The 49,248-nt window shown below is 54.3% G+C and carries 47 protein-coding genes, 1 pseudogene and 1 riboswitch; of the genes and pseudogenes, 23 read left to right on the forward strand and 25 right to left on the reverse strand.

The genetic code is table 11. The annotated features are described in order from the left end of the window. Nucleotides 1-52: 52 nt before the first annotated feature. Nucleotides 53-589, reverse strand: coding sequence for a single-stranded DNA-binding protein SSB1 (gene ssb1, locus QVF11_RS21525; protein WP_110274575.1), 537 nt, complete (start codon nucleotides 587-589; stop codon nucleotides 53-55). A 250-nt stretch (nucleotides 590-839) separates the two neighbouring features. On the opposite strand from ssb1, the gene uvrA reads away from it, so the two are divergent. Continuing rightward, complete coding sequence (gene uvrA, locus QVF11_RS21530) at nucleotides 840-3,665, forward strand: excinuclease ABC subunit UvrA (protein ID WP_112215886.1); 2,826 nt, start codon at nucleotides 840-842, stop codon at nucleotides 3,663-3,665. A 349-nt stretch (nucleotides 3,666-4,014) separates the two neighbouring features. Beyond that, nucleotides 4,015-4,146, forward strand: coding sequence for a hypothetical protein (locus tag QVF11_RS21535; RefSeq protein WP_287859121.1), 132 nt, complete (start codon nucleotides 4,015-4,017; stop codon nucleotides 4,144-4,146). 14 nt (nucleotides 4,147-4,160) lie between these two features. On the opposite strand, the gene QVF11_RS21540 is transcribed toward QVF11_RS21535, so the two are convergent. From QVF11_RS21540 to dnaB, 6 genes are all read right to left on the reverse strand, one after another. Beyond that, nucleotides 4,161-4,514 carry an MmcQ/YjbR family DNA-binding protein gene (locus QVF11_RS21540; protein WP_287859122.1) on the reverse strand — a complete coding sequence of 118 codons (354 nt, stop codon included), beginning with the start codon at nucleotides 4,512-4,514 and terminating at the stop codon, nucleotides 4,161-4,163. A gap of 2 nt (nucleotides 4,515-4,516) precedes the next feature. Continuing rightward, nucleotides 4,517-4,933: a secondary thiamine-phosphate synthase enzyme YjbQ gene (locus QVF11_RS21545; RefSeq protein WP_110274579.1), complete on the reverse strand. Its 417-nt coding sequence runs from the start codon at nucleotides 4,931-4,933 to the stop codon at nucleotides 4,517-4,519. A gap of 142 nt (nucleotides 4,934-5,075) precedes the next feature. Further along, nucleotides 5,076-5,789 carry an acid phosphatase AphA gene (aphA, locus tag QVF11_RS21550; protein ID WP_142514429.1) on the reverse strand — a complete coding sequence of 238 codons (714 nt, stop codon included), beginning with the start codon at nucleotides 5,787-5,789 and terminating at the stop codon, nucleotides 5,076-5,078. A gap of 197 nt (nucleotides 5,790-5,986) precedes the next feature. Next, nucleotides 5,987-7,180: an aromatic amino acid transaminase gene (gene tyrB / locus QVF11_RS21555; protein WP_287859125.1), complete on the reverse strand. Its 1,194-nt coding sequence runs from the start codon at nucleotides 7,178-7,180 to the stop codon at nucleotides 5,987-5,989. 182 nt (nucleotides 7,181-7,362) lie between these two features. After that, nucleotides 7,363-8,442 carry an alanine racemase gene (alr, locus tag QVF11_RS21560; RefSeq protein WP_112215889.1) on the reverse strand — a complete coding sequence of 360 codons (1,080 nt, stop codon included), beginning with the start codon at nucleotides 8,440-8,442 and terminating at the stop codon, nucleotides 7,363-7,365. A 144-nt stretch (nucleotides 8,443-8,586) separates the two neighbouring features. Continuing rightward, nucleotides 8,587-10,002, reverse strand: coding sequence for a replicative DNA helicase (gene dnaB, locus QVF11_RS21565; protein ID WP_112215890.1), 1,416 nt, complete (start codon nucleotides 10,000-10,002; stop codon nucleotides 8,587-8,589). A 61-nt stretch (nucleotides 10,003-10,063) separates the two neighbouring features. Between dnaB and QVF11_RS21570 the strand changes: the two genes are divergently transcribed. Beyond that, nucleotides 10,064-11,047: a quinone oxidoreductase gene (locus QVF11_RS21570; protein WP_112215891.1), complete on the forward strand. Its 984-nt coding sequence runs from the start codon at nucleotides 10,064-10,066 to the stop codon at nucleotides 11,045-11,047. Nucleotides 11,048-11,216: 169 nt separating this feature from the next. On the opposite strand, the gene pspG is transcribed toward QVF11_RS21570, so the two are convergent. The 3 genes from pspG to QVF11_RS21585 form a co-directional block, all read right to left on the reverse strand. After that, nucleotides 11,217-11,459 carry an envelope stress response protein PspG gene (gene pspG, locus QVF11_RS21575; RefSeq protein WP_112215892.1) on the reverse strand — a complete coding sequence of 81 codons (243 nt, stop codon included), beginning with the start codon at nucleotides 11,457-11,459 and terminating at the stop codon, nucleotides 11,217-11,219. Nucleotides 11,460-11,600: 141 nt separating this feature from the next. Then, entirely contained in the window at nucleotides 11,601-12,599 is a 999-nt protein-coding gene (gene dusA / locus QVF11_RS21580; RefSeq protein WP_112215893.1) for a tRNA dihydrouridine(20/20a) synthase DusA, read from the reverse strand. Between the two features lie 104 nt (nucleotides 12,600-12,703). Next, a complete protein-coding gene (locus tag QVF11_RS21585) occupies nucleotides 12,704-13,192 on the reverse strand; it encodes a cupin domain-containing protein (protein ID WP_112215894.1) in 489 nt (162 codons plus the stop codon). 113 nt (nucleotides 13,193-13,305) lie between these two features. Between QVF11_RS21585 and zur the strand changes: the two genes are divergently transcribed. Continuing rightward, entirely contained in the window at nucleotides 13,306-13,821 is a 516-nt protein-coding gene (gene zur / locus QVF11_RS21590) for a zinc uptake transcriptional repressor Zur (protein ID WP_112215895.1), read from the forward strand. A gap of 345 nt (nucleotides 13,822-14,166) precedes the next feature. Here the strand turns inward: zur and QVF11_RS21595 are convergent, their stop codons facing one another. The 4 genes from QVF11_RS21595 to QVF11_RS21610 form a co-directional block, all read right to left on the reverse strand. Further along, a complete protein-coding gene (locus tag QVF11_RS21595) occupies nucleotides 14,167-14,376 on the reverse strand; it encodes a CsbD family protein (RefSeq protein ID WP_110274589.1) in 210 nt (69 codons plus the stop codon). 136 nt (nucleotides 14,377-14,512) lie between these two features. After that, the gene (gene dinF, locus QVF11_RS21600; protein ID WP_142514426.1) at nucleotides 14,513-15,829 is read right to left on the reverse strand and encodes an MATE family efflux transporter DinF; all 1,317 of its coding nucleotides are present in this window, start codon (nucleotides 15,827-15,829) and stop codon (nucleotides 14,513-14,515) included. A gap of 71 nt (nucleotides 15,830-15,900) precedes the next feature. Next, nucleotides 15,901-16,509: a transcriptional repressor LexA gene (gene lexA, locus QVF11_RS21605; RefSeq protein WP_112215896.1), complete on the reverse strand. Its 609-nt coding sequence runs from the start codon at nucleotides 16,507-16,509 to the stop codon at nucleotides 15,901-15,903. Between the two features lie 122 nt (nucleotides 16,510-16,631). Beyond that, entirely contained in the window at nucleotides 16,632-17,000 is a 369-nt protein-coding gene (locus tag QVF11_RS21610) for a diacylglycerol kinase (protein WP_112215897.1), read from the reverse strand. A gap of 129 nt (nucleotides 17,001-17,129) precedes the next feature. Here QVF11_RS21610 and plsB point away from each other — a divergent pair, with 129 nt between their 5' ends. Further along, nucleotides 17,130-19,553 (forward strand): glycerol-3-phosphate 1-O-acyltransferase PlsB, encoded by a 2,424-nt coding sequence (gene plsB, locus QVF11_RS21615; RefSeq protein ID WP_112215898.1) that lies wholly within the window; start codon nucleotides 17,130-17,132, stop codon nucleotides 19,551-19,553. Between the two features lie 102 nt (nucleotides 19,554-19,655). On the opposite strand, the gene ubiA is transcribed toward plsB, so the two are convergent. The 5 genes from ubiA to malK form a co-directional block, all read right to left on the reverse strand. Then, nucleotides 19,656-20,525, reverse strand: coding sequence for a 4-hydroxybenzoate octaprenyltransferase (ubiA, locus tag QVF11_RS21620; protein ID WP_287859133.1), 870 nt, complete (start codon nucleotides 20,523-20,525; stop codon nucleotides 19,656-19,658). A gap of 12 nt (nucleotides 20,526-20,537) precedes the next feature. Next, nucleotides 20,538-21,035: a chorismate lyase gene (gene ubiC, locus QVF11_RS21625; RefSeq protein ID WP_287859136.1), complete on the reverse strand. Its 498-nt coding sequence runs from the start codon at nucleotides 21,033-21,035 to the stop codon at nucleotides 20,538-20,540. 188 nt (nucleotides 21,036-21,223) lie between these two features. Further along, nucleotides 21,224-22,147 (reverse strand): maltose operon protein MalM, encoded by a 924-nt coding sequence (malM, locus tag QVF11_RS21630; RefSeq protein ID WP_287859139.1) that lies wholly within the window; start codon nucleotides 22,145-22,147, stop codon nucleotides 21,224-21,226. Nucleotides 22,148-22,259: 112 nt separating this feature from the next. After that, complete coding sequence (locus QVF11_RS21635; RefSeq protein ID WP_287859142.1) at nucleotides 22,260-23,549, reverse strand: maltoporin; 1,290 nt, start codon at nucleotides 23,547-23,549, stop codon at nucleotides 22,260-22,262. 97 nt (nucleotides 23,550-23,646) lie between these two features. After that, nucleotides 23,647-24,756, reverse strand: coding sequence for a maltose/maltodextrin ABC transporter ATP-binding protein MalK (malK, locus tag QVF11_RS21640; RefSeq protein ID WP_110277223.1), 1,110 nt, complete (start codon nucleotides 24,754-24,756; stop codon nucleotides 23,647-23,649). Between the two features lie 369 nt (nucleotides 24,757-25,125). Between malK and malE the strand changes: the two genes are divergently transcribed. The 3 genes from malE (at nucleotide 25,126) to malG (ending at nucleotide 29,094) form a co-directional block, all read left to right on the forward strand. Then, nucleotides 25,126-26,316, forward strand: a complete 1,191-nt coding sequence (gene malE / locus QVF11_RS21645; RefSeq protein ID WP_110277224.1) for a maltose/maltodextrin ABC transporter substrate-binding protein MalE — start codon at nucleotides 25,126-25,128, stop codon at nucleotides 26,314-26,316. Nucleotides 26,317-26,502: 186 nt separating this feature from the next. Then, nucleotides 26,503-28,047 carry a maltose ABC transporter permease MalF gene (gene malF / locus QVF11_RS21650; protein WP_287859147.1) on the forward strand — a complete coding sequence of 515 codons (1,545 nt, stop codon included), beginning with the start codon at nucleotides 26,503-26,505 and terminating at the stop codon, nucleotides 28,045-28,047. 156 nt (nucleotides 28,048-28,203) lie between these two features. Further along, nucleotides 28,204-29,094 carry a maltose ABC transporter permease MalG gene (malG, locus tag QVF11_RS21655; protein ID WP_110277254.1) on the forward strand — a complete coding sequence of 297 codons (891 nt, stop codon included), beginning with the start codon at nucleotides 28,204-28,206 and terminating at the stop codon, nucleotides 29,092-29,094. Between the two features lie 317 nt (nucleotides 29,095-29,411). Here the strand turns inward: malG and psiE are convergent, their stop codons facing one another. Continuing rightward, nucleotides 29,412-29,822, reverse strand: a complete 411-nt coding sequence (gene psiE, locus QVF11_RS21660) for a phosphate-starvation-inducible protein PsiE (protein ID WP_110277227.1) — start codon at nucleotides 29,820-29,822, stop codon at nucleotides 29,412-29,414. Nucleotides 29,823-29,966: 144 nt separating this feature from the next. Between psiE and QVF11_RS21665 the strand changes: the two genes are divergently transcribed. After that, nucleotides 29,967-30,476, forward strand: a complete 510-nt coding sequence (locus QVF11_RS21665) for a GNAT family N-acetyltransferase (protein WP_287859151.1) — start codon at nucleotides 29,967-29,969, stop codon at nucleotides 30,474-30,476. Between the two features lie 8 nt (nucleotides 30,477-30,484). Continuing rightward, nucleotides 30,485-30,943, forward strand: coding sequence for an acyltransferase (locus QVF11_RS21670; RefSeq protein ID WP_287859154.1), 459 nt, complete (start codon nucleotides 30,485-30,487; stop codon nucleotides 30,941-30,943). 118 nt (nucleotides 30,944-31,061) lie between these two features. Here the strand turns inward: QVF11_RS21670 and pgi are convergent, their stop codons facing one another. Further along, nucleotides 31,062-32,711, reverse strand: a complete 1,650-nt coding sequence (pgi, locus tag QVF11_RS21675; RefSeq protein ID WP_112215904.1) for a glucose-6-phosphate isomerase — start codon at nucleotides 32,709-32,711, stop codon at nucleotides 31,062-31,064. A gap of 353 nt (nucleotides 32,712-33,064) precedes the next feature. Then, a riboswitch (Lysine riboswitch) is annotated at nucleotides 33,065-33,298 on the forward strand. Between the two features lie 180 nt (nucleotides 33,299-33,478). On the opposite strand from pgi, the gene lysC reads away from it, so the two are divergent. Continuing rightward, nucleotides 33,479-34,828, forward strand: coding sequence for a lysine-sensitive aspartokinase 3 (lysC, locus tag QVF11_RS21680; protein WP_287859156.1), 1,350 nt, complete (start codon nucleotides 33,479-33,481; stop codon nucleotides 34,826-34,828). Nucleotides 34,829-34,869: 41 nt separating this feature from the next. On the opposite strand, the gene QVF11_RS21685 is transcribed toward lysC, so the two are convergent. After that, nucleotides 34,870-35,658: a nucleotidyltransferase domain-containing protein gene (locus QVF11_RS21685; protein WP_287859158.1), complete on the reverse strand. Its 789-nt coding sequence runs from the start codon at nucleotides 35,656-35,658 to the stop codon at nucleotides 34,870-34,872. 5 nt (nucleotides 35,659-35,663) lie between these two features. Further along, entirely contained in the window at nucleotides 35,664-36,791 is a 1,128-nt protein-coding gene (locus QVF11_RS21690; RefSeq protein ID WP_287859161.1) for a slipin family protein, read from the reverse strand. A 448-nt stretch (nucleotides 36,792-37,239) separates the two neighbouring features. On the opposite strand from QVF11_RS21690, the gene rtcR reads away from it, so the two are divergent. The 3 genes from rtcR to QVF11_RS21705 all read left to right on the forward strand — a co-directional run bounded on the left by rtcR (nucleotide 37,240) and on the right by QVF11_RS21705 (nucleotide 40,339). Further along, the gene (gene rtcR, locus QVF11_RS21695) at nucleotides 37,240-38,820 is read left to right on the forward strand and encodes an RNA repair transcriptional activator RtcR (protein WP_142514420.1); all 1,581 of its coding nucleotides are present in this window, start codon (nucleotides 37,240-37,242) and stop codon (nucleotides 38,818-38,820) included. A 111-nt stretch (nucleotides 38,821-38,931) separates the two neighbouring features. Beyond that, nucleotides 38,932-39,876 (forward strand): ketopantoate/pantoate/pantothenate transporter PanS, encoded by a 945-nt coding sequence (panS, locus tag QVF11_RS21700; protein ID WP_287859166.1) that lies wholly within the window; start codon nucleotides 38,932-38,934, stop codon nucleotides 39,874-39,876. A 190-nt stretch (nucleotides 39,877-40,066) separates the two neighbouring features. Further along, nucleotides 40,067-40,339, forward strand: a complete 273-nt coding sequence (locus tag QVF11_RS21705; protein WP_110277236.1) for a YjbD family protein — start codon at nucleotides 40,067-40,069, stop codon at nucleotides 40,337-40,339. Here the strand turns inward: QVF11_RS21705 and rluF are convergent. Next, a complete protein-coding gene (rluF, locus tag QVF11_RS21710; RefSeq protein WP_110277237.1) occupies nucleotides 40,336-41,205 on the reverse strand; it encodes a 23S rRNA pseudouridine(2604) synthase RluF in 870 nt (289 codons plus the stop codon). The two genes, QVF11_RS21705 and rluF, sit on opposite strands and share 4 nt — an antisense overlap. A gap of 424 nt (nucleotides 41,206-41,629) precedes the next feature. On the opposite strand from rluF, the gene QVF11_RS21715 reads away from it, so the two are divergent. From QVF11_RS21715 to QVF11_RS21750, 8 genes are all read left to right on the forward strand, one after another. Then, a complete protein-coding gene (locus tag QVF11_RS21715; RefSeq protein WP_112215929.1) occupies nucleotides 41,630-42,577 on the forward strand; it encodes a sugar-binding transcriptional regulator in 948 nt (315 codons plus the stop codon). Between the two features lie 71 nt (nucleotides 42,578-42,648). After that, nucleotides 42,649-43,452, forward strand: coding sequence for an SDR family oxidoreductase (locus QVF11_RS21720; protein WP_287859171.1), 804 nt, complete (start codon nucleotides 42,649-42,651; stop codon nucleotides 43,450-43,452). A gap of 9 nt (nucleotides 43,453-43,461) precedes the next feature. After that, a complete protein-coding gene (locus QVF11_RS21725) occupies nucleotides 43,462-43,869 on the forward strand; it encodes a mannose/fructose/sorbose PTS transporter subunit IIA (RefSeq protein WP_139540797.1) in 408 nt (135 codons plus the stop codon). Then, nucleotides 43,869-44,363: a mannose/fructose/sorbose PTS transporter subunit IIB gene (locus QVF11_RS21730; RefSeq protein WP_112215913.1), complete on the forward strand. Its 495-nt coding sequence runs from the start codon at nucleotides 43,869-43,871 to the stop codon at nucleotides 44,361-44,363. The genes QVF11_RS21725 and QVF11_RS21730 overlap by 1 nt, the downstream gene beginning before the upstream one ends. Before the next feature lie 187 nt (nucleotides 44,364-44,550). Further along, nucleotides 44,551-45,348: a PTS mannose/fructose/sorbose transporter subunit IIC gene (locus QVF11_RS21735; RefSeq protein ID WP_287859174.1), complete on the forward strand. Its 798-nt coding sequence runs from the start codon at nucleotides 44,551-44,553 to the stop codon at nucleotides 45,346-45,348. 11 nt (nucleotides 45,349-45,359) lie between these two features. Continuing rightward, a complete protein-coding gene (locus QVF11_RS21740; RefSeq protein WP_105889496.1) occupies nucleotides 45,360-46,184 on the forward strand; it encodes a PTS system mannose/fructose/sorbose family transporter subunit IID in 825 nt (274 codons plus the stop codon). Nucleotides 46,185-46,362: 178 nt separating this feature from the next. Then, nucleotides 46,363-47,595, forward strand: a complete 1,233-nt coding sequence (gene sorE / locus QVF11_RS21745; protein WP_287859178.1) for an L-sorbose 1-phosphate reductase — start codon at nucleotides 46,363-46,365, stop codon at nucleotides 47,593-47,595. Beyond that, complete coding sequence (locus QVF11_RS21750) at nucleotides 47,588-48,397, forward strand: shikimate 5-dehydrogenase (RefSeq protein WP_287859180.1); 810 nt, start codon at nucleotides 47,588-47,590, stop codon at nucleotides 48,395-48,397. The genes sorE and QVF11_RS21750 overlap by 8 nt, the downstream gene beginning before the upstream one ends. 193 nt (nucleotides 48,398-48,590) lie before the next feature. Here QVF11_RS21750 and QVF11_RS21755 read toward each other — a convergent pair whose 3' ends face one another. Next, nucleotides 48,591-48,731 carry a type II toxin-antitoxin system CcdA family antitoxin gene (locus tag QVF11_RS21755; RefSeq protein WP_287859182.1) on the reverse strand — a complete coding sequence of 47 codons (141 nt, stop codon included), beginning with the start codon at nucleotides 48,729-48,731 and terminating at the stop codon, nucleotides 48,591-48,593. A gap of 95 nt (nucleotides 48,732-48,826) precedes the next feature. Between QVF11_RS21755 and QVF11_RS21760 the strand changes: the two are divergent. Then, a pseudogene (locus tag QVF11_RS21760) lies at nucleotides 48,827-49,231 on the forward strand (TetR/AcrR family transcriptional regulator); the annotation flags it as partial. Nucleotides 49,232-49,248 lie beyond the last annotated feature (17 nt).

Here is a 49,248-nt window from a genome sequence, read left to right on the forward strand (position 1 = left end):
CGATTAACGGGGCTTACAGTTTAAAACTTTACAAAAAGGTCTATGGTATTTTTTAGAACGGGATATCGTCGTCAAAGTCCATCGGCGGTTCATTGGAAGGTGCTGCCGGAGCCTGCTGCTGCGGACGAGACTGCGCGCCGCCGCTGAACTGGTTGCCCCCCTGCGGCTGCTGAGGTTGACCCCAACCGCCCTGCTGCTGACCGCCTGCGTTGCCACCTGCCGGAGCGCCTGCGCCCTGCTGACGGCCGCCGAGCATTTGCATCGTGCCGCCAACGTTAACCACGATCTCGGTGGTGTATTTTTCCTGACCGGATTGATCGGTCCATTTACGGGTACGCAGCTGGCCTTCGATATAGACCTGGGAACCCTTACGCAGGTATTCTCCAGCCACTTCTGCCAACTTACCGAACAGCACCACGCGGTGCCATTCAGTCTGCTCTTTCATCTCACCGGTCGCTTTGTCACGCCAGGATTCGGAAGTAGCCAGCGTAATGTTGGCAACTGCGCCACCACTAGGCATATAGCGTACTTCCGGGTCCTGGCCCAGGTTACCGACGAGAATCACCTTGTTTACGCCTCTGCTGGCCATGTTTGTCTCTCCTGAATGCGTTTATTAATAAATAGTGTAAACGCGCGAGTGTACCATTTCCAGGTGGTATTTTGATAGCTGCGAAGAAGCTTCCAGATATCACGCGCGACCTGACATTTTTACACAGCCCATCGGAAAATGCATTCCAATACTGTATATTCAAACAGGTTAAATTGTGTCATAATTAGCCGTTTCTGCCGTTTGTCCTTCAAGCAAATCAGGCAATCCGCGTATCTACCGGGAAAGGTGAATGGATAAGATCGAAGTTCGGGGCGCCCGCACCCACAATCTCAAAAATATCAACCTCGTCATCCCACGCGACAAACTCATTGTCGTCACCGGGCTTTCGGGTTCAGGCAAATCCTCACTGGCTTTCGACACCTTGTATGCCGAAGGACAGCGTCGTTACGTTGAGTCGCTCTCCGCCTATGCACGGCAGTTCCTGTCGCTGATGGAGAAACCTGATGTTGACCACATCGAAGGGCTGTCGCCAGCGATTTCCATTGAACAGAAATCAACGTCCCATAACCCCCGCTCAACGGTAGGTACGATTACTGAAATTCACGACTACCTGCGTCTGCTGTACGCTCGCGTCGGTGAACCTCGTTGCCCGGATCACGACGTCCCGCTGGCGGCGCAAACCGTCAGCCAGATGGTCGATAACGTGCTCTCGCAGCCGGAAGGTCAGCGTCTGATGCTGCTGGCGCCGATCATTAAAGAGCGCAAAGGTGAGCATAACAAAACGCTGGAGAACCTCGCCGGGCAAGGATACATCCGCGCAAGGATCGACGGCGAAGTCTGCGATCTCTCCGATCCGCCGAAGCTTGAACTGCAAAAGAAACACACCATCGAAGTGGTAATCGACCGCTTCAAGGTGCGCGAAGATCTCAGCACGCGTCTGGCCGAGTCCTTTGAAACCGCGCTGGAGCTTTCCGGCGGGAGCGCCATCGTCGCCAATATGGACGATCCCAAAGCGGAAGAGCTGCTATTTTCCGCTAACTTCGCCTGCCCGATTTGCGGCTACAGCATGCGCGAGCTCGAACCGCGCCTGTTCTCCTTCAACAATCCGGCAGGCGCTTGTCCAACCTGCGACGGCCTGGGCGTACAGCAATATTTCGACCCTGAGCGCGTCATTCAGAACCCGGAGCTATCGCTGGCGGGTGGCGCGATTCGTGGTTGGGATCGGCGCAATTTTTACTATTTCCAGATGCTGAAATCGCTGGCGGAACATTATGAATTCGATGTTGAAGCACCGTGGGGCACGCTGAACGCCAATGTGCAGAAAGTCGTTCTATACGGCTCAGGCAAAGAGAATATTGAATTCAAATACATGAACGATCGCGGCGACACTTCCGTTCGCCGTCATCCGTTCGAAGGCGTTTTACATAATATGGAGCGCCGCTATAAAGAGACCGAATCCAGCGCCGTGCGCGAAGAGCTGGCGAAATTCATCAGCAACCGCTCTTGCACCAGCTGCGGCGGCACGCGTCTGCGTCGCGAAGCACGACACGTATTCGTGGAAAATACGCCGCTGCCGACCATCTCGGATATGAGCATCGGCCACGCGATGGACTTCTTCAACAATCTGAAGCTATCCGGTCAGCGCGCGCAAATCGCCGAGAAAGTGCTGAAAGAGATTGGCGATCGTCTGAAATTCCTCGTTAACGTCGGCCTGAATTACCTGACGCTTTCCCGTTCGGCGGAAACTCTCTCCGGCGGTGAGGCTCAGCGTATCCGCCTCGCCAGCCAGATCGGCGCAGGTTTGGTCGGCGTGATGTACGTGCTGGATGAGCCCTCTATCGGCCTACACCAGCGCGATAATGAGCGTCTGCTCGGCACCCTGATCCACCTGCGTAATCTCGGCAACACCGTTATCGTTGTCGAGCACGATGAAGACGCCATTCGCGCCGCTGACCACGTTATCGATATCGGCCCAGGTGCTGGCGTACATGGCGGTCAGGTCGTGGCCGAAGGTAAGCTGGAAGATATTATGGCGGTGCCGGAATCGCTGACCGGCCAGTTTATGAGCGGTAAACGCAAAATTGAGGTGCCGACACAGCGCGTGCCCGCCAATCCGGAAAAAGTGCTGAAGCTGACCGGCGCGCGTGGCAACAACCTGAAAGACGTGACGCTGACGCTGCCGGTGGGCCTGTTTACCTGCATTACCGGTGTATCCGGCTCGGGTAAATCAACGCTGATTAACGATACGCTGTTCCCGATCGCACAGCGCCAGCTTAACGGTGCAACCATCGCGGAACCCGCACCGTACCGCGACGTTCAGGGGCTGGAGCACTTCGATAAAGTCATCGACATCGACCAGAGCCCCATTGGCCGGACACCGCGTTCCAACCCGGCAACCTACACTGGCGTCTTTACGCCGGTCCGTGAACTGTTTGCTGGCGTCCCTGAATCACGTTCACGTGGCTATACGCCGGGCCGCTTCAGCTTTAACGTACGCGGCGGGCGCTGTGAAGCCTGCCAGGGCGATGGCGTGATCAAAGTCGAAATGCACTTCTTGCCGGATATCTACGTGCCGTGCGACCAGTGCAAAGGCAAGCGCTATAACCGCGAAACGCTGGAGATTAAGTACAAAGGCAAAACGATTCATGAAGTGCTGGATATGACTATTGAAGAAGCGCGTGAGTTCTTTGATGCGGTTCCGGCGCTGGCGCGTAAGCTCCAGACCCTGATGGATGTCGGTTTGACCTATATTCGCCTTGGTCAGTCGGCGACCACGCTCTCCGGCGGTGAGGCCCAGCGCGTCAAGCTGGCCCGTGAGCTGTCCAAACGCGGTACCGGGCAGACGCTGTATATCCTTGATGAACCGACTACCGGTCTGCACTTTGCCGATATCCAGCAGCTGCTGGAAGTTCTGCATCAGCTGCGTGACCAGGGCAATACCATTGTGGTGATCGAACACAATCTGGACGTTATCAAAACGGCTGACTGGATTGTCGACCTCGGTCCAGAAGGCGGTAGCGGCGGCGGTGAAATCCTCGTTTCCGGAACGCCTGAAACCGTCGCCGAGTGTGAAGCTTCATATACTGCACACTTCCTCAAACCAATGCTGAAGTAAGTTCATCTGCCTCTTCTCGTCACGGGAAGAGGCATCATTTCATCACCGATGCCGCGGTAACGCCTGTTGATCGGCCGCTGCTCAGGCAAGAGGATAGCCAGATTCGTCAGCTATTCAGCCTGGCGTTAAACAATAGCGATACGCTGCGGCAGGATAATCTGCTCGTACTGAAGCAAAACTACCAGCGGCTATACGCGCAAGTATCCAGCCAGGATACCGCACTGACGCCGGAGTCAATACGGCGGAGTGGTTACAGCGAATAAAAGACATCATTAACGATGATGATAGCGGCATCCGCGACGCCGGAACGCTAACGCTTCAGGCCTTACAGGAGAAGGCGCGGGGCTGGTTGACCCAGGACTATCTGACTCTGCTGCAAGGGCAGCGTGATATTGCCGCCATTCGTGCTAACAACGAACGTATCGCGATGCAGGCGCATTGCTGCTTCGACTCTTTGATATCACGCTGCTGGCGCTATTAGGCGGCCTGTAGTTTTTATGACAACAACTTGCGCTTACCTTCAGGGAGCATATCAAGCGCCTGCTGGTAAGAAGCATCGACCAGGTAGTAAATCTGTGAATCCGGCAGGGAGCCGTCAAGGAACACCGTACTCCAGTGGGCTTTATTCAAATGTCTACTGGGACGAACATCGTGATGCTGCTCCCGCAACAGCTGAGCAAGCTCCGGGCTGGCCTTTAACGATACCGCAGGCCGATTGTCTTCCACCTCTTTTACCATCGCAAACAACACGTCTGCCACTTTGATCTGCGTGGCTTTCCAGTCGCTATGCACGCTTTGCTCCGCACCCGATTTCGCCATGCAGTAGCGCAATAACTCCGAAATTGTCATCTTTATTCCCCTGTGAGCGTCGCGATGATATGGCGCGATCCGCCGTGAATACGGTGCTCCCCTAGCCAGATACCCTGCCAGATCCCCAGTCTAACGCGCCCGTCCTGAACAGGTAGCATCAGCGATACGCCAAGCATCGACGACTTAATGTGCGAGGGCATATCATCGGGACCTTCATAATCGTGTTCATACGGCGCGTTGTCCGGCACAGCATTGAGAAAATGCTGTTCCATGTCGTAGCGAACGGTCGGATCGCAGTTTTCGTTTAGCGTCAGGGAAGCCGATGTATGTTGGAGCAGCAGATGCAGCAGGCCGGTCTTAACGCGCGACAGCTCGCGAATTTGACCCAGAACTTCATCAGTGACCAGGTGAAAGCCCCGAGATTTCGGCCCTAAGGTCAGAGTTTGCTGATGCCACATGAACGACTCCTTTTACCAGTGAATCCTCCTAAGTGTGCAGCAATAAGCAAAAAGGTAAAACCTTTGACGCTTTATTTTGCACAAAAAAACGGCAGTTTGCGGGCTGCCGTTTTTACGATAAATGATTAACTCGCCTGGCGGCTTAATATTCCGAATTCACAATCACCTCTTCGCCCTGAGCTCCCGCCATCGGCAGTGGCTTATAGGACGAGTTTGAAGCCCGCAGGATGCGGATACCACGAGCACCGACGTCACGAGCAGCGGCAATATCATTATCTGAATCACCGTAGAAGACTTTGATGTCTTTCTCCTGCAACCATTGCGTCTTTGTATTCTGTCCCGGCTTGTCACCGGCAAAAATAACCGGATTCATATTTGTGGCCGGGATCAGGAAATCATCCTGCAAGGTTTTTGATACCGTTTCTGTTTTGGTCTGGCTGCGGCCGGTGACAAAATAGATGCTATCGCCACGTTTAACATGCATCGCGATCAGCTGGCGAGCGACCTCTTTCGGCATGCTGAATTCATCCCAGCCGTTGTTCATTTTTTCCCAGAACTCCGGGTTTTTTAGATAATCATCGCTGCCGGGAGAATAGGTTTTCTGCCCGCGCCAGAAGCCAGGGCTGGAAAACAGAACCGTATCATCAATATCAAAGCCGACGGCCATCGGCTGGCGTCCCAACAGGCTATTTTCAATCTGAGCCACGGAAACCCAATGGATAGGTGCCTGTTCGGCGAGTTTCGCCATATTAGTGCCCGTCCACAGTGGCTGCGGAGTGGAGGCACGGGCAACGACGGAGCTATTTAGCGTGAACAGTAAGCAGACGGCCCCAAAGGCCAGGGTGATCTTGCGCATATTTTTCCCTAAATAATCGAATCGTTATTATTTTCAATAATGTGTGTGCTTATTAATGCATCAAGACCTTAACCCCCACTGGCGCGGATAGGAAGGTTTTTCTACTCAGATGTCATATAAAAAGAGAATGATCACACTTCAGGAAGGGAATTACCCTCGCCAAAATATTGGCAAGGGCAAAAGCGGTCAGTAAAAACTTATATTACGGCAGCAAATGCCTGCGCCACGCGCTGGACGTTGCGTGAATTCAGCCCGGCCACGCACATGCGGCCGCTGGCGATCAGGTAGACGCCAAATTCATCGCGTAGGCGATCAACCTGAGCCGCGCTGAATCCGGTATAGCTAAACATTCCACGCTGCTTAAGCAGGTAATCAAAGTTACCTCCGGGCACCGTATCTTTGAGCACGTTAACCAGTTCCTGACGCATAGCCAGAATACGGGTACGCATCCCTTCAACTTCCGCCAGCCATGAGGCTTTCAGCTCCGTATCGTTTAATACTGCCGCCACAACCTGCGCACCAAAATTCGGTGGGCTGGAGTAGTTGCGACGCACGGTCGCTTTTAATTGTCCCAGTACGCGACCCGCGGTTTCCGCATCTTCGCAAACCACCGACAAACCGCCAACGCGCTCACCATACAGGGAGAAGATTTTTGAGAAAGAGTTGCTGACGAGCATCGGTATTCCGGCGCTGGCGATCGCGCGGATAGCGTAGGCATCCTCTTCGATTCCGGCACCGAAGCCCTGATAGGCGATATCCAGGAAGGGGATCAGATTGCGTGTTTTCAGCACCTTAACCACCTCATCCCACTGGGCATTGCTCAGATCAGCCCCCGTTGGGTTATGGCAGCACGGATGCAGCAGCACGATATCGCGCTCCGGCAGGGTGTTGAGTTTCTCCAGGAAAGCCTCGAAACGCACGCCGTTGGTCTCATCATCAAACCAAGGGTAAGTACTTACTTCGAAGCCAGCCCCTTCAAATATTGCGATGTGGTTTTCCCACGTCGGGTCACTCACCCATACACGCGAGTCAGCGAAGTAGTATTTCAGGAAATCAGCACCCACTCTCAGCGCACCGGAACCACCCAGAGTTTGAATGGAAGCGACGCGATTCTGCACTAGTACCGGATGGTCAGCCCCGAACAGCAGCGGTGCAATCGCATGACGGTAGGTATTCAGCCCTTCCATCGGTAAATACACAGAAGCACCGTGCGGCTGAGCATTAAGGCGCGCTTCCGCCTCCGCAACCGCCTGTAGCTGCGGGATAATTCCATCTTCGTTGTAATAAAGACCGATGCTGAGGTTTACTTTGTCACTCCGCGGATCTTCTTTGAAACGCTCCATCAGGGAGAGAATGGGGTCGCCAGCGTAGGCGTCAACTTTCTGAAACACGTGATGTTTCTCCAGGTTTACATAAGGCAGGTTATTACACAATAAACCGGATGCGCAGGAAGATCGAGAGGATGTTGGTGGATAAAACAGAGCAATAACAAATAGGTGACCGTCCCGGAGGCGGCGCTTGACGCGCCTTGTCCAGGCTACCTGACCTCAGCATAGCCCGACCGAGGTATGGATTAATCTACGTACTTCATTGACACCCTTGAAGTCAGGCGCGTGATAAGTTCGTAAGCACTTACTTTTGTGATCTCAGCAATACGTTCGACGGGCAAGCCTTCACCCCAGAGCACGACCGGGTCGCCCGATTTATCCTGCGATTCGGGCCCGAGATCGACGCAAATCATATCCATCGCCACGCGTCCAACAATCGGCACCTCGCGGCCATTGACCAGCACCGGCGTTCCGGACGGCGCAGCGCGCGGATAACCATCGCCGTAGCCCATCGCCACCACACCTAAACGCGTATCGCGCTCGCTTATCCAGGTACCGCCGTAGCCAACCGGTTCACCGGTTTTATGCTCGCGGACCGCTATCAGGCTCGAAGTCAGCGACATCACTGGCTGGCAACCAAAATCCGCACCTGTCGACTGGTTTTCCAGCGGCGATACGCCGTAGAGAATAATTCCCGGACGCGCCCAGTCGAAGTGCGACTGCGGCCACAGCAAAATCCCGCCCGAAGCAGCGATGGAACGCAGCCCCGGTTTACCCTCTGTGAAAGAAGTAAAGATATCCAGCTGACGTTCAGTCGCACCGCACTCAGGCTCATCCGCACGAGCAAAGTGGCTGACCACGTTGACCGGCTGGCGGACGTTTTTGCACTGGCTAAGGCGCTGATAAAAAGCCTCGGCCTGTTCCGGCAGAACGCCGAGTCGATGCATCCCGGTATCCAGCTTCATCCACACGGTCACGGGTTCGGGTAAATCAGCCTCTTCCAGCGCCGCCAGCTGTTCCGGGCTATGTACCGCGGTCTGCAGACGCTGGGCAGAAATCACCGGCAGGTCGGCGGCCTCAAAGAACCCCTCCAGCAGCAGAATCGGCTGGGCGATGCCGCCCGCGCGCAGGCGCAAGGCCTCTTCGAGACGGGCGACGCCAAAGGCATCGGCGTCAGGGAGCGTTCGCGCGGTCTCAAGAAGACCGTGTCCGTAGGCGTTCGCTTTCACCACCGCAACCAGCTTGCTGGCAGGAGCCAGTTCGCGTAGACGTTGCAGGTTGTGTCGCAGAGCGCGGCGGTTAATGACTACAGTTGCCGCTTGCATTTAAATTCCTTAATAAAAGAATCTCCTAAATCATTCGTGTTGCAGGAAGGCGACAAGCCTGAGAATCCCCGGGAGCTTAGTAAACTAAGTGACCGGGGTGACAGGCGTAGTCAACGCATCTGCGGCATGAAGGATGACGGAGATTTACTCGTCGTCGTATTGTGGACCGGCATAGTTGTCAAAGCGCGACCACTGACCGTTAAACGTCAAACGTACCGTCCCGATGGGGCCGTTACGCTGTTTACCAATAATAATTTCTGCGATGCCTTTTAAATCACTGTTCTCGTGATACACCTCGTCACGATAGATAAACATGATTAAGTCAGCATCCTGCTCGATGGAGCCGGACTCACGCAGGTCCGAGTTGACTGGGCGCTTATCCGCACGCTGTTCCAGAGAGCGGTTAAGCTGCGACAGTGCGACCACCGGGACATGAAGTTCTTTGGCCAGCGCCTTCAAAGAGCGGGAAATTTCGGCAATTTCCAGAGTTCGGTTATCGGAGAGCGACGGCACGCGCATCAATTGCAGGTAGTCGATCATGATAAGACCGATACCATCATGCTCACGGGCAATACGGCGCGCGCGGGAGCGCACTTCCGTTGGCGTCAGGCCGGAGGAGTCATCAATATAGATGTTGCGTTTTTCCAGCAGGATCCCCATGGTGCCGGAAATCCGCGCCCAGTCTTCGTCGTCAAGCTGACCGGTACGAATGCGGGTCTGGTCAACGCGAGACAGCGAAGCCAGAGAACGCATCATAATCTGTTCCGAGGGCATCTCAAGACTGAAGATTAAGACCGGTTTATCCTGCAACATCGCTGCGTTTTCAACGAGGTTCATTGCAAAGGTCGTCTTACCCATCGACGGACGCGCGGCGACGATTATCAGGTCCGACGGCTGAAGACCGGCGGTCTTTTTGTTGAGATCGTCATAGCCGGTATTGACCCCGGTAACGCCGTCATGCGGCTGCTGAAATAGCTGCTCAATACGCGCGACGGTGGCATCCAGCACGTCAGCAATATTTTTGGGGCCTTCATCTTTATTGGCGCGGCTTTCGGCAATCTTGAAGACTCTGGACTCAGCCAGATCGAGCAGATCTTCACTGGTGCGGCCCTGTGGATCGAAACCCGCTTCGGCAATCTCATTGGCCACCGAGATCATTTCGCGTACTACCGCCCGTTCGCGAACAATATCGGCGTATGCGCTGATGTTCGCCGCACTTGGCGTATTTTTTGATAATTCCGCCAGATAGGCGAATCCGCCGACGCTGTCCAGTTGCCCCTGACGCTCCAGCGATTCCGCGAGCGTGATCAGGTCAATCGGGCTACCCGATTCTTGCAGGCGCGCCATTTCAGTAAAAATATGGCGATGCGGACGAGTATAAAAATCTTCCGAAACCACGCGCTCGGCAACATCGTCCCAGCGTTCGTTATCCAGCATTAAACCACCCAACACCGACTGCTCCGCTTCAATCGAGTGCGGCGGGACTTTCAACCCGGCGACCTGATAATCTCGTTCGCGGGGTTCAGTCTGTGGTTTGTTGAAGGGTTTATTTCCTGCCATAGTGAATGGAGTTACCGAGATAGTGAATGGGTCGAAAGATTACCACATTTATGGAGGAAGCATGGCAACACGAATTGAATTTCACAAGCACGGAGGGCCTGAAGTTCTGCAAGCGGTGGAGTTCACGCCGAAAGATCCCGCAGAGCACGAAATTCAGGTAGAGAATAAGGCCATCGGTATCAACTACATTGATACTTACATCCGCAGCGGCCTCTACCCGCCGCCATCATTGCCGAGCGGACTGGGCACTGAAGCCGCGGGCATAGTGAGTAAAGTCGGCAGCGGCGTGAAGCATATTAAAGCGGGAGATCGGGTGGTTTATGCGCAATCCATGCTGGGGGCCTACAGTTCGGTGCATAACGTACCTGCCGATAAAGCCGCCATTTTACCTGACGCTATCTCTTTCGAGCAGGCGGCAGCCTCATTCCTGAAAGGGTTGACGGTCTATTATCTGCTGCGCAAAACCCACGAAATTAAGGCGGGTGAACCGTTCCTGTTTCACGCGGCAGCCGGTGGCGTAGGATTGATTGCCTGCCAGTGGGCAAAAGCGCTGGGCGCTAAACTGATCGGCACCGTCGGCAGCGCGCAAAAAGCGGAGCGCGCTAAAAAGGCCGGTGCCTGGGAGATCATTAACTATCGCGACGAGAATATCGTCGAGCGCTTAAAAGAGATAACCGGCGGTAAGAAAGTTAACGTGGTCTATGACTCGGTAGGCAAGGATACCTGGGAGGCGTCACTCGACTGCCTGCAGCGCCGGGGACTGATGGTTAGCTTCGGCAACTCGTCCGGTCCGGTGACCGGCGTAAACCTTGGAATACTCAACCAGAAGGGTTCGCTATATGTGACTCGCCCTTCGCTACAAGGCTATATCACCACTCGCGAAGAGCTGACGGAAGCCAGCAATGAGCTGTTCTCGCTGATCGCCAGCGGCGTGATAAAAGTGGATGTGGCAGAGAGCCAAAAGTATGCGCTAACCGATGCCAGGCGCGCACATGAGGTGCTGGAAAGTCGGGCAACGCAGGGTTCGAGTTTGCTATTGCCCTGATAACAAAAGTTTAGGGCTTCCATATAGGAAGCCCTTACTTTTTTTGTTCGGCTGTATGTAGGGTACAGCTCGATGAATTCGTTAACGCGCTAATAGTGACAGATTTAATAAGCAAAGCCTACGCTGCTTTATGCAAAAATCTTCAGGTTGTGACATACCGCTCAATACCTTAGTAACGCCAACGGTTATTACGGTGATAACGACTTTCAGTTGGCGATTTTATCGCCCGAATCACCCAGACGACAACAACGGCCAGCAGCAACCATGGCAACAGTTTAATCATTAATGCAAACAGGCCGCCGACAAACATCAGCGCGGTTGCGACGACTATTGCGGCGATAATTCCCAGCAGCGATACGCCGGTGACCAACAGCATGACAAAAAAGCCAATAACAAATAAGAGTTCCAGCATCGTCTTCTCCCCAAAGAATTTCTGTATGTCTTCCCGGATATTACAAAAATCGTGCCAAATTTAACTTATTGAATTTAAAGCAAAACGCCCTGCGTAATTAACGCAAGGCGTGGTGAATTTGACCAGGTTTTAGTGAAAAAATTAACGCTTGTCGGCAACCAGCTGCAACGCCTGCTCCAGCACATTAATATCGGCACCGGCTTTATGCGCATTCTCACTCAGATAGCGACGCCATTGACGTGCGCCCGGGATCCCCTGAAATAGCCCCAGCATATGACGCGTCACATGGCCCAGGTAAGTGCCGCTACTCAGTTCACGTTCGATATAAGGATACATCGCGCGAACCACAGCAACCGGATCGGGATCGATGCCTTCAATGCCGAAAATTTCCCGGTCAACCGAAGCCAGAATACCTGGATTCTGGTAAGCCTCACGCCCCACCATCACCCCATCCATATGCCCAAGGTGCAGCTTTGCCTCTTCCAGCGACTTGATGCCACCGTTGATGGACATGGTCAGATGCGGGAAATCGCGCTTGAGCTGGTAAACGCGCGGGTAGTCCAGCGGTGGGATCTCACGGTTCTCTTTCGGGCTCAGGCCGGAAAGCCAGGCTTTACGTGCATGGATGATAAACATCTCGCACTCGCCTTTTACGGAGACCGTTTCGATGAAATCACACAGAAACTCGTAGCTATCCTGGTCGTCAATGCCAATACGGGTTTTAACCGTCACCGGGATGGACACCACGTCGCGCATCGCCTTGACGCAATCCGCCACCAGTTGCGCGTTGCCCATCAGGCAGGCACCAAACATGCCGTTTTGCACGCGATCGGAAGGGCAGCCGACGTTGAGGTTTATTTCATCGTATCCGCGCGCTTGAGCCAGCTTCGCGCAGTGCGCCAGCGCTGCCGGATCGCTGCCGCCCAGTTGCAAAGCAACCGGATGTTCTTCTTCGCTATAGGCCAGATAGTCGCCTTTACCGTGGATAATCGCGCCGGTGGTCACCATTTCGGTGTACAGCAGCGTATGGCGCGACAGTTGACGCAGGAAGTAACGGCAGTGTCTGTCGGTCCAGTCGAGCATCGGCGCGATGGAAAAACGGTGAGCAGCAAAAGCAGTGGGCGTTGATTCTGACATCATGGCGAATAAATAAGCATCCGGGTAAAAAGGGGCGCTACTATAGCATAAAGATAAACCACTGGCGCATCGCGCCAGCGTTCACATTCTCTATCCGGTAAGAAGCGCTATTTTCTCCGCGGCTTACCGTCGTGCGGGCCAAAAAACTGCGGTGGATGATCGACCCAGCGATCCTGGCGCGTGGCGGCATAGCCGGGGTTAAGTGGATAGTAAATGCGATTATATTTTTTGTTCGCCTCCCCCACCACTAACAGGCGAACTTCCTGTTCGGTGTTGTTAAGGAAAGTGTGGCAAACGCCGGTTCCGGCAGGAAAACCGACGCTATCCCCCGGCTCCAGCTTCCAGAGATAGCCGTTGATCCACACTTCAGGATAACCATCCAACACGTAGATAAATTCTTCTTCATCGCTTTCCGCATGCGGATAAGAGGTACGACGCCCGGGCAGCAAGCGCTCGTGATGAATCCCTAAGCGGTTCAGGCGCAGGCCGCGCGCCAACGGTGCGCCAATAGAGAAAAGCTCCGTACTGTCGGGATAGGTGGAATCGTCCGCACCTTCCAGTTCGCGCCAATGTCGAATGCAATCAGGTCGTTTCATCGTTTTCTCCCGAAAATGAGATGCATCATGTATAGCATGCCTGGTGGGTCTCGGTGTTTTACTGGGATCGTGATAAAGTAACAGCTTCGAATTCACGCAACCAGAGGACGCTCATGGATAAGACCACTTCGCAACAAATGTTAGCGCATGCTGAAAAGCTCTGCGCGCAGCGTGGCGTGCGCCTGACCCCGCAGCGCCTTGAAGTGTTGCGTCTAATGAGCCTGCAAAAAGGGGCTATTAGCGCCTATGACCTGCTCGATCTGCTGCGCGAAAAAGAACCTCAGGCTAAGCCGCCGACGGTTTATCGGGCGCTGGAGTTTCTGCTGGAGCAAGGGTTCGTGCATAAGGTGGAGTCCACCAATAGCTACGTGCTGTGCCATCTTTTCGATCAGCCAACCCACAGCTCGGCGATGTTTATCTGCGACCGTTGCGGCAGCGTCAAAGAAGAGTGCGCGGAAGGTGTAGAAGATATTATGCATACGCTGGCGGCAAGAATGGGTTTTGCCCTGCGTCACAATGTGATTGAAGCTCACGGCCTGTGCGCCGCCTGTGTGGAGGTGGAAGCGTGCAGTACGCCAGGGCACTGCCATCATGACCACACCATCCTGATCAAAAAGAAAGCCCGCTGAGGCGTTAGCCGCAGCGGGAATCAAGGGTGTATACCCGTCATACTTCAAGTTGCATGTGCGTTGGCTTTGTTACTCGGCTCATCCATGAGCCTCGCCCTTCAGGCCGCCGGGATACGGCGTTCAAATCTGTTCCAGACAGATTTGTCGCTCGCCCCAGTCACTTACTGGAGTCAGCTCCTGGGGATTCTCTGCGTTGCCGCGTGATTCGGCCTTCAGCCTCACCCCCTCGGGGCCAGCGCAAGCGCTGTTCAAAACGGTTAACCGTTTTGTCCTGCAACTCAAATTATTTAGGGTATAAATCGTTAGGACAGGCAATAATAAGGGGATTAAAACACGACGTTTTCGCTACCAGCGATAATCGTTTTTAGTTTCCCAATCCTTCACTTCTTTCTCGGCCTGATCTTTGGCGTATCCATAGCGTTCCTGAATTCTGCCAACCAGCTGGTCGCGCTTACCCTCGATGACGGTCATATCATCGTCGGTAAGTTTGCCCCATTGTTCTTTCGCTTTACCTTTCAGCTGTTTCCAGTTACCGCCGATTTCATCTTTATTCATCATGTCATCCTCATCGTTCGGTGATCGTTCGGTGAATGAACAGCCCGCAGTGTGCCGGACATGACTTAACTATAGATGAGTATTCTGAGTAAGATTTATTATTCGGAATCTTTAACCATCATATTAACAATATACGCTATGAAAACCAGGTGTCGCGCTGCCAGTGACGCCGCCAGACGATTGCCAGTGAAGCCCCGCGCAGGGCAAGAAACACCGCCAGCGCCAACCATAGACCATGATTACCAAGAACCGGTACCGTCAGCAGCGTCAGGGCGAATCCCGCCGCCGCTACCGCCATGCTGTTACGCATCTCTGCCCCGCGCGTTGCGCCGATAAACATGCCATCCAACAGGTAGCACCAGACGCCAATGACCGGCAGTATTGTCTGCCAGATGAGATAGCGGTCGGCGAGTTGCTGCAGAGAAGGGAGCGACGTTAGCAAGGCGATAATCTGCTCGCCAGCAAGGCTGTAAATCAGCGCAAACGCCAGCGCTACCATGCCTGACTGACGGCAGGCCGCACGCCATACCTCAAGCAGTTGGCTGCCGTCGCGGGCACCGTAAGCCTGCCCGGAGTGCGCCTCCACGGCGTAGGCAAAACCATCCAGCGCGTAGGCGGTAAAGGTGAGCATGGTCATCAGCACCGCATTGACCGCTACAACGTCAGCGCCAAGGCGGGCGCCATATACCGTCATCGCCCCAAAACACAGTTGTAGCAGCAGCGAGCGCAGCATAATGTCGCGGTTCAGCGCCAGAAGACGGCGCACATCGCCGCGCCACGCGGTTTTCAGCATCGATAGCGAAACGCCCCGCAGTACCAGCACGCGTTTCGCCATAACGAGTCCAATGAAAAAGGTGGCGTATTCTGCTGTTACGGTCGCCAGGGCCGCGCCCTGCACGTTCATATGCAGGCCCATTACCAGCCATAAATCGAGCACGATGTTGAGTACATTACCGACGACCAGCAGGATCACTGGTGCACGGGCATACTGCACGCCCAACAGCCAGCCCAGCAGCACCAGATTCGCCAGGGATGCCGGAGCGCTCAGCCAACGAATCTCGAGGAAACGGCGGGCCTGTTCAAGCACCGCATCACTGCCGCCGACGATGTGCAGCGCCAGATTAATTAACGGCATTCTGAATAGGACGATGGCTATCCCGGCAGCCAGTGCCAGCCCCAGCGGCTGCACCAGCGCACGCGCCAGCCGTTGGGGATCTTTCGCGCCGAATGCCTGGGCCGTCAGACCAGTAGTACTCATGCGCAAAAACAGGAGCAGCATGAAGAGAAAGCTGGTCGCCATTGCGCCAACCGCAACGCCGCCCAGATAAACCGGGCTATCAAGATGACCGATAACAGCGGTATCCACCAGCCCCAGCAAAGGAACGGTGATATTAGAGAAAATCATGGGCAGCGCTAAGCGCCACAGGGCTTTATCGGCGGCGTTAAAAAGCATGGGGAAGAGCCCAAATGAAGAAGTAAGACAGCGCAGCATCATGTATCAGATGATGCTGCGAGATGAAGAGGTTACTGCCAGTTGCCGTTGCGGATAACGCCGACAGCCAGGCCTTCAATAGTGAAACTTTGCTGGCGTAAATCCACCACGATTGGGGTAAATTCGCTGTTTTCAGGCAGCAGTTCGACGACGTTACCCTGTTTTTTCAGACGCTTCACGGTAACTTCATCGTCAATGCGGGCCACAACAACCTGGCCATTGCGCACATCCTGAGTTTTATGTACCGCAAGCAGGTCGCCATCCAGTATACCGATGTCTTTCATGGACATTCCGCTTACGCGCAGCAGAAAATCGGCATTCGGCTTAAACATTGCCGGATCGACCTGGTAGTGGCCTTCGATGTGCTGCTGTGCGAGCAGTGGTTCACCTGCTGCGACGCGGCCGACAAGCGGCAGGCCGCTTTCTTCTTCCGTCAGCAGACGAATACCGCGGGAGGCACCGGAAACGATCTCGATTGCGCCTTTACGCGCCAGCGCTTTCAGGTGTTCTTCCGCCGCGTTTGGGGAACGAAACCCCAAGCGCTGAGCAATCTCCGCACGCGTCGGCGGCATGCCCGTCTGGCTGATATGATCCCGAATGAGATCAAACACCTCTCGCTGCCTGGTCGTTAACGCTTTCATTCCGCCCCCTGGGTGTATATACAGTTATGCTGTGAGTATATACAGCTAACGGTGATTTTGGAACCACATTTCACACAAAAATCAGGAGTTTCTTTCTGTTTTGCGAGCCGCTATGGCATGGCTTAGCGGTAGTTTGACCACAACAGCGTTCCCCATGTGATCAACGCGATAATAATTGCCAACAGGACCGCCGCAGAGCCCATATCTTTCGCGCGGCCAGACAACTCATGATGTTCAGGGCCAATACGGTCAACGACCGCTTCAATCGCGCTGTTGATAATTTCAACTATCATCACTATCAGGACCGAGCCAATCAGCAAAACGCGCGTGATGGCATCGACATCCAGCCAGCAGGCTATCACCACGGCAATAATGGCAGCTATGCCTTCCTGACGAAATGCGGCCTCATTGATCCACGCCGCACGGAATCCTTTCCAGGAATACCCCGCGGCTTTAACGATTCGGGTTAACCCAGTGGTATTATTGGCCATCAAACAAACCTTTTTATGTAAATGACGTCAATGAGTGTACGCGTTTGCCGCGTTACAACGGAAATTTTGCGCACTTTCTGTTATTCTTGCGGCGCATTTGCATGATTAACCAGAGGCTTCACATCGTCTATGTCTGGCTGGCAACGAATTTACTATAAATTACTGAATTTACCATTAAGGGCACTGGTAAAAAGCAAGTCAATTCCGGCACAACCTGCTCAGGAATTGGGCCTGGATACCTCACGTCCCATCATGTACGTCCTGCCCTACAATTCGAAGGCGGACCTGCTGACGCTTCGCGCTCAATGTCTGGAACATGAATTACCGGACCCGCTTGAGCCGCTGGAGATCGATGGTACCCTGCTTCCACGCTACGTGTTTATTCATGGCGGCCCGCGTGTTTTCACCTACTACACGCCGAAAGAAGAATCCATCAAGCTGTTCCATGATTATCTGGATCTGCACCGCAATCATCCCGACCTTGACGTGCAGATGGTGCCGGTTTCGGTGATGTTTGGTCGTGCTCCAGGGCGTGAAAAAGGCGAAGTGAACCCGCCGCTGCGTATGCTAAACGGCATTCAAAAATTCTTCGCCGTTCTGTGGTTGGGTCGCGACAGCTTTGTGCGTTTCTCGCCTTCGGTCTCTCTGCGCAAAATGGCAGACGAGCACGGTACCGATAAAATTATCGCCCAAAAGCTGGCCCGCGTGGCGCGTATGCACTTCGCCCGCCAGCGCCTGGCGGCCGTCGGTCCGCGTCTGCCCGCACGACAGGATCTGTTCAACAAGCTGCTGGCGTCAAAAGCCATTGCCCGCGCTGTAGAAGACGAAGCGCGTAGCAAGAAAATTTCCCACGAGAAGGCCCAGCAAAACGCCATCGCCTTGATGGAAGAGATCGCCGCAAACTTCTCTTATGAAATGATTCGCCTGACCGACCGCGTACTGGGCTTCACCTGGAACCGACTGTATCAGGGCATTAACGTCCATAACGCCGAGCGCGTACGCCAGCTGGCACATGAAGGCCACGAGATAGTCTACGTCCCGTGCCACCGCAGCCATATGGACTATCTGCTGCTCTCTTACGTCATCTATCACCAGGGACTGGTGCCGCCGCATATCGCCGCCGGTATCAACCTGAACTTCTGGCCTGCCGGGCCAATTTTCCGTCGTGGCGGCGCGTTCTTTATTCGCCGCACCTTCAAAGGGAATAAGCTCTATTCAACGGTGTTCCGCGAATATCTGGGCGAGCTGTTCAGCCGCGGCTACTCGGTGGAGTACTTCGTTGAGGGCGGTCGTTCACGTACCGGACGCCTACTGGACCCAAAAACAGGCACCCTGTCGATGACGATCCAGGCGATGCTGCGCGGCGGTACCCGCCCTATCACCCTGGTGCCGATTTATATCGGCTACGAGCACGTGATGGAAGTCGGTACCTACGCCAAAGAGCTGCGCGGGGCGACGAAAGAGAAAGAGAGCCTGCCACAGATGTTGAAAGGCCTCAGCAAACTGCGCAACCTCGGCCAGGGCTACGTCAACTTCGGCGAACCGCTGCCGTTGATGACCTATCTCAACCAGCATGTCCCTGACTGGCGCGAGGCTATCGATCCTATCGAAGCGGTCCGCCCGTCATGGTTGACGCCGACGGTGAACAACATCGCCTCCGATCTGATGGTGCGTATCAACAACGCCGGCGCGGCAAACGCCATGAACCTGTGCTGTACCGCGCTGCTGGCCTCTCGTCAGCGTTCTCTGACTCGCGAGCAGCTCACCGAACAGCTGGAGTGCTATCTCGCCCTGCTGCGCAACGTGCCTTATTCGCCGGATGCCACAACACCTGAGGCCTCAGCCAGCGAGCTTATCGACCACGCGCTACAGATGAACAAGTTCGAAGTCGAGAAAGACACCATTGGCGATATCATCATTCTGCCGCGCGAGCAGGCAGTGTTGATGACCTATTATCGCAACAACATCGCCCACATGCTGGTGATGCCGTCGCTGTTAGCCGCCATTGTGACCCAGCATCGTCGCATTACCCGCGCCGAAATATTGCGTCATGTCGAGATGTTCTATCCATTCCTGAAGGCTGAGCTGTTCCTGCGTTGGGAGAAAGCCGAGCTGAGGGGGGTCGTCGATGCGCTGATTGCTGAGATGCAGCGTCAGGGACTGATCGCCCTGAACGAAGACGAAGTGAGCGTCAATCCGTCGCACGCCCGCTCTCTGCAACTGCTGGCCGCTGGCGCACGTGAAACGCTGCAACGTTATGCCATCACCTTCTGGCTGCTGAGTGCCAACCCGTCCATGAACCGCAGTTCGCTGGAGAAAGAGAGCCGCACCGTGGCTCAGCGTCTGTCCGTGCTGCACGGTATTAACGCGCCGGAGTTCTTCGATAAGGCGGTGTTCAGTACTCTGGTGTTGACCCTGCGTGACGCAGGCTATATCAGCGATACCGGGGATGCCGAGCCGGAAGAGACATTAAAGATCTACCGCATGCTGGCAGACCTGATTACTTCTGATGTGCGTCTAACGATTGAAAGCGTTACTCAGGATGAAGCGTAAAGTTTGAAGAGCGATCCCGGCTTGCGCTACGCTTAGCCGGGCTACCAGACTGTTTGTCGCCCGGCTAAGGCGTTTACGCCGCAAGCCGGGTAAACCACAAAACTACTGCATATACCCCATCGCCAGGCCAAGAAACAGCACCAGCCCCACATAGTTATTGTTTAAAAACGCCTTAAAGCAGTCATCGCGTTCACGTCTAAATATCAGCTTCTGCTGCCAGACAAACAGCGCTGCGGCGATAAGCAATGACCAGTAATACTCCCAACCCAGACCGTTCAGCCAGCCTATTGCCGCCATCAAGGCCAGCACCGCGACCTGTAAGATGCCGATGATGAGACGATCGTTATCGCCAAACAGAATCGCCGTCGATTTAATACCGATTTTCACGTCGTCATCGCGATCGACCATCGCATACTGGGTATCGTAGGCCACCGCCCACAGGATATTGGCGAGAAACATCAGCCAGCAACTCAGCGGCAGAGATTCGCTCACCGCCGAAAATGCCATTGGAATCGACCAGCCAAACGCCGCTCCCAGCACCACCTGAGGCAGGTGAGTGTAGCGTTTCATAAATGGATAAACCCACGCCAGCGCCAGCGCGGCGACCGACAGCAAAATAGTCATGGTGTTTAAGGTCAACACCAGAAGAAACGAGAACAGCACCAGCACAATAAACAGCGTTCTCGCCTCTTTTTCGGTGACGTCGCCGCTTGGCAGCGGGCGGCGGGCGGTGCGCTTAACGTGGCCGTCAAACTTACGATCTGCATAGTCATTCACTACGCAACCGGCAGCGCGCATCAGCCAGACGCCCGCGACAAAAACGGCGAGGATCCACAGCGGTGGTATCCCCGGCGTTGCTACCCACAGCGCCCACAGCGTCGGCCACAACAGCAGCAGCGCGCCAATCGGTTTGTCAGTCCGCATCAGGCGGTGAAACGCCAACAGCTTGTTCTGCGTCAGACTCCACTCCATTTTCTCTTCCTCTTAATACAACGGCGATGCAGGCAGAAACAGTTCTGTCAGCAGCAGCGGTTTGCCACTCAGCCGGAGGCGGGAACGACGCCCCCAAAGCTCTGCATGACGACCAATTTCAATAAAGTCACGGGTTAGCGTAGATGACGTAAACAGATAGCGGCCCAGAGGCGTCTGCCCAAGCTGTTGCAGCGCCAATTCCGGACCATTGAGCGTCGACTCCGGCACGATAGTGCGACCAGCCAGCCAGGGTTCATCATCGGCGCAAAGGATAATTTCCCGCAGCCAGTAGCGCGGTTCATCCGCGAGCAGGGTCTCTTCACCCGCCAGCGCTTCGCGTCCAACAAAACCTTCGTTTACCATGATAACGCTGACTTTTTTCCCCTGTTGCTCAAAACGTTTGGTCATTGAGTCTTCAAGCAATAACCAATCGCGCAGATGCGCATCCATCGGGGGCTGAGTGGCAAAATAACGCAGCGCACGCAGTTGCGTCAGCGCAGGATGTGACATGCCTGATTCTCCGGAACATAACGAGAAACTATTGTATCGCAGAATGGGTCGATGGGGGCGGGCAAACGTCAATATACGATCATCCGCGCAACAGCCATGCAACAGCGGCCATCGCGCGATAAAAAAAGGTGCGCCCAGGCGGACGCACCTAAAGGCTGTGCCTAAACATCAGCATTGTGGGGAGACGATCACCCCTTGCCTTTTACACTGCTGATAAAGGTGGAACGAGCAGATTTCGAGCCAAGACGTTCAGCTTCGTTCATCAATTTCAGAGCTTTGTCGATATCGCCTTTAGCGACCGCCTGCTTAATGCCGTTGTTGAAGTAGGTTTCGGTGTCATCAAGCATCGGCTCGCTTTTCGCCGCCGGGGCTGGGGCGGCTACCGGTGCAGCAACAGGTGCCGCCGTATTACCGACGGTTACAGGGCCTGGACCGGACGAACCAAACAGTGGGCCGACCAACACGCTAGAGCCGCTATTGGTTTTCACTTTTAGCTTCAGCACGCCATCGGTGGTGTGCCTGGCAATCGGGTCTGGAATATCCGGGATCGCATTGCCTGCGCCTTTAGCGTAAGCCTTCGCCGGATCCATCAACGTTGTGGTTTGCTGTAAATCTTTTTCCGTTGTAAAGACCAGCACGTAAAGCTTCTGCTGTCCTAATGCCGGAGTCAGGCGCATCACGCCCTCAAGCCGATCTGCGGTCATCACGCCAGGCTGCTGATAGGTAAAGTAGCTACTGGGGAAGAACGCGGATGGCGTCATATTCTGGTCAAGAATCAGTACGTTCGGGGCAAAAATTTGTTTTTGCTTATTTACTTCGCTAGTGAGCGTCAGAGTCAGCTCGCCAATATTCGCCGGAACGCTCCAGGCGGCAACCGGGCCAGAGATACCAGCAACATCTAAACGTTGCCCGCCGGTGAGTAAATCAACGGACTGCGTCTTAGATTGATCAACTGGAGTCCAGATTAATTGCTGCAGGGCAGCGCCAGGTATGGAGGGGGCTGCGCTGGTGTTTTGTGGTACGAAGTTGACATCGGCAAGGCTAATCCCCGGCACGCATGCCAACATCCCTGCAGATAAACACAGGGCGACGAGAGTTTTCTTCATTTTCATTGTTCTCACCTCGGATAGCATAGATTTAGCGGTAGCCAGGCAATAGCGCGCTAATTCTGAATAATCAGGAGGGGCATAAGCCCCTCCGTGTTACGACATAATGACTACTGAATTACCACCAAACTTCCATCTGCGCGCCGAAGGTAACTTCGCTATCGCTACCGCGGCTGTTAGTCAGGAGACCATTACCGCTGCTGTCTTTAGTCTGCAGACCGGAGGTGTTGCTGTTACCCCAGTTTTCATCCCATTTCGCGTAGGTGGCGAAAATACGGATTGCCGGACGGGACCAGACGCTGTTACCTGCCTGCCATTGCTGGGCCAGAGTAATTTTGTACTGGTTGTTGTTTTCGCTGGTACGCTGGGATTTCACGTTGTCGTAACCGACTTCCAACTGGGTGCTCATGATCGGCGTCCATTTGTACATCGGACGAACACCGACAGTGTACCAGGTAGAACCGTTGTTGCTGTCCAGATCCACATCCTGGTACATCGCAACGTACATCAGGCCCCAGTCATCGTTGAAGTCCATCGCGCCGTGATCCAGAACGCGGATCATGCTGCCGTTGTTATCAATGCTGGTACCCTGAGAGTGGCCGCTGTTCCAGGAAGTCATCGAGTCGGTCGCATACTGAACAACAAACTTGTTGAAGCCGCCCCAGATAGACTGAGTATGTTCACCAGTGAACATCCAGCCATCTTTCGATGCGCCATCAGCCAGACGGTAGTCATCCTGCGGGTTAGCACGGCCATAGTCCACGCCTAACTCCAGTACGCCGCCTGGGTTAATTTCCATACCGGCCAGACGCACGTCGAAGACGTCATTCGCGGTTTTAGAAGCATATTTCTTGGTGTCATCGCTGGAGAAAGTGTAAGAACCGCCGCTTTCAGAGTTACGGGTTGCTGCCAGAGAGAGTTTACCGAAGCCAACATCCACGTTTTCCAGGCCTGCGCCAGGACCGGAGATATCCCAGTAGTAGAAGTCGATCATGTGAACGTCATGACGCTGGTAGAAGCGCTTACCGGCCCACAGGGTAGAACCCGGTAACCAGTCAATCAGGTTTTTACCCTGGATGTTAGCTTCACGGAATGCAGGAGAGGTACTTTCCCAGTCATCCTGTTGGTCTACGGAATACGCGACGTTAGTATCGAAATAAAAACTCTTGTCACCCTCTTTCCATAATTCCTGGCCCAGCTTCAGTTCCGCATAGGTTTCACATTCGTTACCGAGACGGTATTTACTTTGAGCACCTGTTGCTTTGAAACATTCCTGTGAACCACCGCTACCGGTCCAGCCGATACCAGAACGAGCATAGCCATGGAAATCAACGGCCAGCGCCTGAGCAGACATAACGCCTGCTGCAACGGCGATCGCCAGTGGAAGTTTGCGCAGAGTAATCATCATTCTATCTCCTGAGATCATTGCTTTTCTTAGAACGTTTCGCCTGTTGTTGCGCCTGTTTTGCGGCGCTCCAGGGTGCACGTTTTTTTAATGGGAAGCCTTACACGCCCGGCTCTTTATGCAGCCGACGACAAGCGGTGCCATCCTCACGGAATAAATGGCAACGCTCCGGCGGCAAGCCGATGGCGAATGTGGCTCCCTCTTCGACCAGCACCACGTCGTTCTGGCGGTAAACCAGGTTTTGACGGATGGCGGGGATCTGGATATGAATTTGTGTTTCGTTACCAAGCTGTTCCACCACCTGAATCACACCTTCGAGGGTGACGTCGGCGATATCGCTGGGCAGCAGATGTTCCGGGCGAATCCCTAAGGACATATTCGCGCCGACCTGAACGCGGGCGCTGTCCACCGGCAGCCAGATTTGCTGGCGGTTCGGCAGTTCCACCTGCACCTGTTCAATAGCGGTGGCGGTAACTTTGACCGGCAGGAAGTTCATCTTCGGCGAGCCAATAAAGCCCGCGACGAAGCGATCCGCCGGGTAGTGATAAAGCTCAAGCGGTTTCCCGACCTGTGCGACGCGACCGGCATCCAGCACCACAATCTTGTCGGCAAGGGTCATGGCTTCAACCTGGTCGTGGGTCACGTAAATCATCGTGCGGCCAAGGCGCTTATGCAGACGGGAAATCTCGATACGCATCTGTACGCGCAGCGCGGCATCAAGGTTAGAGAGAGGTTCATCAAGCAGGAAAACGCGCGGTTCGGCTACCAGGGTACGGCCAATCGCCACACGCTGACGCTGACCGCCGGAAAGCGCTTTTGGTTTACGCTCCAGCAGATGAGCCAGTTGCAGGACTTCTGCCACCTGGGTGACGCGTTGATTAATCAGGTCTTTTTTAGCACCGGCCAGCTTCAGGCCGAAAGACATGTTTTCCGCGACGGAAAGGTGGGGGTAAAGCGCATAAGACTGAAACACCATCCCGATACCGCGTTCGGCGGGCGGGACATCGTTCATTCGGGTATCGCCAATCATAAGATCGCCGCTGGTCACCGTTTCCAGCCCGGCAATCATACGCAGCAGGGTGGATTTGCCGCAGCCCGATGGCCCAACAAACACGACGAACTCCCCATCCTGGATCTCGAGATTGATATCTTTCGATACCACCACGTCACCCCAGGCTTTCGTTACATTTCGCAGTTGTACGCTCGCCATGCCCTTCTCCCTTCGTTACAACCTGTCACTTAACGACACATTCAAGATGGGCTGACTATGCGGCATTCATAGATACGGTAAATCCTCCACCCCCGGCTTTTTTATGGGGGAGGAGACGGGAGGATGAGAGATGACGTCTCGCCTCCAGGGGGGACGGGCTGATAGCGATTTCGTGATGCAGGCTACAAAAATGGCCTCATTTTTATGTGCTCCAGAGCTCATAACCGGCATTTCTGCAATGGAGATCACACAAACGAGGGATGGGGCGTAGACATAGGGAGGATGGAAAGAGGTTGTTAACAAAGGAAACTCATCACTGTTAAGCCATCCAAGTGTATCCACGAGCACATCACCAAATAGGACGGGTATATGAAAATCAAAACTGGCGCTCGCATCCTCGCGCTGTCTGCATTGACCACGATGATGTTTTCCGCCTCTGCCCTCGCGAAAATAGAAGAAGGTAAGCTGGTTATCTGGATTAACGGCGACAAAGGCTACAACGGCCTCGCTGAAGTCGGTAAAAAGTTCGAAAAAGACACTGGCATTAAAGTTTCCATCGAACACCCTGACAAGCTGGAAGAGAAATTCCCGCAGGTTGCTGCAACCGGCGACGGCCCGGACATCATCTTCTGGGCCCATGACCGTTTCGGTGGCTATGCCCAATCTGGTCTGCTGGCAGAAATCACCCCGGACAAAGCCTTCCAGGACAAACTCTATCCGTTCACCTGGGACGCCGTACGCTATAACGGCAAGCTGATTGCCTACCCGGTCGCAGTAGAAGCGCTGTCGCTGATTTACAACAAAGACCTGGTACCAAACCCGCCGAAAACCTGGGAAGAGATCCCTGCGCTGGATAAAGAACTGAAAGCGAAAGGTAAGAGCGCGCTGATGTTCAACCTGCAAGAACCGTACTTCACCTGGCCGCTGATTGCTGCTGACGGCGGTTACGCGTTCAAATTTGAAAACGGCAAATATGACGTGAAAAACGTCGGCGTTGATAGCGCTGGCGCGAAAGCGGGCCTGACCTTCCTGGTTGACCTTATCAAGAACAAACACATGAACGCCGATACCGATTACTCCATCGCGGAAGCGGCATTCAACAAAGGCGATACCGCGATGACCATCAACGGTCCGTGGGCATGGTCTAACATTGATAAGAGCAAGGTTAACTACGGCGTTACCCTGCTGCCAACCTTTAAAGGCAACGCGTCCAAACCGTTCGTTGGTGTTCTGAGCGCCGGTATTAACGCCGCCAGCCCGAACAAAGAACTGGCGAAAGAGTTCCTCGAAAACTACCTGATGACCGACCAGGGTCTGGATGAAGTGAACAAAGACAAACCGCTGGGTGCCGTCGCGCTGAAATCCTTCCAGGAGAAACTGGAAAAAGATCCGCGTATCGCCGCCACCATGGCGAACGCCCAGAAAGGCGAAATCATGCCGAACATCCCGCAGATGTCCGCTTTCTGGTATGCCGTACGTACCGCAGTTATCAACGCAGCTAGCGGCCGTCAGACCGTCGATGCCGCGCTGAAAGATGCACAGGCTCGTATCACCAAGTAATACGGTTTCCCTTATTTCTTAGGAAGTAAGGTTTATTGAATACGTTGTTACACGAAATCATTCGCGCTACATCGAGGCGACAAGGATGCAAATCCCCAGGAGCTTACATCAGTAAGTGACTGGGGTGCGCATCCGCAGCCAACAAAGAGGTAGCGCGAAGGATAAAGTGTAAAGAGGATGATCCCCATGGATGTCGTGAAAAAGAAACACTGGTGGCAAAGCCCGCAGCTCACATGGTCTGTGATCGGCTTGCTGTGCCTGCTGGTGGGTTACCTTGTTGTTTTGATGTACGCCCAGGGGGAGTACCTGTTTGCCATCATGACGCTGATTTTAAGCTCGGTTGGCCTGTATATTTTTTCCAATCGCAAGGCCTATGCCTGGCGCTATGTTTATCCGGGTGTTGCCGGGATGGGACTGTTCGTTCTGTTCCCGTTGATCTGCACCATCGCTATCGCTTTTACCAACTACAGCAGCACCAACCAGCTGACCTTCGAACGCGCTCAGCAAGTGCTGATGGACCGCTCTTTCCAGGCGGGTAAATCCTACAACTTCGCACTCTACCCGGCTGGAGATGAGTGGAAGCTGGCGCTGACCGATGGTGAGAGCGGCAAAAACTATCTTTCCGACGCCTTTAAATTCGGCGGCGAGCAGAAGCTGGCCCTAAAAGAGGCTGACGCTCTGCCGGAAGGCGAGCGCGCCAACCTGCGCATCATCACGCAAAACCGTACCGCCCTGAACCAGTTGACCGCCATACTGCCGGACGAAAGCAAAGTCATTATGAGCTCTCTGCGTCAGTTCTCCGGAACCCAGCCGCTGTACGCATTGGCTAATGACGGCACGCTGACCAACAACCAGAGCGGCGTGAAATATCGCCCGAACGCTGACGTTGGCTTCTACCAGGCCATTAACGCCGACGGCAGTTGGGGCAGCGAGAAGCTGAGCCCGGGCTACACCGTGACCATCGGCTGGGATAACTTCACCCGCGTGTTCCAGGATGAGGGTATCCAGAAACCGTTCTTCGCAATCTTCGTCTGGACGGTGGTTTTCTCTATCCTGACCGTTATTCTGACCGTTGCGGTCGGCATGGTGCTCGCCTGTCTCGTACAGTGGGAAGCCCTGAAAGGTAAAGCAATTTACCGCGTACTGCTGATTCTGCCTTACGCCGTACCGTCGTTTATCTCGATTCTGATTTTCAAAGGGTTGTTCAACCAGAGCTTTGGTGAGATCAACATGATGCTGAGCGCCCTGTTTGGCATCAAACCCGCCTGGTTCAGCGACCCGACCACCGCCCGCTCCATGATTGTCATTGTGAACACCTGGCTGGGCTATCCGTACATGATGATCCTGTGCATGGGCCTGCTGAAAGCAATTCCTGATGATTTATATGAAGCCTCGGCAATGGACGGCGCAACCCCGTTCCAGAACTTCTTTAAGATTACGTTTCCGCTGCTGATTAAGCCGCTGACGCCGCTGATGATCGCCAGCTTCGCCTTTAACTTTAATAACTTCGTACTGATTCAGCTGTTGACCAACGGCGGGCCGGACCGACTCGGCACCACCACGCCAGCGGGCTATACCGACCTGTTGGTGAGCTACACCTACCGTATCGCCTTCGAAGGCGGCGGCGGCCAGGACTTCGGCCTCGCGGCGGCTATCGCCACGCTGATCTTCCTGTTAGTAGGCGCGCTGGCGATTATTAACCTGAAAGCCACACGTATGAAGTTTGATTAATTGGAATAACCAGGCGTCATTGGCGCGGGCAGTTTGGGCTCGGCCAGCGCGGAAGAACCGGAGCGTACACGTAGTACGTGAGGATTCTGAGCACTGCCCGAGTTCAAAATGGCAAGCAAAATAGCCTGGAGCGGTATCAAGGGGAGTAAAAATATTATGGCTATGGTTCAACCCAAATCTCAGAAGCTGCGCCTGGTGACGACGCATCTCCTGCTACTGATTTTTATCGCGGCGATTATGTTCCCGCTGCTGATGGTCATCGCTATCTCTCTGCGCGAAGGTAACTTCGCCACCGGTAGCCTGATCCCTGAAAGTATCTCCTGGGAGCACTGGCGGCTGGCGTTAGGCTTTAGCGTTGAACACGCTGACGGTCGCGTTACGCCACCGCCCTTCCCGGTCCTGCTGTGGCTGTGGAACTCCATCAAAGTGGCGGGCATTACCGCGATTGGTATCGTCGCGCTCTCGACCACCTGTGCTTATGCTTTTGCTCGTATGCGCTTCCCGGGTAAAGCGACGCTGCTGAAAGGGATGCTGATTTTCCAGATGTTCCCGGCGGTTCTGTCGCTGGTTGCTCTGTATGCCTTGTTTGATCGCCTCGGCCAGTACGTGCCGTTTGTCGGCCTGAATACCCACGGCGGCGTAATCTTCGCCTATATGGGCGGTATCGCGCTGCACGTCTGGACGATTAAAGGGTATTTCGAGACCATTGACGGCTCGCTGGAAGAAGCAGCGGCGCTGGATGGCGCGACCCCATGGCAAGCTTTCCGCCTGGTGCTACTCCCGCTGTCGGTACCGATTCTGGCGGTAGTGTTTATTCTGTCGTTCATCGCCGCGATTACCGAAGTGCCAGTGGCCTCACTGCTGCTGCGCGATGTGAACAGCTACACCCTGGCGGTCGGAATGCAGCAGTATCTCAACCCGCAGAACTATCTGTGGGGCGACTTTGCCGCTGCGGCGGTGCTCTCCGCTATCCCGATTACCGTGGTGTTCCTGCTGGCCCAGCGCTGGTTGGTTAACGGCCTGACGGCAGGCGGAGTGAAAGGTTAAGTTTCATCGTTAGATACTCTAAATAATTCGAGTTGTCGAAAGGCGACAAGCCCGAGAATCCCCAGGAGCATAGATAACTATGTGACTGGGGTGAGCGGGAGTAGTCAACGCATCAACAACTTGAAGTATGACGAGTATACCCGCCCCAAATTTCAGAGGAGGGACGGTGGTTCAGTTGCTGTACGCGTCCCCAACCGGGTACGGCAGCCACCACCCTCAGCTGAAAAAGTAAGGCAAATGCCACTGCTATCCTCAACTGGACCCTACATAAATTATATTTGTGACTGTTGGTCAGCGGCCCTGGAGGCCGCTTTTTTTTATTCGCGTTTCAGGCGGTTGGAGTTACACAGCCAGAGCGTAATCACCAGAATCAGGATCGCGGCAGAGTAAATCAGCACCGCCATCGGCGAGTCATGATCGATAATAATCAGGCGCACGATAGCGGTAATGCCGATATAGACAAAATAGCGTAGCGGGAAGTGAAATCCCGATTCGAAGTACTTCACAATCAGCGCAATAAACTCAAAATAGAGGAAGTAAACCACCAGCCCTTCCACCAGCTTGTACTTGCTGACTGGCTCCGGGGTAAACAGCACGTGCGCCAAATGCAGCGTCTCTTTGCCCAGAAAAACAATCAGAATAATCCCCAGGCACAACAGGCCAAGATTCAAAACGGTTTGCATTGCGGTTGCGATAAAACTCACCAACGGACGATAAACCGGCGGCATAGATACACCTCATAATCATCATTATTTGTAACCTGTATAACGCAGAAGTGTGATCCAGATCGACATTATTCGTTAACTTTTTGCCACCGCCGGCGTAAATGTAACAATCACTTGCCACACTGACAGGTTAAAAAGGAAACAACCATGTTCAAAATTCGTCTTGCAGGGCCAGAAGATGCAGCCTTGCTCAACGAAATGGGTAATGCCAGCTACCGCCACCACTTTGCTCACCTCTGGCATAACGCCGACGAGATGGAACTCTACCTGCGACAAGAGTATTCCATGACGTCTCTGGAACGCAGCCTGGCCGATACGCAATGCTGCTGGTTAATTGCTGAAGCCGCGCACCCGATTGGCTTTGCTAAATATGCCTGCTGCCAGAATATCAATCCCGATGGCCCGTCCGGCACGTTGCTGCATAAGCTCTACCTGCTGCCTGACGCAACGGGGCATCACTACGGCGAGCAGTTTTTTAACGCTGTTGAGACGCGAGCAAAAGAGGCCGGTGAAAGCTGGCTATGGCTGGAAGTACTCGACGCCAATACCCGCGCCCGTCGTTTCTATGAGCGTCAGGGGATGCGGCACGTTAAAGACGTTGAATTTCATTCCGCCACCCAACAAAGCACATTACATATTCTGGCCAAACAGATCTGAGAGGCAGCATGCATACGCTTCGAGAAACTGCTATTCGCAACGTCACCAGCGGCGAGAACGTAGTGATTTACCAGCCCGCCAACCTCTACGACTGCACGCTTGGCGATAACGTCTTCGTCGGGCCGTTCGTTGAAATTCAGGGCCATACCCGTATCGGCAACAACAGCAAAATTCAATCCCATACCTTTATTTGCGAGTACGTCACCATCGGCGAGCGTTGTTTTATCGGCCACGGGGTGATGTTCGCCAACGATATGTTCCGCGACGGCAAGCCGAATGCTGACCGCGAAAGCTGGGGGAAAATTGTCATTGGCAGCGATGTATCGATTGGCAGCGGCGCGACTATCCTGGCAGTCAGCATCTGCGATGGCGCGGTGATCGGCGCAGGCAGCGTGGTGACGAAATCGATTACCGAGAAAGGTGTGTGGGCGGGAAACCCGGCGAAACTGTTGCGACGGTTAGAATAAAAAAATGCCGACCACGTGGGTCGGCATTGTGCTCGCATTTTTGCCGGGCGGCGGCTAACGCCTTGCACGGCCTACAAAACAATCTACCATCCGCAGGCCCGCTCAGACGTCAGTCTAATTATGCACGCCAGGATTTATAGCGGTTAATCAGACCATTGGTAGAGCTGTCGTGGCTGCTCACTTCGCTGCCATCTTTCAGTTCCGGCAGGATGCGGTTAGCCAGCTGTTTGCCCAGCTCAACGCCCCACTGGTCGAAGGTGAAGATGTTCATAATCACACCCTGAGTGAAGATCTTGTGTTCATACAGGGCAATCAGCGCGCCCAGGCTAAACGGAGTGATTTCACGCAGCAGGATGGAGTTGGTCGGACGGTTGCCTTCGAACACTTTAAACGGCACCACGTGGTCCAGGGTTGCTGGATCTTTACCCTGATCGCGATATTCCTGCTCAACCACTTCGCGGGATTTACCAAACGCCAGCGCTTCAGTCTGCGCGAAGAAGTTAGACAGCAGCTTCGGATGGTGATCGGACAGCGGGTTGTGGGTAACCGCCGGGGCGATAAAGTCGCAAGGCACCATTTTGGTCCCCTGGTGAATCAGCTGGTAGAACGCATGCTGACCGTTAGTACCCGGCTCGCCCCAGATGATTGGGCCAGTCTGGTAATCCACGGCGTTGCCGTTACGGTCAACGTATTTACCGTTGGATTCCATGTTGCCCTGCTGGAAGTAAGCGGCAAAGCGGTGCATATACTGGTCGTACGGCAGAATCGCTTCGGTTTCAGCACCGAAGAAGTTGTTGTACCAGATACCAATCAGCGCCAGCAACACTGGCAGGTTTTTCTCCGGCGCGGTGGTGGAGAAATGTTTGTCCATCGCATGCGCGCCGGACAGCAGCTCAACAAAGTTGTCGAAGCCCACGGACAGGATGATCGACAGACCGATGGCTGACCACAGTGAGTAACGACCGCCGACCCAGTCCCAGAATTCAAACATGTTGGCGGTGTCGATACCGAATTCGCCCACCGCTTTACCGTTGGTAGAGAGCGCGGCAAAGTGTTTCGCCACGTGCTTTTCATCGCCAGCAGTTGCCAGGAACCAATCGCGCGCACTATGGGCGTTGGTCATGGTTTCCTGAGTAGTGAAGGTTTTAGAAGCGACCAGGAACAGGGTGGTTTCCGGGTTCACGCCTTTCAGCACTTCAGCGATGTGGGTGCCATCGACGTTAGACACAAAGTGCATATTCAGATGATTTTTGTACGGGCGCAGCGCTTCGGTCACCATGAACGGGCCAAGGTCGGATCCGCCGATACCGATGTTAACTACGTCGGTAATCGCTTTGCCGGTATAGCCTTTCCAGTTACCGGAGATAATGGCTTCAGAGAAGGATTTCATCTTCTCAAGCACCGCATTCACTTCCGGCATCACATCTTTGCCATCAACCACTATCGGAGTATTGCTACGGTTACGCAGCGCAACGTGCAGTACCGCACGGTCCTCAGTACGGTTAATCTTTTCGCCGGAGAACATGGACTTAATGGCGTCTGCCAGGAAGGTCTCTTTGGCCAGATCCTGCAGTTTTGCCAACGTCTCTTCGGTGATGCGGTTTTTGGAGAAATCCACCAGCATCAGATCGTCGAACGTTGCGGAAAACTTAGTGAAACGGTCGCTATCCTTCGCGAACAGGTCCGCGATGGTAACGTCTTTCATTTCATCAAAGTGTTTTTGTAGTGCCTGCCAGGCAGATGTCTGCGTTGGATTGATGTTTTTCATTAGCAATACTCTTCTGATTTGAGAATTGTGACTGCGGTCGATTGTAGCGCCGGTGGCGGAAAATTGTGATGATTTTTGTGTTATGCCGATGATACGTGTCAGAAATAGGGGCAATTTGGGGCAAAACGTCCCTGATAGTATAGCCATCATAAGGCTTTTTTCTTTCAGCCACTCGTGTATGAAAAATCCGCATAACCCTGACGTTGACATACTTCGCCTGAAGCCTTTATATAACGGCAATACCTATACATCCACGTAGGTATGTTGCTCGCGCATTTCACGCTACAGCGAAAGGGTATTGCAGGGGGGTATAATGACCCGCGTCCCCCCAGGCAAAGTGAAAGACGTCGGTAATTGCCAGAAGAGGTGCGTTGCCCAGGTAACCGTATTGGAGGAGCCAGTCCGGGGAAAATACGTGAGGGGGAGCAGCGCCGAGGTGAATAAGCGTCTGGTTACGCTCATCACCGGCCACAGAGGCTGAATCCTCTGGGTTGTCACCAGAAACGTTCGCAGTCGGGCGTTTCATACTCGCCGAATGGTGCAATGCATCAGGAAGCGGGTCTACAAGGTGGAGCACTTCTGGGTGACATCGTAGTTTGTTTATCGCTCTGCGCCCACCCTGTTTTTCGCTCTTCCCTTGTGCCATGGCTGAATAATTTGGCCTGGCTTATTAAGACATTTTGTTGCAATCCGGATGCGTCCAGCCTTACCAGGATTGGTTGTCAGGAATCGTTTTAATAAGTCAGGCCCCCTGACACGAGGTTGTTATGACAGACTTAGTTATCGCCAAATTTGGCGGCACCAGCGTTGCCGATTTTGATGCCATGAACCGCAGCGTAGACGTCGCGCTGCTGGATGCCAATACCCGCGTGGTCGTGCTTTCCGCTTCCGCGGGCGTGACTAATCTGCTGGTTGCTCTAGCGGATGGGCTGGAACCTGGCGAACGCTTCGAGAAACTCGATGCCATGCGCCAGATCCAGTTCAATATCCTGGAGCGCCTGCGCTATCCGAACGTGATTCGCGACGAGATTGAGCGCCTGCTGGAAAATATTACCGCTCTGGCAGAAGCCGCATCGCTGGCGAGCTCAACCGCATTGACTGATGAGCTGGTCAGTCACGGTGAGCTGATGTCCACCCTACTGTTTGTCGAGATCCTGCGCGAGCGTGGTATCGCAGCCCAGTGGTTTGACGTGCGTAAAATTATGCGCACCAACGATCGCTTTGGCCACGCGGAACCGGATATCGCCGCACTTTCTGAACTCACCCAACAGTTACTGGCTCCACGCCTTGCAGAAGGCCTGGTGATCACTCAGGGCTTTATTGGTAGCGAAGCCAAAGGCCGCACCACCACGCTCGGTCGCGGCGGCAGCGATTATACCGCCGCTCTGCTGGGCGAAGCGCTGCATGCGACTCGCGTTGATATCTGGACCGATGTTCCAGGCATCTATACCACCGACCCACGCGTTGCTCCGGCGGCCAAACGTATTGACGTCATCGCCTTTGAAGAAGCGGCGGAAATGGCGACGTTTGGCGCGAAAGTCCTGCATCCGGCAACGCTGCTTCCCGCCGTGCGTAGCGAGATTCCGGTATTTGTTGGCTCCAGCAAAGAGCCGAAAGCTGGCGGTACGCTGGTATGCAACACGACCGAAAATCCACCGTTGTTCCGCGCGCTGGCACTGCGCCGCAAGCAGACTCTGCTGACCCTGCACAGCCTGAATATGCTGCACTCTCGCGGTTTTCTCGCCGAAGTGTTCGGCATCCTGGCGCGACATAATATCTCCGTGGATCTCATCACCACTTCAGAAGTGAGCGTGGCGCTGACCATGGACACCACCGGTTCCACTTCCGCAGGCGACACCTTGTTAACCCAGGCGCTGCTGACCGAGTTGTCTTCCCTGTGCCGCGTAGAGGTTGAGCAAGATCTGGCGCTGGTCGCGCTAATTGGCAATGATTTGTCGAAAGCGTGCGGCGTCGGTAAAGAGGTGTTTGGCGTACTGGAGCCGTTCAATATTCGTATGATTTGTTACGGCGCATCCAGCCACAACCTGTGTTTCCTCGTACCTGGCGCGGATGCCGAGAAAGTGGTGCAAAAGCTGCATCATAATCTGTTCGAGTAATTGCCAAATAAATGGCCCGGTACATATGTTCCGGGCCATATTTATTTTGCCATCACCGTGGTCATCAGCAGTTTGTCCAGCTCTCTGGCATCACCCGTCCGGCTATCCGGCAGCATCGGCGGAACCTCACCCCTTGCCAGCTCTGACTGAATAAACGCATGCAACAGTGCGCGACGCGGGCCATATTCGGTTTCCCCGGCTCGTTGTTTACGCTCCAGCAACTCGTCTATTTCCTGACGCAAACCCGTTTCCAGTTCGCTCCCCGCCAGCAGTTCAGCAAAGCGCATCGGCGGCACGCCTTTTTCCGCCTCAACCCAGCGAACGGCCAGCAAGGGACGCAGCACGTAGAAGTACTTTTTCAATCGCACTTCGGCACCTTGCAGGTAACCGCGAAAGTTTTTCCGCGCCATCGAGTAGTAGTGCCAACGCGCACGGGCCGGGGAAAACCATCGCGGAACCAGCGCCTTAAGTGCTGATATCGTCGCCGCATCCTGTTGATAAACGACCGGCGAATCCAGCCACTCGATAAGCGTCGGGTTCGCCCCTTTCAGCAGGCCCAGCGCCTTACGCCACTCCCAGCCGCAAACGTCCAGCTCATCATCTATCGGCAATTCAATAACATCCCGCGGTGCCTCTACCCGCAGATACCATTCCGGTGGATGCACATAGAGAAATCGCACGTCATAATCACTATCCGGCGAGGCAAAGCCCCAGCCCCGACTGCCGGACTCGCAGGCGTAGAGCACCTTGACGCCATAGCGTTGCTCCACCTCTTCCAGTTGCCGCCGCACCCGCTGGCGCATGGCGGCATCGACTCCGTTACACGTCATTTTCGTTATCCTTTTATATTCACCAGACCATGCAGCACCTGGTCCAGGCCGCCAAAAACTGAGATTTTATCGATACGCTCCGCGACTCTTTCCAGCGTTTCCAACTCTTTTAAGCGCAGCGCCACCGGGTTGTTTTCCATCACCTTCGCGGTGTTCAACAGCGAGCGGGTGGCAGCGGTCTCTTCACGCCGACGGATCACATTAGCCTGCGCCGACTTTTCCGCCTCGACCAACTGTGACAAAATCGCCTTCATATCGCCCGGCAGCACAATATCTTTCACCCCCAGGGACGCGACTTCGATGCCAAAAGGCGTCATGCGGGATTTCACCTGCGCGCTCACCACTTCATCAATCACCTGCTTATCTTCCAACAGCTCGTCCAGCGTGCGCGTCCCCACTGCTTCACGCAGGGCAAACTGCAGCTCGCGATACAGATGTTCCAGCGGTTTCACCAGTTGGCAATAAGCCTGCAAAACATCGCTGTACCGCCAGTTCGCCGCCAGATTTAAACGCAAGTTCACTTTATCTTTAGTCAGGATCTCCTGGCCGCCGACCTCCAGTACCTGTAAACGGGTATCGACGACTTCGGCTTCGACCAGATGATTAACCTTCCAGTAAGCAGACAGTCCCGGCGGCAGTAACGGCTGGGTCTCGCCATCGATTTTCAGCACCCCAACGTGCCACGCAGGAACCGACACGGTGAGGATCGACTCACGGCCTTTTACCGCGCCGTGACGTCGCGGCTGCAATACAGCATTCATCACCGCTGTCGGAACCTGAACCTGTCGAGTATCCATGCGTATCAGCTTCATATCCTCGCTGGCAGGCCAATACAGACGACGCGTAGAGGGCGGTAAAATTTCCTGCAACACACCGTTTGTATACAGCGCTCCGGTCTCGGTATCTGTCAGATCCGCCGCCAGGCAATAGCGTTCAACCCATACAGGCTGAAACTGACGTAAATACTCCGCCAGCGCTTCCGGCACTTCGCTACCGTCCATGTTGACGATCAGTACTTCAGGGACGTTAAACCACGGCAGGCGGTGCGTACCCGCTTCCAGAACCTGATAGTAGTCGCCCTCACGGGATAAAAGACCCAGTTGACCTTTGCGTATCGTAATTTTCGTCGTCATTTTTTATTCCTTAAAAGTTAATCCGGCGCGGATGCAGGGGCGAAGCCGCAGGGGAATTCCCTTTTGCCTGCGGCCCGGCGTCTTTATCGGCGGCCAGTTTTGGGGATTGCTGACAGCTCAAAGCCCCGTTTTATTTCTATGATTAACAACCAGTTTTCATTTTGGAGATGAAATTGGGAATCGAACCCGTGGTGGTCATTGGCTGACGGAACACTTGCGGAAAACAGCCTCTGCCGTTCCTGAGGTGCCGGCGGGGTTTAACCCCCTGCGTTTTCAGCGTCTTGACGAGAGAGTTATTGCCAGATGCGTGCCAGAAAGAAAAAATGACGAAATAAATATTTATCCAATTGATTTTTATATGTTTATTTTAAATATCATTTTTTACCGTTGCCGCCATGAAGCAATTTTCTTATCTTTTAATATCGAATTTTATCTTTTGGGATAAATCATGAAAAAGCGACGGGTAGTGATTGGCGTACTCGGAACGGTGCTGGACAAGCGCGGTAAGCGGGCAAATCGATTAAAAAAATGGCGGCCCACCGTTGGACTATGCCAGCAGGCAGATTTTCCCGTCGACAGGCTGGAACTGCTCCACCAGCCGCGTGATGAAAGCATGGCGCAAAGGTTGATTGAAGATGTCGCTCTGCTTTCATCTCATACCCAAGTGCGGCCACATACGGTCGAGATTAATGATCCGTGGGATTTTGAAGAGGTCTACGCCGCCTTCCTCGATTTCGCGACCCGCTACGAATTTGATATCGAAAATGAAGAGTATCTGGTGCATATCACCACCGGGACTCACGTTGCGCAGATTTGCTGGTTTCTGCTGACGGAAGCCCACTATCTGCCCGCCAGCCTGCTGCAAACCAGCCCTGCACCGAAAGGTTCATCGGATGAGCAGATTGCGGCTGGCACCTGCTCGGTTATCGACCTTGATTTAAGCCGCTACGCCACGCTCACCAGCCGCTTTCAGCGCGAGCAGCAGCAATCAGTCTCCTTCCTGAAGGCCGGTATTGATACGCGCAACGCAACGTTCAATAAACTTATCGATCGTATTGAGCGCGTGGCGATCCGATCGACCGATCCGATCCTTCTCACCGGCCCAACCGGCGCCGGCAAGTCTTTCCTCGCCAAACGTATTTTTCAGCTTCGCCAGTCGCGCCATCAGGTTGCGGGCAAGCTGGTGGCAGTAAACTGCGCTACCCTGCGCGGTGATAACGCCATGTCCACGCTGTTCGGTCATGTCAAAGGTGCATTTACCGGTGCGCTGACGCCACGGCCAGGCCTGCTGCGGGAGGCTGATGGCGGAGTGTTGTTTCTCGACGAAATTGCCGAGTTGGGGCTGGATGAACAGGCCATGTTGCTAAAAGCCATTGAAGAGAAAACCTTTTTCCCATTTGGTTCCGATAAAGAGGTTTACAGCAATTTCCAGTTAATAGCCGGTACCCATCGTGATATGCAGCAATGGGTGGCGGAAGGTCGTTTTCGCGAAGATCTCTATGCGCGCATCAATATGTGGCGCTTTGCCCTACCGGGCCTGGCACAGCGGCAGGAAGATATTGCGCCGAACGTGGAGTATGAATTACAGCGCTTTGCAAACGAACGGCAAACACAGATCCGTTTCGATAAAGACGCCCGCGAGCGCTATCTGACTTTTGCCTGCTCGCCGCAGGCGCAGTGGCGGGGTAATTTTCGCGAGCTAGGGTCGTCCGTTGCGCGAATGGCAACCCTGGCCGAGCAGGGGCGGATTACGCTCGCCCTTGCGCAAGAGGAGATTGCGCTCTTACAAGAGAGCTGGCAGCTCACCACATCTTTTCCTGATATTGAAATGGAAATCGATCTGTTCGATCGCCGGCAACTGGAAACCGTTCTGGAGGTGTGCCAACGCAGCGCTTCGCTGTCCGAAGCCGGGCGTGAGCTGTTCGCCGTCTCCCGTCAGAAAAAGGCCAATCCCAATGATGCCGACCGTCTGCGCAAGTATTTAGCCCGCTTTGGGCTGAGCTGGGAGAGTATCCGCAGTGGAACATGAACATAATTAGTTTGAATAATATTCCTTAGCACGATAAACAATAGCTATGGTCGGGCTCGATCCCGGCCTGTTTATAACAAGCAAACACAACATACGTGCAAGGAAAACAACATGCTCGCCACGCTTACGCGGCTGTTCCCATTATGGGCGCTGCTGCTCTCAGTTATCGCGTATTACACGCCATCCACTTTCACTCCCATTGGTCCCTGGGTCCCAACGCTGCTGATGCTGATTATGTTCGGCATGGGCGTTCACCTGAAGGTGGATGACTTTAAACGCGTCCTTTCCCGCCCGGCACCGGTAGCGGCGGGGATTTTTCTGCACTATCTGGTGATGCCGCTCGCCGCCTGGCTGCTGGCGCTGATTTTTCATATGCCTCCGGAGCTCTCCGCCGGGATGGTGCTGGTCGGCAGCGTTGCCAGCGGCACGGCATCCAACGTCATGATCTACCTGGCTAAAGGCGATGTGGCACTGTCGGTCACCATCTCGTCGGTTTCCACGCTGGTCGGCGTGGTGGCAACGCCGCTGCTGACGCGCCTTTACGTCGATGCGCATATTCAGGTGGACGTGATGGGGATGCTGCTCAGCATTCTGCAAATCGTGGTGATCCCGATTGCGTTGGGGCTGGTGGTGCATCACTTGCTGCCAAAAGTCGTAAGAGCGGTAGAACCGTTTCTTCCGGCTTTCTCAATGGTCTGCATTCTGGCGATTATCTGCGCCGTGGTAGCCGGTTCCGCTTCGCATATCGCCTCCGTGGGCTTTGTGGTAATCATCGCGGTCATCCTGCACAACACCATCGGCCTGCTCGGCGGCTACTGGGGCGGACGTCTGTTTGGCTTTGATGAATCCACCTGCCGTACGCTGGCGATTGAGGTAGGTATGCAGAACTCAGGTCTGGCCGCCGCGCTGGGGAAAATCTACTTTGGTCCACTGGCTGCGCTGCCAGGCGCGCTGTTCTCGGTATGGCACAACCTGTCCGGCTCGCTGCTGGCCGGTTACTGGTCAGGGAAGCCGATTGCGGATGAATCGCGTAAGGCAGGAAAAAAGAGCAGATAAAACGTAACTTTGATAAAAATCTCCCGGTGGCGCTGCGCTGACCGGGCTACAGGTCCACAGCCGTTTGCGGTCTGGTAGCCCGGACAGGTGCAAAGCACCGCTTCCGGGATTTTGCCGGGTGATGAAATTGCTGTAAGACTCCCATCCCAATACCGTACACTGAAGTCATCGGCTAACTGAGGGCACCACTATGGCACTCCCCCGCATTACCCAAAAAGAGATGACCGAGCGCGAGCAGCGCGAACTGAAAACTCTGCTCGACCGCGCACGCATCGCGCATGGCCGTCCGCTAACGAACGCGGAAACCAACAGCGTGAAAAAAGAGTACATCGATAAACTGATGGTTTTACGCGAAGCAGAGGCAAAAAAAGCCCGCCAGTTGAAGAAAAAGCAGGCTTATAAACCAGATAGTGAAGCATCGTTTTCCTGGTCGGCAAGTACGCCGACGCGCGGCAGACGTTAGCGCCCTTTCTTTTTGCGCCCCGGCTGAACAAAACGTTTACCGTTCGACGCCGGGCGTGATTTCTCAGCCGTCTTTTCGATTGCCACCACCGGGCGTTTAATCCCCGCCGTTTTCGGCTTCGCTTTTGCCTTCGGTTTCGCTTCTGAAGACGACCCTTCAATCAGCTTAAACAGATCGATCAACTCATCATCCGTCAGATCGCGCCATTCTCCCAGCGGGATCCCCGTCAGGCTGACGTTCATAATCCGCGTACGTTCAAGCTTCATCACTTCATAGCCAAAGTGCTCGCACATGCGGCGTATCTGGCGATTCAGCCCCTGAACCAGGGTGATACGGAACACAAACGGCGCTTCTTTTTTGACTTTGCACTTCTTCGTCACCGTGCCGAGAATCGGTACGCCCGCCCCCATCCCACGGATAAACTCATCGGTCACCGGCTTATCGACGGTAACCAGGTACTCTTTTTCGTGATCGTTACCGGCGCGCAGGATCTTGTTAACCAGATCGCCATGGTTGGTCAAAAAGATCAGCCCCTGAGAGTCTTTATCCAGACGACCAATCGGGAAGACGCGCTTGCTGTGGTTAACGAAATCGACGATGTTGTCTCGCTCGCCATCTTCGGTGGTGCTGACAATGCCAACGGGTTTGTTCAGCGCAATCAGCACTAAATCATCCGCTTCACGCGGCTCAATCAACCGGCCATTGACCTTCACCACGTCGCCAGCTTTAACCTGGTCGCCAATGGTGGCGCGCTTGCCGTTGATAAAAACGTTACCTTGTTCGATAAAGCGATCGGCCTCGCGGCGCGAGCAAATTCCGCTTTCGCTGATGTATTTATTGAGTCGGGTCGACGAGTCGGGCAGCATAACTTCTCCTGAAACACTTCATCCTTCAAGTTGTCCGGGCGCTCACTCTCTTGCCGCCTTGATAAAACTTGAATGCTTTTATGTTTAAAAAGCGAAATATACCCTACCTTGCGAACGATAAAAAATAATCGCGTACTCGCGGCCTGGCGCTAAATGTGATCTATCGCGCTTTTCAACACAAAAGTGTTCTTTTCAGACCTCTGCAACTTTGACCGGCGAAATAAAGCAGAATCAGGCCTTTAGCACTACCAGCACAAACGTGCCGTAAACCATCTACTCACACATCAAATGTGCAACAGAAACCGCCAGCACATCGTCATGAAATAGACAAAAATTGCTTTGAAGTACAGCATCGATAGGGTTATATCAGATCAGGACAGCAAATATGTGATTTGCACAAATGTGCAGGAGTCGAAAGATGACGATGGAAAATAGCGACGATATCCGCCTGATCGTGAAAATCGCCCAGCTCTATTACGAGCAGGATATGACCCAGGCGCAGATTGCCCGCGAACTGGGGATTTATCGCACCACCATCAGCCGTCTACTGAAACGCGGTCGCGAGCAGGGCATCGTCACTATCGCCATCAACTACGACTACAACGAAAACCTGTGGCTTGAGCAACAGCTCAAACAAAAATTTGGCCTCAAAGAGGCGGTGGTCGCCACCTGCGACTCCCTGCTGGAAGAGGATCAGCTTAATCTTATCGGTCAGCACGGCGCACAGTTGGTCGACAGGTTGCTGGAACCGGGCGATATCGTCGGTTTCTCCTGGGGTCGCGCGGTGCGTGCACTGGTAGAGAATCTGCCTCAGGCCAGCCAGTCACGCCAGGTTATTTGCGTACCGATCATCGGCGGCCCCTCCGGCAAACTGGAAAGCCGCTACCACGTCAATACGCTGACCTACGGCGCGGCGGCGAAGCTGAAGGCCGAATCGCATCTCGCCGACTTTCCGGCGCTGCTGGATAACACATTAATTCGCAACGGTATTATGCAGTCCCAGCACTTTAAAACGATTGCCTCCTACTGGGATAACCTTGACGTCGCACTGGTAGGGATTGGTTCTCCGGCGATTCGTGATGGTGCCAACTGGCATGCATTTTACGGCAGCGAAGAGAGTGACGACCTCAATGCCCGCCAGGTCGCTGGTGATATCTGTTCACGCTTTTACGACATTGATGGCGGAATGGTAGAAACCGCTATGAGCGAAAAAACGCTCTCCATTGAGATGGCAAAACTTAAGCAAGCGCGCTATTCCGTGGGGATCGCGATGGGCGAGGAAAAATACTCCGGTATTCTTGGCGCATTAAATGGGAATTATATTAACTGTCTGGTGACCAACAAAGAAACCGCCGAGTCGTTACTGAAGTAAATGTCAAGAATATGATTTCACGCAGCGCTGCTGCGGGGGATCCCTTTATCTAAAGAAAACAGGAGTCGATAATGGAAACGTGGTTAAATTTAAAAGGCAATATTATTATTGTTACCGGCGGCGCATCAGGAATTGGTCTGGCCATTGTCGATGAGTTATTAGCTCAGGGCGCAAATGTACAGATGAGCGATATTCACGGCGGTGATAAACATCAGGACAGTGAAAATTACACTTTCTGGCCGACCGATATTTCCAGTGCCAGCGAAGTGAATAAAACCGTCGACAGTATTATTCAACGTTTTGGCCGTATTGATGGTTTGGTAAATAATGCGGGCGTTAACTTCCCTCGTTTACTCGTCGATGAGAAAGCGCCAGCCGGTCGTTATGAATTAAATGAAGCGGCATTCGAAAAAATGGTCAATATCAACCAGAAAGGCGTGTTCCTGATGTCGCAAGCGGTGGCTCGCCAGATGGTTAAACAGCGCGACGGCGTGATCGTTAACGTCTCGTCGGAAAGCGGGCTGGAAGGCTCCGAAGGCCAGAGCTGCTATGCCGCAACCAAAGCCGCGCTGAATAGCTTTACCCGCTCCTGGTCGAAAGAACTGGGCAAACACGGCATCCGCGTCGTAGGCGTTGCACCTGGCATTCTGGAAAAAACAGGACTGCGTACACCGGAATACGAAGAAGCGCTGGCCTGGACCCGCAGCATCACTGTCGAACAGCTACGCGAAGGCTACACCAAGAACTCCATTCCGATTGGTCGCTCAGGTCGCCTCTCTGAAGTCGCTGATTTTGTTTGCTATCTGCTCTCAGAGCGCGCCAGCTATATCACCGGAGTAACCACTAACATCGCGGGCGGAAAAACGCGCGGCTAAGGAGGAAAAATGGTTAATGTCATCTTCTGTGCCCACGGCCAGCTGGCCTGCGCCATGCTCGACTCGGTACGCATGGTCTACGGCGATGTCAACGTCAACGCCGTGGAATTTATCCCCGGCGAGAACGCGGGGGATATCGCCACAAAGATTGAAAAGTTAGTAAGCACTCACAGTGATGAGCAATGGCTTATTGCCGTCGATTTACAGTGCGGCAGCCCGTGGAACGCCGCCGCCGGGCTGGCGATGAGCAACCCACAGCTTCGGGTCATCAGCGGCTTGTCGCTACCGTTGGCTCTGGAACTGGTGGATAACCAGCAAACGATGAACGCTGACGAACTGTGCCAACACCTGGAAGCCATCGCCAGCCAGTGCTGCGTCACCTGGCGGCAGCCGGAAACCGTTGAGGAGGATTTCTGATGAACATTACGCTCGCCCGTATTGATGACCGTTTAATTCATGGTCAGGTCACCACCGTGTGGTCAAAAGTGGCCAACGCCCAGCGAATTATTATCTGTAATGACGATGTTTATAACGACGAAGTTCGCCGTACGTTACTGCGTCAGGCCGCACCTCCGGGCATGAAGGTTAACGTAGTGAATCTCGAAAAAGCCGTCGCCGTATATCACAACCCGCAATATAAAGACGAAACGGTTTTTTATTTATTCACTAACCCGCAGGACGTATTAACCATGGTGCAGCAGGGCGTGAAAATAGCGACGCTGAATATTGGCGGCATGGCCTGGCGACCGGGTAAAAAACAATTAACCAAAGCGGTGTCATTAGACGAAGCGGATATTAACGCCTTCCAGCAACTGGATAAGCTGGGCGTTAAACTCGATTTACGCGTCGTGGCCTCCGATCCATCGGTTAATATTCTCGACAAAATAGCAGAGCAGTCCGTTACAGAATAATAAATCGCGCCTGTTTTATTACACACTGTCATTCTGGATGCATCGCGGCGGCAAATGAGCGAGTCACCAGGAGCATAGATAACTATGTGACTGGAGCGAGAGAATGTAGCCAACAAAGAGGCAGCCTGAAGGACATCGTGTAAATGCCGTAACAGGCAGGGTTACACTCATCTTAAAGGTCATAATTATGGAAATTAGTACCCTACAAATAATAGCCATATTTATTTTTTCCTGTATTGCCGGGATGGGCAGCGTGCTGGATGAATTCCAGACCCACCGCCCATTAATCGCTTGTACCGTCATTGGCTTAATTCTCGGGGATTTAAAAACCGGGATTATGCTCGGCGGCACCCTGGAGCTCATTGCGCTGGGCTGGATGAACGTCGGTGCAGCGCAGTCTCCGGACTCGGCGCTGGCCAGTATTATCTCGGCCATCCTGGTGATTGTCGGCCAGCAAAGCATCGCCACCGGGATAGCTATCGCGTTACCGGTCGCCGCCGCGGGCCAGGTGCTCACCGTGTTCGCCCGTACCATTACCGTGGTGTTCCAGCATGCGGCGGATAAAGCAGCCGAAGAGGCGCGCTTTGGGGCCATCGATTTGCTGCACGTCTCGGCGCTGGGCGTCCAGGCGCTGCGCGTCGCTATCCCCGCGCTGGTGGTCTCGCTGTTCGTTAGCGCCGATATGGTCAGCAATATGCTTAACGCCATCCCGGAATTCGTCACTCGCGGTCTGCAAATCGCTGGCGGTTTTATCGTCGTAGTCGGCTACGCCATGGTGCTGCGCATGATGGGCGTGAAGTATCTGATGCCCTTCTTCTTCCTCGGCTTCCTCGCGGGCGGTTACCTCGACTTCAGCCTGCTGGCCTTCGGCGGCGTGGGGGTCATCATCGCGCTGATTTATATCCAGCTAAACCCGCAGTGGCGTAAGCCTGAACCACAGGCCACAGCCACCTCTTCCACCGCCCTTGACCAGCTTGACGACTGATGGAGCCCAACATGGAACAGAGAAAAATTACCCAAGGCGACCTGGTGAGCATGTTTCTGCGATCCAACCTGCAGCAGGCGTCATTCAACTTCGAACGAATTCATGGGCTTGGCTTTTGCTACGACATGATCCCGGCGATTAAGCGTCTCTATCCGCTGAAAGAGGATCAGGTTGCCGCGCTGAAACGCCATCTGGTGTTCTTTAACACTACCCCGGCGGTCTGCGGCCCGGTCATTGGCGTAACGGTGGCGATGGAGGAAGCGCGGGCTAATGGCGCGGCTATCGACGACGGCGCAATCAACGGTATCAAAGTCGGCCTGATGGGCCCGCTGGCCGGGGTTGGCGACCCGCTGGTATGGGGGACATTGCGGCCGATTACCGCTGCCCTCGGCGCATCGTTGGCGCTCTCCGGCAATATTCTTGGCCCGCTGCTGTTCTTCTTTATTTTCAACGCAGTACGTCTGGCAATGAAATGGTACGGGCTGCAGCTGGGCTTTCGTAAAGGGGTCAATATCGTCAGCGATATGGGCGGCAACCTGCTGCAAAAACTGACCGAAGGGGCCTCCATTCTGGGCCTGTTTGTGATGGGCGTGCTGGTCACCAAGTGGACCACCATCAACGTGCCTCTGGTGGTTTCGCAAACGCCGGGCGCCGATGGTTCGACCGTCACCATGACCGTGCAGAACATCCTCGATCAGCTCTGCCCCGGCCTGCTGGCCCTTGGCCTGACGCTGCTGATGGTGCGTCTGCTTAATAAGAAAGTGAACCCCGTATGGCTGATTTTCGCCCTGTTTGGTTTAGGGATTATCGGCAACGCGCTGGGCTTCCTGTCCTGATTATTCCGCTCCGGCGATGCCGGGGCTACTTCAACAAGTTAGCCCCAAAAGATTTCGCAGTACGGCAAGGCGGCAACTGAACGTATCCCTGAGAGCGTAGATCCACTACGTGACCCGGGTACGTGAAGGAAGCCAACACAGCCGTAATGCGAAAGATAAAGGGGATGAGGTGGTAAACATGCAAACAACAACAGCCCTGCGCCTTTACGGCAAACGCGACCTGCGCCTGGAAACCTTCGAACTCCCGGCGATGCAGGATGATGAAATCCTCGCCCGTGTGGTCACCGACAGCCTGTGTCTCTCCTCCTGGAAAGAGGCGAATCAGGGCGAGGACCATAAAAAAGTGCCGGACGATGTAGCGACCAACCCGATCATCATCGGCCATGAGTTCTGCGGTGAAATTATCGCCGTCGGTAAAAAGTGGCAGCACAAGTTTCACGCCGGTCAGCGCTATGTGATTCAGGCCAACCTGCAGCTGCCGGATCGCCCGGACTGCCCCGGCTATTCATTCCCATGGATCGGCGGTGAAGCGACCCACGTGGTGATCCCTAACGAAGTGATGGAGCAGGATTGTCTGCTCTCATGGGAAGGCGATACCTGGTTTGAAGGCTCGCTGGTGGAGCCGCTCTCCTGCGTAATTGGCGCGTTCAACGCTAACTACCATCTGCAGGAAGGGACCTATAATCACACGATGGGCATCCGTCCGCAGGGACGCACGCTGATCCTCGGCGGCACTGGTCCGATGGGACTGCTGGCTATCGATTACGCGCTGCATGGCCCGATCAACCCGTCGCTGCTGGTGGTTACCGATACCAATAAGCCAAAACTCAGCTATGCGCGTCAGCACTATCCATCCGAACCGCAAACGCTGATTCACTATCTTGATGGCAATGATGCCAGCCGCGAAACGCTGATGGCGCTCACCGGCGGTCACGGTTTTGACGATATTTTCGTTTTCGTCCCTAACGAACAGCTCATCACCATGGCTTCATCGCTGCTGGCCGCGGACGGCTGCCTGAACTTCTTTGCCGGTCCGCAGGATAAACAGTTCAGCGCGCCGGTCAATTTTTACGATGTGCATTACGCTTTCACCCACTATGTGGGTACCTCCGGCGGTAATACCGACGATATGCGCGCCGCCGTAGCGCTGATGCAGGCGAAAAAAGTCCAGACGGCAAAAGTGGTGACCCATATTCTGGGACTTAATGCTGCGGGCGATACCACCCTGGATTTACCGGCGGTTGGCGGCGGTAAAAAGCTGGTCTACACCGGGAAAAATATTCCGCTTACCGCGCTGGGGGAAATTAGCGACCCGCATCTGGCGGCGATTATGGAGAGCAACCACGGTATCTGGTCAAAAGAGGCGGAAGAGTACCTGCTGACCCACGCGGAGGATATTACTCATGATTAATCGCGACACGCTGCTGTGTATGTCTCTGGCCGGTCGTCCGGGCAACTTCGGCACCCGATTTCATAACTATCTGTATGAAAAGCTGGGACTGAACTATATCTATAAGGCCTTTACGACCAGGGATATTGAAGCGGCGGTCAAAGGCGTGCGCGCGTTAAGTATTCGCGGCTGCGCGGTATCGATGCCGTTTAAAGAGAGCTGCATGCCGTTTCTCGACGCTATCGACCCTTCGGCGAAGGTGATCGATTCGGTTAATACCATTGTCAACGACGACGGTAAGCTGACCGGGCTGAACACGGACTACATCGCGGTGAAAAGCCTGATTGACAGTAACCAACTCGATTCCTCCGCCAAAGTGATGATCCAGGGCAGCGGCGGGATGGGCAAAGCGGTGATCGCAGCCTTTCGCGATGCGGGTTTCCGCGACGTGATTATCGCCGCCCGTAACCGTGATAATGGTCTGGCGCTGGCGAAACAGTATGGCTTTCAATGGCAGCCAAAACCGGAAGGGATCCCGGTGGATATTCTGGTTAACGTCACCCCGCTCGGTATGGCGGGCGGCGCGGAAAGCGAAACCCTGGCCTTCAGCCAGACGATGGTGGAACAGGCCAGCGTGGTGTTTGATGTGGTCGCCCTGCCGCCAGAAACCCCGCTTATCAAGCTAGCACAGCGGCTGGATAAGCAGGTGATCAGCGGCGCGGAAGTCATTGCCTTACAGGCCGTGGAGCAGTTTGCGCTCTACACCGGCGTACGCCCTGACGATGCGCTGGTCGCCGAAGCTTCAGCGTTTGCCAGAGGGTAAGTAGCCACCCAAACTCAGGCACAATGTGCTCCCTCTCCCTTTTTAAGGGAGAGGGCAGGATGAGGGTTAACGCTCAGTAAGCTATCCGGGGAATGTCCCGGAGGCGGCGCTCGACGCGCCTTGTCCGGGCTACCAAACCTCAGACCGCACGGGCCTGTAGCCCGGTCAGCGCAGCGCCACCGGGGAGACATAGTTAAAACGATCGCTGAAAATCGCTAAATGAGCCATTTTCAGCCACCCACTGGTTAATGGTATCAATCGAATGCTGATGTTCCCATTGCCACCCGGACGCTTCACCCGCTGGTGCCCCTTCTTCTCGCATATCTTTTTGCATAATAGGCTCTCCAGATAACATTTCTTCCTCTCAAACTTATCGTATTTCCAGACGGGTAACACGCCCCAGAACACCAGCTTACGCAGGTCTTCCGCAAACTGGGCTATGAAGGGGCCTCAATGGCGGAAATCTGCGTCCGCGTCGGCGGATCTAAGGCCACGCTGTATAACCATTTTTCCTCAAAAGACGAGCTGTTTTTTGAGGTGATGTCGCGCCTGTGTGAAGAGGAATTCTCCGCGGTGCTCAAGCTGGTTGCTGGAGCGCGGCGACATTACGCTGGCGCTGAATCAGTTTGGTCAGCGCTTTTTGCTCTTTATCTACTCTCCGGATGTGCAATCCAACCAGCAGCTGATCGCCGATTTTTATCTCTCGCCTTGGAGAATGGTTTGCTGCACCGTGCCGATCCGCGCATTACAGCGCTGCACCTGAGCGCGTTGCTACAAGCGGAACTAATGGACAGGATTGTAAGTATCCCAGCTTTAGTTCCACGCACTTTTTGAGAGTTCCGATTTTTCAG

Source organism: Klebsiella sp., from assembly GCF_027492335.1.
Classification (GTDB): domain Bacteria; phylum Pseudomonadota; class Gammaproteobacteria; order Enterobacterales; family Enterobacteriaceae; genus Klebsiella; species Klebsiella huaxiensis.

Coding starts and splice junctions, on each gene's coding strand:
- QVF11_RS21705 (WP_110277236.1), top strand. CDS start 40,067: ATGGCACTCCCCCGCATTACCCAAAAAGAGATGACCGAGCGCGAGCAG.
- ssb1 (WP_110274575.1), bottom strand. CDS start 589: ATGGCCAGCAGAGGCGTAAACAAGGTGATTCTCGTCGGTAACCTGGGC.
- QVF11_RS21690 (WP_287859161.1), bottom strand. CDS start 36,791: ATGACGACGAAAATTACGATACGCAAAGGTCAACTGGGTCTTTTATCC.
- ubiA (WP_287859133.1), bottom strand. CDS start 20,525: ATGGAGTGGAGTCTGACGCAGAACAAGCTGTTGGCGTTTCACCGCCTG.
- QVF11_RS21540 (WP_287859122.1), bottom strand. CDS start 4,514: ATGACAATTTCGGAGTTATTGCGCTACTGCATGGCGAAATCGGGTGCG.
- QVF11_RS21635 (WP_287859142.1), bottom strand. CDS start 23,549: ATGATGATTACTCTGCGCAAACTTCCACTGGCGATCGCCGTTGCAGCA.
- QVF11_RS21595 (WP_110274589.1), bottom strand. CDS start 14,376: ATGAATAAAGATGAAATCGGCGGTAACTGGAAACAGCTGAAAGGTAAA.
- QVF11_RS21720 (WP_287859171.1), top strand. CDS start 42,649: ATGGAAACGTGGTTAAATTTAAAAGGCAATATTATTATTGTTACCGGC.
- QVF11_RS21730 (WP_112215913.1), top strand. CDS start 43,869: ATGAACATTACGCTCGCCCGTATTGATGACCGTTTAATTCATGGTCAG.
- rluF (WP_110277237.1), bottom strand. CDS start 41,205: ATGCTGCCCGACTCGTCGACCCGACTCAATAAATACATCAGCGAAAGC.
- QVF11_RS21670 (WP_287859154.1), top strand. CDS start 30,485: ATGCATACGCTTCGAGAAACTGCTATTCGCAACGTCACCAGCGGCGAG.
- QVF11_RS21755 (WP_287859182.1), bottom strand. CDS start 48,731: ATGCAAAAAGATATGCGAGAAGAAGGGGCACCAGCGGGTGAAGCGTCC.
- rtcR (WP_142514420.1), top strand. CDS start 37,240: ATGAAAAAGCGACGGGTAGTGATTGGCGTACTCGGAACGGTGCTGGAC.
- pspG (WP_112215892.1), bottom strand. CDS start 11,459: ATGCTGGAACTCTTATTTGTTATTGGCTTTTTTGTCATGCTGTTGGTC.
- lexA (WP_112215896.1), bottom strand. CDS start 16,509: ATGAAAGCGTTAACGACCAGGCAGCGAGAGGTGTTTGATCTCATTCGG.
- malK (WP_110277223.1), bottom strand. CDS start 24,756: ATGGCGAGCGTACAACTGCGAAATGTAACGAAAGCCTGGGGTGACGTG.
- QVF11_RS21665 (WP_287859151.1), top strand. CDS start 29,967: ATGTTCAAAATTCGTCTTGCAGGGCCAGAAGATGCAGCCTTGCTCAAC.
- malE (WP_110277224.1), top strand. CDS start 25,126: ATGAAAATCAAAACTGGCGCTCGCATCCTCGCGCTGTCTGCATTGACC.
- QVF11_RS21570 (WP_112215891.1), top strand. CDS start 10,064: ATGGCAACACGAATTGAATTTCACAAGCACGGAGGGCCTGAAGTTCTG.
- plsB (WP_112215898.1), top strand. CDS start 17,130: ATGTCTGGCTGGCAACGAATTTACTATAAATTACTGAATTTACCATTA.
- dinF (WP_142514426.1), bottom strand. CDS start 15,829: ATGCTTTTTAACGCCGCCGATAAAGCCCTGTGGCGCTTAGCGCTGCCC.
- ubiC (WP_287859136.1), bottom strand. CDS start 21,035: ATGTCACATCCTGCGCTGACGCAACTGCGTGCGCTGCGTTATTTTGCC.
- malM (WP_287859139.1), bottom strand. CDS start 22,147: ATGAAAATGAAGAAAACTCTCGTCGCCCTGTGTTTATCTGCAGGGATG.
- QVF11_RS21715 (WP_112215929.1), top strand. CDS start 41,630: ATGGAAAATAGCGACGATATCCGCCTGATCGTGAAAATCGCCCAGCTC.
- QVF11_RS21685 (WP_287859158.1), bottom strand. CDS start 35,658: ATGACGTGTAACGGAGTCGATGCCGCCATGCGCCAGCGGGTGCGGCGG.
- zur (WP_112215895.1), top strand. CDS start 13,306: ATGGATAAGACCACTTCGCAACAAATGTTAGCGCATGCTGAAAAGCTC.
- uvrA (WP_112215886.1), top strand. CDS start 840: ATGGATAAGATCGAAGTTCGGGGCGCCCGCACCCACAATCTCAAAAAT.
- QVF11_RS21740 (WP_105889496.1), top strand. CDS start 45,360: ATGGAACAGAGAAAAATTACCCAAGGCGACCTGGTGAGCATGTTTCTG.
- malG (WP_110277254.1), top strand. CDS start 28,204: ATGGCTATGGTTCAACCCAAATCTCAGAAGCTGCGCCTGGTGACGACG.
- pgi (WP_112215904.1), bottom strand. CDS start 32,711: ATGAAAAACATCAATCCAACGCAGACATCTGCCTGGCAGGCACTACAA.
- QVF11_RS21585 (WP_112215894.1), bottom strand. CDS start 13,192: ATGAAACGACCTGATTGCATTCGACATTGGCGCGAACTGGAAGGTGCG.
- QVF11_RS21735 (WP_287859174.1), top strand. CDS start 44,551: ATGGAAATTAGTACCCTACAAATAATAGCCATATTTATTTTTTCCTGT.
- QVF11_RS21545 (WP_110274579.1), bottom strand. CDS start 4,933: ATGTGGCATCAGCAAACTCTGACCTTAGGGCCGAAATCTCGGGGCTTT.
- malF (WP_287859147.1), top strand. CDS start 26,503: ATGGATGTCGTGAAAAAGAAACACTGGTGGCAAAGCCCGCAGCTCACA.
- lysC (WP_287859156.1), top strand. CDS start 33,479: ATGACAGACTTAGTTATCGCCAAATTTGGCGGCACCAGCGTTGCCGAT.
- sorE (WP_287859178.1), top strand. CDS start 46,363: ATGCAAACAACAACAGCCCTGCGCCTTTACGGCAAACGCGACCTGCGC.
- dnaB (WP_112215890.1), bottom strand. CDS start 10,002: ATGGCAGGAAATAAACCCTTCAACAAACCACAGACTGAACCCCGCGAA.
- aphA (WP_142514429.1), bottom strand. CDS start 5,789: ATGCGCAAGATCACCCTGGCCTTTGGGGCCGTCTGCTTACTGTTCACG.
- alr (WP_112215889.1), bottom strand. CDS start 8,442: ATGCAAGCGGCAACTGTAGTCATTAACCGCCGCGCTCTGCGACACAAC.
- QVF11_RS21610 (WP_112215897.1), bottom strand. CDS start 17,000: ATGGCCAATAATACCACTGGGTTAACCCGAATCGTTAAAGCCGCGGGG.
- panS (WP_287859166.1), top strand. CDS start 38,932: ATGCTCGCCACGCTTACGCGGCTGTTCCCATTATGGGCGCTGCTGCTC.
- QVF11_RS21750 (WP_287859180.1), top strand. CDS start 47,588: ATGATTAATCGCGACACGCTGCTGTGTATGTCTCTGGCCGGTCGTCCG.
- psiE (WP_110277227.1), bottom strand. CDS start 29,822: ATGCCGCCGGTTTATCGTCCGTTGGTGAGTTTTATCGCAACCGCAATG.
- dusA (WP_112215893.1), bottom strand. CDS start 12,599: ATGATGTCAGAATCAACGCCCACTGCTTTTGCTGCTCACCGTTTTTCC.
- QVF11_RS21725 (WP_139540797.1), top strand. CDS start 43,462: ATGGTTAATGTCATCTTCTGTGCCCACGGCCAGCTGGCCTGCGCCATG.